Consider the following 57,671-nt stretch of genomic DNA (forward strand, 5'->3'; position numbering starts at 1 on the left):
CATTTAGTCCATTAGTGGCTTTAACTACTCTAACGGCTGCTATCGTTTCAAATTTCGTATCATTAAATATTTTTGGAGCACGCCCTTCTTTAAATTTAGGAAATGATCAATTATTTCCAATGACGCATTATGGGTATGTGATTGTATTAGGAATTGTTTTAGGATTATTTGGATGGATATATCATCATTATACTTTAAAATTACCAGCCATTTATGGAAATTTATTCCCGTTTATCCCTAATTACTATTATTGTATCGTTGCTTTTATTGCGATTATCCCATTAGGATTATGGAATCCACACGTATTAGGTGGTGGCGGGGAAATGATTTTAGAATTGCTTCAAGAAAATCATACGGTTCAATTTTTAGCATTCTTATTTATTCTTCGTCTATTTTATTCCATGCTTTCTTATGGAACAGGACTACCAGGGGGTATTTTCCTTCCGATTCTTTCACTTGGTGCGCTACTAGGTTTAGTTTATGCAGAAGTATTGATTCAGTTTTTTGGAGTAGATCCAAATTTGCGAGTGAGTTTTGTTTTCTTTGCAATGGCGGGATACTTTGCTGCAATTGGGAAAGCTCCTTTAACTGCTTTATTACTTGTAACAGAAATGGTTGGAGGATTAAACCAATTAATGCCACTGGGAATTTGTACGTTGACAGCTTATATTGTAGCTGACTATTTGAAGATGGGTCCAATCTATGAAATTTTAGCGGAACGTTTAGATTCAGAATATCCGCATGAAACAAAAGGTAAACGAACAACTTTTGAAGTACCGGTAATGGTAGAAAGTCCTTTAGTAGGAAAAATGATTCGAGATATTCCGTGGCCAAAAGATATCGTTATTGCGACTGTGAGAAGGGGAGCAAAAGAAGAAATTACTCGTGGTGACACAATTATGCGACCTGGAGATATCCTTATTGTTGTTTGTGATGAAGGATTACTTGGTGAAAGATTTGAAACAATGACACTATTATCCAAGGAATTACCGTTTTCTTAAACTTTATGGTATACTTCCTATGATAAATGGAAATGAAGGGGGATAGAAGGAAATGACTGAACATAACCTAAGTCCACAAAATGATGACTTAAAAGAATTCGGAGATTCATTTGCAAAATTTTCACGTAAAAATACTAGTTGGCTTTATTTATTATTCATCATCGTTGTATTATTTGGTGTCGTTTATTTATTTAATACGGTTTCTAAACGTACAAAAACACCAATTGAGTCTTATCGAGAAGAGTTTATTCAATTAAAAGGGCAAATTCAACAGCAAGAGTTGAAAATTGAGCAATTAGAGCAACAAATTAAACAATTATCAGAAAAACCATAACATTTTAAATAAAAAGAGTGAAAGTTTTTCTTATTTTTTTACTTTTTTCATTATTTTATTAAGGAATCATTTGAGAGCTTTTCTAAATTTGTTCGGAAATCGACTTGTAAAAGGCTTTCAATTGTGTTATACTGACTATAGTGTTTTTGTTAGGGAAAGAAATGGATATTTAAGAACTCCTTTTTGAACCACAAGCAGAAATATGAATAACCGTGCTTTTGGCACAAGGAGGAAAATGTTCATGGAACAAGGTAAAGTAAAATGGTTTAACGCGGAAAAAGGTTTTGGATTTATTGAACGCGAAGACGGAAGTGACGTATTCGTACACTTCTCAGCTATCCAATCAGAAGGATACAAATCATTAGACGAAGGCCAAGCTGTTGAATTCGAAGTTGAAGAAGGCGCACGTGGTCCTCAAGCTGCTAACGTAGTAAAACTATAATTTTATCAATTAAGAAAGAGGTTAGGAATTTCCTAGCCTCTATTTTTTTTGAAAAGTGATTTGGAAAATAATTTTGACAGTATTTCTAATTCGTTCTACAATGGGTCTATTCTATAAAGAGGTGATAACATGAAAGAAAGAACAGTAGTTCCAGTAGAACAAACATGGGATTTATCATTATTATTCAAAACAGAAGAGGCTTATAAAAAGTCTATTGAATTCTATAAACAATTGGTTGAAAAATTCTGTAAAACATTTGAAAATCAAATCAACACTGTAGAAGCGATTCATCAAAGTTTAGCAGATTATCGTGAAATTTTAGAATTACGTGGAAAAATTGTTCAATATGCAAGTTTAGCAGTAAATGCGAATACAAAGGACAGAGAAGCACAAAATCGTTTAGCACAAACGAGAAAATTAGTCGCAGAATGTGATGCAACATTAAGTTTCTTCTCTCCAGAATTAAGCCAATTAGAGGAAGAGTTGTTAGCAGAAGCTTCAAAAAATCCAGAAAATAACATTTATTTGGAAAGATTATTAGAAGATAAACAACATTTATTATCGAAAGAGGTAGAATCTGTATTAGCGGCACTAGGAAATACATTAGATTTTCCTTATCAAAACTACAATGATATTAAATTCAAAGATATTCAATTCCCTAATTTTATAGTAGATGGAAAAGAATTTGAAATGACATACAATAGTTTTGAAAAACGGTTAGAGTCAGATGAAGATACAAGTGTAAGAAGAAAAGCTTTCGAAGTGTTTTCAAATACATTACGTAAATATGAACATAGTACAGCTTCTGCTTATAATGCTCAAGTTCAAAAAGAAAAAACGATGGCTACTTTAAGAGGATTTGATTCAGTCATTGATTATTTACTAGATTGCCAAAAAGTTTCTAGAGAATTATATCATCGTCAAATTGATTTAATTATGGAACATTTAGCACCGATTATGAGAAGTTATGCTCAACTAATTGGAAAAATTTATCAGTTAGATGAAGTGCGTTATGAAGATTTAAAGTTAGAAGTAGATCCTCATTTTTCACCAAAAGTGAGCTATGAAGAAGCAAAAGCATATATTTTAGATGGGTTAAAACCACTAGGAGAATCTTATCTAGCCATTATGAAGAGAGCTTTTGACGAGAGATGGATTGATTATGCGGAAACGATTGGAAAACGTACAGGAGCATTTTGTGCGTCCCCTTATGGAGCGAACTCATTTATTTTAATGTTCTTTACGGAAAGTATGAATGATGTGATGACATTAGCACACGAATTAGGTCACGCTGGACATTTTCAATTAGCGCATCAACATCAAAATATTCAATTATCAAGACCATCAATGTACTTTGTTGAAGCGCCATCTACTGCTAATGAGTTACTAGTGGAAAATTATTTATTGCAACATGCAACAGATGATAGAATGAAACGTTGGATTATTTCGCAAATGATTGGTAAAACTTATTACCATAATTTTGTGACGCATTTATTAGAAGCGCACTATCAAAGAGAAGTGTATCGATTAGTTGATGAGGGTAAAAATTTAGATGCGGAAGCATTGAACCAAATTTATCGTCAAACATTGGAACAATTCTGGGGAGATTCTGTTGTGCTAACAGAGGGAGCAGAATTAACTTGGATGAGACAGCCGCATTATTATATGGGATTATATTCTTATACTTATTCTGCTGGATTAACAATTGGAACTGAAGTTGCTAAAATGATTCAAGAGAATCCTGATAGAGCTGCTAATTGGGTAGAAGTTCTTAAAATGGGTGGTTCTAAATCTGCAGAGGAGCTTGCTAAGGCTGCAGGGGTAGATGTTTCTACAGATGAGCCGTTGAGAAATACAATTGAGACAATTGGGGAATATGTAAAAGAATTGATTAGATTAACGAATAGACTTGACTGAGGTAGTATTAGGACGGCAGCAGCCCTGCGGTCTCATGCCTAAAAGTTGAGCCTAAGGTCTCAACTTTTCCTGCAATAGAATCTGTGAAGCAGATTCTATTGCTCGTACTACGGTGTCAAGTCTTTCGTTTTTACGTGGATGCATGAGAGAGCGTTAACGAATAGACTTGACTGAGGTAGTACTAGGACGCTAGCAGCCCTGCGGTCTCATGCCTAAAAGTCTTTCGTTACTTACGTGACTACATGATAGAGCGTTAAGATGAGTTTTTGATCTATTACTATATTGCATTCGTTCAAAAAAAGAGTTAGGGGAAGTCCTCTAACTCTTTTTTCATATCTATTTTTGTACCCAACAACGTCCGTCTTGAGCTAATAAGTCAAAACTTTCTTGTGGTCCAGATGAACCGGCAGGATAATTAGGGAATTGTACAGATGAATCATTATCCCATGCTTGGCGAATACGATCTACAAATTTCCATGATGCAGCAACTTCTTCCCAATGAGTGAAGTTCGTCATATCGCCTTCCATACAGTCTAAAATTAAACGTTCATAAGCTTCCGGACTGCTTAAACCAAAATTCTTATCAAAGATTTTTTCTAAATGACTTGTTCGTAATCCGTATGAATTTCCTACCGCTTTTGAATTGATAACAAAGCAGAAGCCTTCTTTAGGAGTAATATGAATAGAAATTCGATTTGAAGGGCATTTTCCTTTTGTTTCGTTTTCGAATAGTGGAGAATCTGCTTCTTTAAACACAACGTCAATCACAGTTGTTTTAGAATCTAAGCTCTTACCTGTACGAACATAAAATGGAACATCTTTCCAACGGTCATTATCGATAAAGACTTTACCAGCTACATAAGTTTCCATATTAGAATCATTCGAAACATTTTGATCTTGACGGTAACCAGGTGAGGAACCATCTAATGAAGATCCATATTGACCACGAACAAAATTTTTAGCAACTTCTTCAGCTGAGTAGTGACGTAATTGTTCTAATACATTAATTTTATTTTGACGAACTGCTTCAAATGATTGAGGTGGTTCCATAGCGACTAATGCTAAAATTTGTAAAATATGGTTTTGAACCATATCTCTTAAAGCACCACTTGTTTCATAGTATCCACCACGTTCTTCAACACCCACTTGTTCAGCCAGTGTAATTTGAACATTATCAATATGATTACGATTCCACATTGTTTCGAAAACACGGTTTGCAAAACGAACAGCAGTAATGTTTTGAATCATTTCTTTTCCTAAATAGTGGTCGATACGATAAATTTGATTTTCATCAAAAGAATGACGTAATTGTTCATTTAAAGTTTGAGCAGATTCATAATCTTTCCCGAATGGTTTTTCAATAATTAAACGATTATAGCCGTTCTCTGTTAATAAAGCTTCGTCTTTTAAATGTTGAGTAATGGTTCCGAAAAATGAAGGAGCCATTGCTAAGTAGAAAATTCTGTTTCCTTCGATGCCATATTGTTGGTCTAATTTTTCAGATAATTCTTTTAATACAACATAATGATGAGTATCCATTACATTATGTGCTTGATAGTAAAAGTGACTAGCGAACTCTTCTGCTTGAGTGACATCTTCTGTTAAACTTTGGATAGATTTTATAACAACTTCACGAAAATGTTCATCCGTCCATTCACGACGAGCTGTACCAATGACCGCAAAATGGTTGCGGATAAATCCTTTTTGAAATAAACGAAATAGTGCTGGGTATAATTTACGACTTGCTAAATCACCTGTAGCACCAAAAAAAGTAATCAATACTTTTTGTTCTTGCATATTGAATGCCCCCTAGTTCAGATTTCTTTTCCAGTGTAAAATATTAAGGGAAAAATGTCTAATAATTGAACTGAAAATGAAATTTATTTTTGTAAATGAAAGATCGGGTTGAAATAAAGGGCATTTCTTGCAAGTAGGAAGTAAAATGTGTTAGATTAAACACAATAGTTCAATTCGTAGGAGTGTATCAAATGACCATAAAAGAATTTTTGAGGATAGCAATTTTCAAACCGACACAATTATGGAAAATTATTGCTAAACCAATGAAGTCCTCAAAACGTGTATTTTTCTTATTAACTTTATTATTAATGTTGCCAGGAATGATTCAAATGACTGCATTATTTCATTCTTTAGGACAGGATTTAGTAGAAATTAGTCAACAATTACCAGAATTTGAAGTGAAAAATCAGCAATTAATCACTCAAGAAAAAAATAAAGGCTTTGTTTATAAAACAGATAGTGTAATATTTGTTTTTGATGAAAGCGGAAAGACAACCAGTGAAGATTTATTAAATGAAACATCTTCAAATACTCCTGTATTCGCCTTATTAAAAGATGGTTTTTATTTAGAAACAACTATTAATCATCAAAAAATTGAGTTAAGCCAGTTAGAAAACATGAATAAATCATTTTTTAAAGATATTGCTGGTACTTTCCAACAAACTATTTGGTTAAGTTTACTCATTGTTTTTGTGCTGTATTTTCTTTTTAATACGGTGTATTTGTTTATTATTTTATGGATTGTTTCTTTTATCGTAAAAGTGATAGCTGTTTTATTTATGAAAGTATATATTCGATTTCCTAAACCGATTGGTTGGCAAGTAGTTCTAGGAGCCGCTGTTTTACCTGTATTAATTTATACGATGATTGATTTACTAGGAATTCGATTTATTGGGCCAGGAGAGTTCCTCTTTTTGGCAACTTCCTTTAATTGGGCTTTAGGAATTCGAGAATTTTTAAAAAATAATCGACCATCATAAAAAAGAGGCTGGGCAAAAAGTCTCAAAAATAGAAGAAAGCACTATAAAATTCTGAAACAGGATTTTATAGTGCTTTTTAGTCTTATAAATTAAACATAGGAGTCTACCTCTGTTATAATAAGTTTGAATGAAATAAAATAAGAAAGGGTGACTCCTATGTACAAAAATTATACCACACCAACAGATACTTTAGAACTAAATTTTACATTAACCGTCCCTAAAAACCACATTGCTCAATTTATTAATCAGTTTGTAGATTCTATTCCAGATTCTATTATCTTTCCTAATACAACATCAAAAATGGGTAGACCTGCTCATCATCCTCGTATGTTATTAAAAATGATTCTCTTCGCTTATACTCGTTCTACGTATAGTGGTAGAAAAATTGTTCAATTAAATGAAGAAAATATTCCGATGCAGTGGCTTTCTCAACAAACTTATGTCTGTTACCATGTTATTAATAATTTTAGAAGTAATGAACAGTTTTCCTCTATCATTAAAAACATTTTCGTATACTTTACTTTATTACTCCAACACTATCATATTATTGATTCAGATAGTTTATTTATTGATGGTACAAAAGTTCAAGCAGATGCCAATCGTTATTCATTTGTATGGCGTAAAGCTATTGAAAGATATGATGAAGCTTTAAATGAAAAAATTAGTACATTATATGATCAATTAATTCAAAATCAAGTGAATATTGCTTTATCAGAAGAAGAAAAAATTACTGAATATGGTGTTCATGCCATGATTGAAGCTACTAATAACTCTCTAGAACAGTTAGAAGAACTCATTGAAGAAGAACCTAAACATATTGTTGGTGGTTCTAAAAACAAACAGAAAAAACGCTTGTTAAATTCTTTTAAACGTCAACTTGAAAAAGATTTTCTGCCTCGTAAAGAAAAATATACGATAGCTAAGGAAACATTTGATAACCGGAATAGTTATTCTAAAACAGATAACGATGCTACTTTTATGTGTATGAAAGAAGATGCCATGAAAAATCGAGAATTAAAACCTGGCTATAATCTTCAAATCGCAACGAATCATCAATATGTTTTAGGTTTTGATGTATTTCCTAATCCTACAGATATGCGTACTCTTAAACCATTTTTAAATTCATTTAAACTATTAGACAAATTTTCTATTATTATTGCGGATGCTGGATACGGTAGTGAAGAAAACTATCAATTGATTCTTGAAGAGTATGAAAAGACACCTTTGATTCCTTACACAATGTACGAAAAAGAACAAACGAAGAAATTTAAAAATGATCCATCTAATAGACAAAATTGGTATTACAATGAAGAGGAAGATTATTATATTGATCATTTAGGTGTAAAATTTAGTTTTAAATATTATTCAACAAGAAACGATAAGAATGGATTTACTCGTAGATTTAAAGTGTATGAGACAGATTCAATTCAAGAAACAGAAGCATTGGATGAATTAGCGAAAACTCCTACTGGACAACAACGTCAAATCCGTGTAAACCAAGTTTGGGAATCTTATAAAGAAACGATTAAAGAAGCGTTACATAGTGACCGTGGAAGTAGTATATATGCTCAACGAAAAATTGAAGTTGAGCCAGTTTTCGGTCAAATGAAGCGCAATTTTGGCATGCGCAGAACTCATGTTAGAGGTAAAAATGCAGTTCATAATGACATTGGTCTGCTCTTTTTAGGGATGAATTTGCAGAGATTAAGGAAATATATCTTAAATAATATGAATCAAGGGTGGTTTATCCCCCTTGATTTTACTGAATTTATTAAAAAGCACGTCCTAATTTTGATTTCAGTCAAAATCGGGACGTGCTTTCTTCTATTTTTGAGACTTTTTGCCCAGCCTCTTTTCTTTATTTACTATTTTTCTTTCTTGAAGATTGACGATTTTGTTTTTTTCGTTCAATTCTTTGTTTTTGTTTAATTTCATGAGTTAGTTTTTTCTTGTATCCAGGTTTAACATGTTTTTTCGCTTTTTTAATCATACCTTTTAAGCGAGGATCTAAGTCAGAACTTTGGGTATTTTTTCTTTTTTCACGGCGAGAACGGTCATAACTTTCCACTAATTCTCCATTTTTTAATTCCATTGTTTCAAAAGAGATTCCTTTTGCTTCAAGCGTTTGGATAGCTTGTTCTTGGTTAGGTGTGTAGAAAGTAATTGCTTGTCCAGCTAAACCATTTCGACCAGTACGTCCAACACGGTGAATGAAAAATTCTAATTCACTAGGGATTTCTAAGTTAATCACATGAGAAACACCTTCAATATCAATGCCTCGAGCAGCTAAATCTGTTGCCACAACATATTGATATTCCATTTGTTGAATTTGCTTCATCACACGACGACGTTCACGAGCAGGAATATCTCCATGAATAGTAGCCACTTTTAAACTTTTCTCACGTAAAAAGGCTGTAACTTCATCCGCTTTTTGCTTAGTATTTACGAAAATCAACATTAAGTATGGATGTCCTAGTGTAATCAGTTCAAATAATACTTCTAATGGATTTTGTGTTTTCGTCACTAGTAATTGATTTGTAATCGTTGGTGAAACTAATTGTTTATGTTCTACATGAATAATTTTTGGATTTCCAAGATATTTTTTAAGGAATGGTTTAATTTTATCTGGAATAGTTGCAGAAAATACGGACATTTGTAAATTTTTGGGCATTCTTGAAGCAATTTCATCGACTGTTTCTAAAAATCCTAAATCAAATGTCATATCTGCTTCATCAACGACCATCATCGTTGCCGTTTGAACAAGTAGAGCATTTTCTCGCATTAAATCGAAAATTCTTCCAGGTGTTCCAATGACAATATGAGGAGCTGTTTGTTGTAATTTTTGAACTTGACGAAGTTTGTCAGTTCCACCGACACATTTTTCTAATAAAATTGGAGTAGGAGCATCTTTAATTAATTGAGCAGTTACTCGAACTAGTTGTTCGGCTAATTCACGACTTGGAACAGTAATGACTAATTGTAACTCTTGTTTTTCCGGATTTATTTTATGAATAAGTGGTAGTAAGAAACTGTGACTTTTTCCACTTCCTGTTTGGGATTGCCCGATAACAGATTCTCCTTTTAATAATAAAGGAATAATTTTTTCTTGAATTTTAGTTGGAGTAGAGAATGATAATTTCTCTAAAGCCGTCTGTAAAAATGATTGTAATTGATAATCTGTAAATTTCATGTTTTCATCTCTTTTCTATAATCTAATTTGAAGCGTTGTTATTATACCATAGTTTTTAAGGATTTTAAAAAGAGAACGAATAATGAGAGGGAAAATATTGAAAAAGTAAGCAAAAAAATTGCGTTTACATATCAAATAATGTTATCCTTTAGATATTAAACAGTGATTAAAACTGTACTATTTAGGAGGAATTAATGATGACTTATGAATTACCAAAATTAGCGTATGAGTTTTCTGCGTTAGAACCTCATGTGGATGCTTTAACAATGGAAATCCATCATGACAGACATCATAACACTTATGTAACAAACTTAAACGCAGCAGTAGAAAAACACCCTGCTTTATTTGAAAAAAGTGTGGAAGAATTAGTAGCAGATTTAGCATCTGTACCAGAAGATATTCGTGGAGCTGTTCGTAACAATGGTGGTGGACATGCAAACCACAGCTTATTCTGGACAGTAATTTCACCGAATGGTGGAGGTCAACCTACTGGCGAATTAGCAGCAGCAATCGATAGCAAATTCGGTGGGTTTGATGCGTTTAAACAAGCATTCTCTCAAGCAGCAGCAACTCGTTTCGGTTCTGGTTGGGCTTGGTTAGTTGTTTCAAATGGTGAATTAGAAGTAGTTTCTACTCCAAACCAAGATAACCCATTAACAGATGGTAAAACTCCAATTTTAGGATTAGATGTTTGGGAACATGCTTATTACTTAAACTACCAAAATCGTCGTCCTGATTACATTGCAGCATTTTGGAATGTAGTTGATTGGAATGAAGTAGCTCGTCGTTATGAAGCAGCAAAATAATTTGTAAGAAATTTTGATTTGTTAACTCTTTGAGATTCCAGTGGGAATGCTTGAAGAGTTTTTTTAGTGTGGTATAACTTTGTTTAGAATCATATGAGATGCGTTTATTTATGATTTTTCTTGTACTCCGTGACAGATATTGGACTATCGTATATAATAGGGATACGTGTAAAATAAATTAGTACGAATTAAAAGACAAATAGAGATATTTAAGGAGGAAGTTATGCGAGTAGGGATTTTTACCGATACTTATTTCCCTCAAGTCAGTGGCGTTGCTACGTCTGTGCGAGTGTTAAAAGAAGAATTAGAACGTCTTGGACATACGGTTATTATTTTTACAACTACTGATCCAAATGCTACGATGCCAGAATGGAATATCGTTCGTTTAGGAAGTGTTCCATTATTTTCATTTAAAGAAAGAAGAATTGCCGTTCAAGGTTTTATTGAAGCTTATAAAGTTTCTCAAGAATATGAATTAGATATTATCCATACTCAAACAGAATTTAGTTTAGGATTGCTTGGAAAAATTTTAGGAGCAATGTTGGGGATTCCGACTATTCATACTTATCATACGATGTATGAAAAATATTTACACTATATTGCGAATGGGAAAATTTTAAGACCAAGTCATGTGGCATACATTTCTAAAAACTTTTGTAATCAAACTCGTGGAGTCATTGCACCAAGTCAAATGACCAAAGATAAGTTATTATCTTATGGAGTGACTCAAGAAGTTCGAGTCATTCCAACAGGTGTTGAAATTCCTGAAATGAATCTACAAGTTGCTGAAGAGTTACGTGAAACGTTAGGATATACAAAAGAAGATAAAGTACTATTATCGTTAAGCCGTTTATCGAAAGAAAAAAATATTGCAGCAATATTAAATGCAATGCCTATAATTTTAGAAAAAGATTCATCAGTGAAATGTTGTATTGTTGGTAGAGGGCCAGAAAAAGATCAACTTGAAAAACAAGTGGAAAGATTAGGGATTACATCTCATGTACAGTTCGCAGGTGAAGTGGAGCATCATCAAGTGTCTCAATATTATCAAATGGCGGATCTATACGTGAATGCTTCTGAGTCAGAAAGTCAAGGCTTGACTTATTTAGAAGCTTTAGTCAATAAAATTCCAGTTATTGCGAAGAAAAATGATTATTTACAACAATTTATTACTAAACCAGAATTAGGAATGTTGTTTGAAAAAGATGAAGATATTGCTTCTAGCGTGTTGACTTATTTGGAATGTTGCAATCAAGCTTCTCATCAAGTTGAAGACTTGCAAAATCAATTATTAGAAGAGATTTCTTCTGTAACTTTTGCTAAAAAAGTTGAAGAATTTTATCAAGATGCTATTGATCATTATCAACATGATAAAGAAAATACGAAAACTTGGTTAGAAAAAATGAATTTTTTCAAAATCTATGATGATGATAAGGATGATGAAGAATGAAGAAAATAGGTTTTATTGGAACGGGTGTAATGGGTTCTTCAATGGTGAAGCACTTGTTAAACGCTGGTTATTCGGTTACGGTATATAATCGAACAAAAGAAAAAGCGCAAGCAGTTGTAGATGCCGGAGCTACATGGGCGGATAGTCCAAAAAAAGTAGCAACTCAGTCTGATGTCGTGTTAACAATTGTAGGCTATCCAACAGATGTTGAAGAAGTTTACTTTGGTGAACAAGGGATTTTTCAGGGATTACAAGAGGGGATGGTACTGATTGATTTAACAACGAGTACTCCTTCTTTAGCGAAGAAAATTGCAGAAGAAGCTGAAAAACTTTCATGTGAAGCCTTAGATGCTCCAGTTTCTGGCGGCGATTTAGGAGCGAAAAATGGAACCTTATCTACAATGGTTGGAGGTAAGGAAGCTGTATTTGAAGAAGTACGTCCAATTTTAGAGACCTTTTCAAATACAGTCACGTTACAAGGAAAAAATGGAGCTGGTCAACATACTAAAATGGCGAATCAAATTATGATTGCTGGTACAATGACAGGATTAGTTGAAATGTTAGTGTATGCAAAAGCTGCAGAATTAGATTTAGACAAAGTACTTCAAACAGTCGGAGCAGGAAGTGCAGCGAACTGGTCATTGTCGAATTACGGACCAAGAATTTTGAAAAAAGATTATAGTCCAGGATTTTTTGCAAAGCATTTCTTAAAAGACTTACGAATTGCGATTGATGAATCAGAAAAAATGGGATTATTTTTACCAGCAACTTTACAAGCAAGAAAATTATATGAAACAGTTTGTGATGATGGTTACGGCGATTTAGGAACTCAAGCGCTAATCCACTTATATTGGACACTTCCAGAATAAAAATTATAAAAAAGTATGATTTTTAAAAGGATTTTCATATAATCTAAAAAAGTTTTATGGTAGAATAGAAATTAAGAAAGCTGAAAGGGGTAAAGCAACATGAAACCTTCACAACTAGTTGCAATTGTGCAACGTCTACAAACAATGGCGGATCAAAGCACGGATATTGAAATTCGTCGTTTTGAAAAAGATGGTGTTGAAAAATGTGTTGTGACATTTAATCAAGAAGCAGATAGCTTTGAGTTAGAAGAGTGTGAGACAAAACAAACATTCCAATTTGATGATATCGATTTAGTCGCAATTGAAATTTTTGAACTATTACAAGATTAATGACTTTGTGATAAACCACGGCGCCTATAACATGTGTGCTGTGGTTTTTCAATATTTATACATAAGAAAAATTTGGAATTGCGATGAAAGTAGAAAAAGATTTATTCCATGAACCATATCGTGAAACATTAATTCCGTTTTTAACACCGGTACGCAAGCTTGCAAAAAAAGAAGCGATTGGTACGTGCTTAAGTGGAGTGGGTTCAACCGTGATGGTGTTATCTTCAAAAGATAAAGCACCAAGTATTGCCCAATATTTACAAGAGCAATTACCAAGCGAATTAGAAAATTATACTATTCAAGTATTGACTATCGATCCATTAGGCGTTCGAGTTGAAAAAAGATAACAAAGATAGAGGAGAAATATGTCCATTAAACTAACACCAACGTGGTTGATGAAAGATTATTCATCCATTTCCATTGAGTTTTTAAAAAAACAATCAATCAAAACAATTTTTGCAGATATTGATAATACATTAGTGGAGTGGGACGAATTAGATACAAATGAAGCTTTACAAACATGGGTTCAAAAGTTGACAGAAAACCAGATTGAAATCATTTTAGTATCTAACAATCGAAAAAATCGTATTGAAAGAGTGGCTGAACAATTAGGTGTTCCGTACGTTTTTCCAGGACTAAAACCACTGCATAAAGGATTTAAAACAGCATTGAGTAAAACAACTGCAACAAAAGATGAAATAGTGATGATTGGAGACCAATTATTGACAGATATTTTAGGGGCAGGAACTTTTGGCATTAAAACGATACTAGTAAAGCCTTTAAAGTTATCAGATGCTAAAAAAACAAGAGTGAATCGCTTTTTTGAAAATCTAATCCTAACGATATTATATGGAAAAAATTACTCAGAGAAATGGGAGGAGAAAATCCATGACTGAAAACCACTATTTTTGTATGGGATGTGGCGCAACCATTCAAACAGAAAATCATGAAGAAATCGGCTATACTCCTACAAGTGTATTGACGAAAATGTTAGAACAAGAAGAACCCGTTTATTGTCAACGTTGTTTTAGACTTAGAAATTATAATGAATTACAACCTGCTTCTTTAAGTGATGATGATTTCTTAAAAATGTTATCTTCGATTGCAGAAGAAGATGCACTAGTTGTTTATGTTGTCGATTTATTTGACTTATATGGCAGTATGATTTCAGGGTTGAAACGTTTTATTGGAGATAATCCAGTGTTATTCGTTGCCAATAAAGTGGATTTATATCCAAAATCAGTGAATCGTAATCGTTTGAAAAATTGGATTGAACGTTTTGCAAAAGAATATGGCATTCGTCCAGTAGATACGATTTTAGTGAGTGCGAATAAACGCATTCAAATTGATGAATTATTAGTTAAAATGAATGAATATCGTCAAGGAAAAGATGCTTATGTAGTAGGAGTAACGAATGTAGGGAAATCTACTTTAATTAATAAGTTAATTCAAAGTATTGGTGGAACAAAAGACGTTATTACAACTTCTCAATTTCCAGGAACTACATTAGGGCAAATTGAGATTCCATTTGATGAAAAATCAAGCTTAATTGATACTCCAGGAATTATTCACCGTCATCAAATCGCTCACTATTTAGCAGAAAAAGAAGTGAAAAAGGTATTACCTCAAAAAGAATTACAACCAAAAACTTTCCAATTAAATGCTGAACAAACGATTTTTATTGGTGGACTTGTACGAGTGGATTATACAAAAGGGGAAAGAAATTCCTTAACATTTTATACGCCACAAACGATTGAATTACATCGTACAAAATTAGAAAAAGCGGATGAGTTTTATGCAAGACATAATGGGACGATTTTAACACCTCCTACAGGAAATCATGTGAAACAATATCCTACTTTACATAAGACAGTCTTTTCAGTAAAAGAAAAATCAGATATTGTGATTGCAGGTTTAGGATGGATAACGATTCAAAAACCAGGAACCATTGAAGTTTGGAGTCCAAAAGAAGTAGACGTTATTAAACGTCCATCGATTATATAAAAAGGAGGGATTGGATTGGAATTAAAAGGAAAAGAAAGACAGTTTTTCAAAAAAGAAGCTCATAGTATTAAGCCGATTTTTCAAATTGGAAAAGGCGGTTTAAGTGAAGAAATGATTCAACAAATCCAATTTGCGATTGAAAAACGTGAATTAATTAAAGTCAGTTTATTACAAAATACAATGGAAGAACCTCAGGAAGCTGCTGAAATATTAGCAGAACAAACAGGTAGCACGATTATTCAAGTCATTGGACATACGATTGTATTGTATAAACAAGCTAAAAATCCAAAAAATCGTGATATTTCGATTCGATTTGCAGAATTTGTAAAAAGAGGGCGATAATATGATGCAATCCATCAAGCTTTGTCCAAAAGTAAAACAAAATGATTTTAGTGGAAAACAAAAGCGTGTTGGAATTTTAGGAGGAAGTTTTAATCCTCCTCATATGGCACATTTAATTATGGCAGAGCAAGCAAGAGTTCAATTGAATTTGGACAAAATCTATTTTATGCCGAGCCATATTCCACCTCATGTAGATGAAAAGAAGACGATTGATGCCAATTATCGAGTAGAAATGACCCAATTAGCTATTCAAGATAATTATCATTTTGAACTTGAAACGATTGAATTAGAACGTCCTGAAAAAAGTTATAGCTTCGATACGATTCAACTCTTAAAAGAAAAGAATCCTGAGGTGGACTATTACTTTATTATTGGTGGCGATATGGTCGATTATTTACCGACTTGGCATCGAATTGATGAATTAGTTCATGAAGTTCAATTTGTTGGAGTTTGTCGTCCCGGTTACCCAAAGGAAACTCCATATCCAGTATTATGGATTGAAGCGCCTCAAATGGAAATTAGTTCAACACAAATTCGTAAAAATGTGTTATGGGGACAAAGTATTCGTTACTTGGTTCCAGAAAGTGTAGAAGAATATATTTTTGAGAAAGGATTGTATCAAGAATGACAGTAGTAGATTTTTCTCCTTATTCTTCTTTGAGTCGTGAAAAAATTTTACATCAAGTGCACTCTCAAATGAGTCAAAGAAGATTTGACCATTGTTTAAGAGTGGAAAAGAAAATCATGGAATTAGCGACATTATATGGAGTAGATGTTACAAAAGCTTCTTTAGCAGCGTTAATTCATGATTATGCAAAAGAAAGACCCTTAGAAGAATTACAAGAATTAGTGGTCAAAAAACAGTTGTCACATCAACTAAAAAATCAATCATCTGAAATTTTACATGGTCCTGTTGGAGCAGAAATTTTAAAAGATGAATTAGACATTCAAGATGAAGAAATTTTAGACGCTATTCGTGAACATACGATTGGTGGGACTAAAATGACTCGTTTGTCTAAATGTTTATTTGTAGCAGATGCCATTGAAGATGGAAGAAATTATCCAGGAGTAGAAGATGCAAGACAAATTGCTAGATATAATATTGATGAAGCAGTTCGATATTTAGTAAGACATACTTTGCAGTATTTAATTGAAAAAGAAGTATATATATATCCTGGAACATTAGAAGTGTATAATTATTTAGTAATAGAAAGAGGAAACTTATGACAGAAAATCGTAGTAAACAATTATTAGATGTAGTATTAAGAGCAGCAGATGATAAATTAGCGCAAGAAATCGTTGCATTAGAAGTGGGACACTTAACACCTGTGGCAGATTACTTTGTCATCACTCATGGGAAAAATGAAAAACAAGTACAAGCAATTGTAGATGCGATTGAAGAAGAAGTACATAAAGAAGGTTTTGAAGTAAAAAGCATCGAAGGGAAAGACAATGCACGTTGGATTTTAATGGACTTAAACGATGTCATTGTACATGTATTCTACTATGAAGACCGTGAATATTATAATTTAGAAAAATTATGGAATGACGCACCAATCGTCAATATTGCGAGTGAAAAAGAATGACCTATCAAACTTTCGCACATGTATATGATGAAGTAATGGATCATGAACAATACCAATTATGGGTGAAGCTTACAAAAGACGCTTTTAACAGGTATACGGATCGAAACATTCAAAAAGTCATGGAATTAGCTTGCGGAACGGGTGAAGTTTCTACGCTCCTAACAGAGACTGGTTACCAAGTAACCGGAGTTGATTTATCGAACGAAATGTTAGATATTGCAAAAGAAAAATATCAACAAGAATACCCTTCGATTAATTGGGTTCAAAAAGATATGCGTGATTTAGATGGATTAGAGACTTTTGACGCTATTACATTATATTCTGATTCACTTTGTTATTTAACGGAGTTTGAAGATACTATTAAAGTCTTTAAAACTGTTCACAATCATTTAGAAGAAGATGGTTTGTTTTTATTTGATGTGCATTCTCTCTATCAAATGCAAGAAGTATTTCCAGGATACCAATATCATTATACGAGTGAAGATTTAGCGTTTTTATGGCAAAGTTATGAATTAGACGAACCTGGAAGTGTGGAACATGTCATCGATATGTTTGTCCGTGACGAATCTCAAACGAGTAAAGCATTATTTGAGCATTTTCAAGAAGTGCATGTGGAGCAAACTTTCCCTATGGAATGGTATCAAGAAGCTCTTGAAATGGTAGGGTTTAAAAAAGTATGGGTAAAAGCTGAGTTTGGTGAGTCAGAAGTGGAAGAGACTTCGCCACGTTGGTTTTTTATTGCATTGAAATGAGGAATTAAATGAAAGCTTGTGGAATTATTGCAGAATATAATCCATTTCATAAAGGTCACCATTATCAAATCGAACAAATTAGAAAGCAAACAGATGTAGATGTCATTGTTATTACGATGAGCGGGAATTTTGTTCAAAGAGGCGAACCAGCGATTGAGAATAAATGGCATCGTGCAAAAATGGCTCTAGAAAATGGAGCAGATCTGGTATTAGAATTACCAACACTTTCAAGTACACAAGCCACAGATTGGTTTGCTGCTGGAGGCGTTGGTATTTTGCATGCTGCTAAATGCCAGGAAATTGCTTTTGGAGTAGAAGATACATCCGTTGATTATCAAGTAGCATTTGAAGAATGGGGTACCCTACAAACACGAATCAAAGAAGATGTGACAGATGACGAGATGAAATCTCTAACTTATGCCAATCGACTTTCGTTGATTTCAAAGGAAACGTTTGGAGAAAATAGCCCACTCTATCGATTAATGCAACAACCGAATCAACAATTAGGATTTGCCTATGTAAAAGAAATTTTGTCGCACAATCTACCGATGGAATTTATAACGATTGAACGAATAGGAAATGGACATTTAGATGAAAAAATCCAAGAAGGACAGTTCGCCAGTGGGACTGCATTACGGAAACAATTGTTAAAAGTGGATAGAAATCATCAATTGCTTTCTCAATTACCTTATTTAGAAGAAGTTTTTTCAGATGAATATCGAAATAACTGGGAGCAGTATTGGGCATTGTTAAAGTATCAACTAGAACGAAGTAGTGTGGAAGAATTAAGAATGATTTATCAAATGGATGAAGGAATGGAATATCGGTTCAAAAAATTCTTACTTCAAGCAAATTCGTTTGATGAATTCATTCAATTATTGAAAAATAAACGATGGACTTGGGCGAGATTACAACGCTTATGCATCTATGTGTTATTAGGAATTACAAAAGAACAAGTAAAACAACATTTTGAAACGATTCATTCACCAAAAGAAGTGACCGTTTTAGGATTTAATGAAACAGGAAGAGAATATTTAAAAACTTTACGAGAAGAAGAGACAAACTTTATAACAAATTATGCTAATCCTGTCTTAGAATTACAAAAGAAATTTGATAACATATATGATATAATGAACCCATCTGGGTATCATTCTGCTCGGCAATCGATGCCTGTGATGAAATAGTGTGAAAGAAAGGATAAAAGTGAATGAAGAAAAAAGTAGTAGCATTACTTGGTCTAGGCTTACTTCCAATTTCAAGTGTATATGCTGAAGAAGCAAAAAATGTTGAAACAAATACGTTAACAACAATTGAAGAAAAGCCAGCAAACTTAAAAGAAGTGGGAGAAAATAAATTAACAAAAGAAATCCCACAATATAAAGAAGTTAAAGAAGAAACTAAAGAACTTAAAGCTGAACCAAAAGAAACTAAAACAACTAAAGAAGCTAAAGAACAAGTTGAAAAAACAGCTCAAGTACAAAAAGAAAAATTAGTTGTTGGAAAAAATATCGAATTAAAAGAAGGAAAGTATTATAAAAATAGTACTCTGATTACAAAAGAATGGATTTTTAATGAAAAAGAAGGAGCTTGGTATTATCTTTCTGAAACTGGAGAAGTCGTTAAAAATGCATGGGTTGGAGATTACTACTTAGGTCAGGATGGAAAAATGCTTTCTAATCAATGGTTATATGATTCATTCTATAAAGGATGGTATTATTTAACGAGCAGTGGTGCATACGCTAATGCAACATGGGTTGGAGATTATTATTTAAAACAATACGGTAAAATGGCGGATGCTGAATGGATTTATGATCCAAATTATCAATCATGGTATTATTTAAATAATGGTGGAAGTTATGCTCGTTCTCAATGGGAAGGGGATTACTATTTATATGCTGATGGAAAAATGGCAACAAAAGCATGGGTAGATTCAGAAAAATATTATGTAGATGAAAATGGAAAATGGGTCGAGTATGTTAAACCATTAAATACTCCATGGTACTTCCAAAGAGACCCTCAATGGGGTTCTGAAATATTAAAAGGAATTACAATGGCTGCTTCAGGATGTGTACCAACTTCTCTTTCAATGATTTTCAATGGGTTTGGCGAGAATACAACACCGATTGAAGTAGCACGTTGGATTATTGAAAATACTGAGTCGATGAATACAAATGGCTATGTTGGAACTAGAGCAAAAGGTGCAGCAGCAGCACTGAAAGCATGGGGATTTGATTATAAAGTCATTAATACAAAAGAAGATGTTAAACAAGCTTTAGTTGAAGGGAAAACGATACTAGCTTGTGTTGGGCCAGGACATTTTGTTAAAGTAGCAGACGGATCTCATGCCATTGTATTAAGTGGATACCAAGATGGTAAAACATTTGTTAGAGACCCTGAAAATAATGGGAATAGTAGATGGTTTGATATCGATGATTTATGGAATCAAAGAAGTTTCGATGAAGGGGATATCGAATTAGGTGGTCCATTTACGGTTGTAGAAAAAGTTGTTACTAAAAAATGATTGCAATCTGAGTCAGAAATCTGTAGAATCAGCTTATAAAATAAAATGATGGAGAAATATACAATTGTCAAGTAGAAAACATTGACAAACAAGAGATTCCTTAGTATAATTCTCTATGTTGCTTTAGGGGTGAAAAATGTGAAAATATCATTAAAACAACTTGAAAATTCTCAAGGAATGCCTGTTTATTTTGAAGAGGAAATGCAAGTAGAAGATAACTTAAAAAGTCGTGACGATACGATAATAGCAGTTTCTCCTGCTGTAGCCAAAGGATTTCTTGTTTATCAAAATGAAACAGTCATTGCACAATTTACATGTGTTGTCGATATCACGCTTCCTTCATCCAGGTCTCTAGAGCCAGTGGTTGTGCCATTGTCAATAGAAATTGTTGAACGATATATTCCAAAAGGAACTTCATTTGAAGAACAGGAATTAACAGAAATTGTTATTCCGTTAGAAACTGATTGGATAGATTTACAACCTGCTGTGGAAGATCATATTTTACTTTCAATTCCTTTACAAGTCTTATCGCCAGAGGAATTGAGTGAAGACCGAATGCCAAGTGGTCAAGATTGGGAAGTGATTTCTCAAGACGAGTTGTCTTTAAGACGTACAGTTGCAAAAGAGCAACAAATTGATCCAAGGTTAGCGGCTCTACAGTCTTTCTTCGATTCCGATGAGACTGAAAAGTAAAAAGCATTTTATGTAAAGAAGATTGATTAGGAGGTGTACAAAATGGCAGTACCAAAACGTAAAACATCAAAAGCTAGAAAAGCTAAACGTCGTACTCACTTCAAATTAGAAGTACCAGGGTTAAACGCATGCCCTAACTGTGGTTCATTAAGAAAAAGCCACCATGTTTGCCCATCATGTGGACAATACGATGGAAAAGAAGTTGTTTCTCAAGAAGCATAATTTTAACAATCAAGCCTACACATTTGTGTAGGTTTTTTTATGGCTCATCGACAAATAAGAAAGAGATCGCCGTATCATACGGTGATCTCTTTTTCAATATACCTGGATATTGGATGCTTACGATTATTGGACGGTAATGATTTTCTAGTGTACAATGTGAGAAGAAAAGGAGAAGAAAATAATGTTAGTATTATCCCTATTATTAATCACCATTACGATTTCATCTTATTTTATTTTACAATTTTATTTTGGTACAAGAATTTATTTTTCAGAATCATTTTTCTTAACAATAAGAGAAGTCATGCTTCCTCTTTTATTTGTTAGTTATGAAATCTTTAGTCAGTTACTTTTAGGTAGATCCTTAATGCCTTGGATAATCGTATTCAGCAGTTTAGCAGGAATGTTGTTATTATTAGTGAAAAAAAGAAATCTAGACTTCTACATTCGACAATTTGTCTATCAATTTTGTTCGATTGAATTTCTAATTTTAGTGATGGGTCATTTTATTTTAGGATGTCAATTTATTTATTTTTTGATTTTTAAATAAAAATTTAAAGAGAAAAAGAGCACCCCGTATGATTATACGGAGGGCTCTTTTTGTTTTTTGGGTAAAAATAAGATTCAAAGTGGCAAAGCAGTTAACCCTAAATTTATAAAAATGGGTTAGAAATAAAATATTTTTTAACTTTTTTGATAAAAAAGTGGTGAAAAGTGGGGGAGTGTGGTAAAATATGGTTAATTATGAATGATAGGAGGAGTCTGCATGTTAATCGGTGAATACCAACACACAATAGATGCTAAGGGACGTATGATTGTTCCAGCGAAATTTCGTGAAGATTTAGGATTCACTTTTGTTGTAACGCGTGGACTAGATGGTTGCTTATACGGCTATCCTCTTGATCAATGGCAATTGCTTCGTCAAAAGTTGAGTGAATTACCTCAATCGAAAAAAGACGCTCGTGCATTTGCTCGTTTCTTCAATTCTGCTGCAAGTGAAGTAGAATTTGATAAACAAGGAAGAATTAATATCACAACAACTTTAAGAGAACATGCAGGTTTAGTGAAGAACTGTCGTGTCATTGGTGTGAATGACCGAATTGAAATTTGGGATGAAGAACGTTGGAAAGCATATATTGCTGAAACCGAAGAGAATTTTGAAGAATTAGCAGAACAAATGGCTGATTTTGGATTTTAGAAAGGATATTAATTAAAAATGTTTAAACATGTAACTGTATTGCTACATGAAACAGTGGATAATCTTGAAGTAAAACCAGATGGGATTTATGTAGATTGTACATTAGGTGGAGCAGGACATAGTGAATATTTATTAGGCCAATTGACAACAGGACATTTATATTGTTTTGATCAAGATATGAATGCGATTGATAATGCTAAAATCCGTTTGGAAAAATTTATAAATGAAGGTAAAGTAACGTTTATTCATGCGAATTTTAGAATGATTCAGAAAATATTGAATGAATTAGGAATTAAAAAAGTTGATGGAATTTTGTATGATTTAGGAGTATCTTCTCCACAATTAGATCAAATTGAGAGAGGTTTTAGTTATCATCAAAATGCTATTTTAGATATGAGAATGGATCAAACAGCACCATTAACTGCAAAAAAAATTATTAATGAATGGGGTTATGATGAATTAGTTCGAATTTTTTATCGTTATGGAGAAGAAAAATTTTCCAAACAAATTGCGAGAAATATTGAACGTATTCGTCAAGATCATGAAATTGAAACGACTGGAGAATTAGTGGATATTATTCGTGGTAGTATTCCTGCTGCTGCAAGAAGAAAAGGCGGGCATCCTGCCAAAAGAATTTTCCAAGCGGTGCGTATTGCCGTGAATGATGAATTAGCAGCAGTGGAGGATTCACTGGAACAGGCTTTTGATTTATTAGAAGTCGGTGGAAGAATCAGTGTGATTTCATTCCATTCTCTAGAAGATCGTATTGTAAAGACGATGTTTAAACAACAAAGCACTGTTGAACAAGGGCCTAAAAATTTACCAATTTTACCAGGTCAGTTAGAAAGTGCGAATTTTAAATTGATTACTAGAAAACCAATTTTGCCAACAGAAGAAGAAATGCAAGAAAACTCACGATCACAAAGTGCGAAATTACGTGTGATTGAGCGTGTAAAATAAGTAGTAAAGGAGGCGTTTTTTAATGGCATTAGCAAAACAAATCGTTGATGTAAATTCAACAACAATAGCCAGAGAAGCCTATCCGAATACTTATAAAGATGCAGTAGTCACAGCTATTCCGCAGGAAAGAGTAAAAGTTAATTATGTACGTAATATGATTGTTGGGTTAGTGATTATGTTTGCTTTAGCAACCATCGCAATTATCAGTTCAATGGTTGTAACGAATAAAAACCGTCAATTACAAGACATTCAAACAAATACAACATTGATGCAAAGAAAAAATGATACGTTATTACAATCGGCACAAGAATTATCACAATATGACCGTGTGAATCGTATTGCTAAAGAACAAGGATTAAAGATGGGCGAAAATAACGTAAGGAATGTTGAACAATGAAAAAAAAACATTTTAAGGAATATATGGGAAATAGAAAGATTGCGATACATTGCTTGATGGCAATCGCATTCTTCTTATTTCTCATTTTTTCTATCAATTTCTATAAAATCATGGTGCTTGGTCAAAGTCATGGCGTTGATTTAAGAAAAGAATTAGATAAAAAATTAACACATACAACATTATTAAAAGCAAAACGTGGAAATATTTATGATGCGAGTGGTAGTCCCATTGCGGTAGATGCGACGAATTTTTCTTTATTCGCTGTATTAACAGATCAATGGGATAAGGGGAAAAATGATTACGTTCAGGATATTTCTAAAACAGCTGCTGTTTTATCGAAGTATATCGATATGAAAGCTCCAGAAATTGAAAAAATCTTATCTCAGAAAAATGTCTCGCAAGTAGAATTTGGTAACGCGGGAAAAAATCTTTCTGTTGAAACGAAAGAAAAAATTGAAAAAGAAGCACTTCCAGGAATTAAATTTACGGAAAATCTTTCTCGTTATTATCCAAATGGGATTTTTGCTTCTCATTTGATTGGATATACGGATGTTGAAAAAGAAGAATTAGATGGGAAATCTGTTGAACAATTAGTTGGAAAGATGGGTCTTGAAGCATTATATAATGCAACTTTAACTGGGAAACCTGGAGAAGTAACTGCAAGATTAGACGGGAATGGATATGTTATTTCTGGAAGTGAAGAAGTAACGGAACAACCAAAAGATGGAAATGACTTATATTTAACCATCGACAAAAAAATGCAGACCTATTTAGAATCTTTAGTGTCTCAAGTGAATGATAAGTATTTACCAAGTCAATTAACAGCGATGTTAGTAAATCCAAAAACTGGGGATATTGTAGCTGCTACACAACGTCCTACATTTAATGGAACAACTAAAGAAGGAATTTCTACTATGTGGAATAATCTCTTAACGGATGAAGCCTATGAACCTGGTTCTACGATGAAAGTGTTAGCACTTGCAGCCGCTATTAATGAAGGTGTATTTGACCCGAATGAAAAATATGATTCTGGTAAAATTCAAATTTTTAAAGATTTAGTACGCGACTATAATAAAGTTGGATGGGGAAGAATTACATATTTAGAAGGATTAGCGCATTCAAGTAACGTTGCTTTTGTTCATGTGATTCAAAAAATTGGCGTTGAAAAATGGAAACAATATTTAGATTTATTCGGATTTGGTCAAAGTACAAAGTCAGGTTTTATAAATGAAGTATCAGGCTTAAATTCCTATAATTCTTATTTACAACAATTAACAACTGGTTTTGGACAAGGAATTTCTGTGACAGCTTTCCAAATGGTACAAGCCTTTACAGCCATTGCCAATCAAGGAGAAATGAAGAAATTAAGAATTGTGGATCATGAATTTAGACCGTCAACGAATACAACGATAAATTTTTCTGAAAATTCTTTAGGTCAAGTGATTAAACCAGAAACGGCTAAGAAAACATTGGAGTATTTATATCAAGCGACAATGATGAAGGATGGGACAGCGATTGGATTTAATATTGAAGGGGAAGAAGTAGCTGCCAAAACAGGAACTGCAGAATTAGTAAATCCAGAAACAGGAAGATATTATTCTTATGGAAGTAATTATATTTACTCAGTAGTAGGCTTTGCTCCTGCGAAGGATCCAAAATATATTTTATATATCACTTTAAAACAACCGCAAAATAATCCTTATGGAGCCGGAGGAAGTGCTTTAATTAAGGAAATTTTTAATCCGATGATGAAACGTGCGTTAGATTATAGCCGATTAACGCAATAAGAAGGAGGAATTCAATCATGTTAGCGACAGAATTAGCTCGATTGATTTATTTGAAAAAAATAGTTGGCGATTTATCTGGAGTAACAATTGATTATTTAGCGCAAGATTCAAGAAAAGTTCAACCGAATACATTGTTTTTCTGTATTGACGGAGTGACAGTCGATGGACATTGTTTTGCTGCTGCTGCAAAGGAAAAAGGAGCAGTTGCATTTGTAGCGAGTAAGTCAATTCAAGACCAAGTAGGGGATACGCCTGTCATTTATGTTAAAGATGTGACAAGAGTGATGGCATTATTGGCAAATCATTTTTACGGATATCCTACTCAGAATCTGCAAATGATTGGTGTTACAGGAACTAATGGGAAAACATCAGTTACTCATATGATTGATGCATTATTAGAACAACCGGATAAACCAACTGCATTAATTGGAACAATTTATCGTAAAATTGGTTCGAAAATCATTCCAACACATAATACAACTCCAGAAATTTTAACATTGCATGAAACCTTTCAAGCGTTAAAAGAAATTGGTGGAGAAACTTGTTTGATGGAAGTTTCTTCTCATGCTTTGCAATTAGGTCGTATTTGGGGATTGGATTATGACTGTGTAGTGTTTACGAATTTAACCCATGAACATTTAGATTTGCATAAAACAATGGAACAATATGCACACGCTAAAAGTTTATTGTTTTCGCAATTAGGAAACTATGTAGGAGAAAATTCTAAACCGAAAGTAGCCATTTTGAATGCGGATGATGCACAGTTTGAAATGTTTGAATATTCAACGCCTGTCCAAGTGATTAGCTATGGAATTACAGAGGAAGCTGACTTCAAAGCAGAAAATATTCGTATAGAAAATAGGCATACAATCTTTGAATTGGTCATTCAGAATGATGTTCGTTATTTAGTCGATATGCCATTATTAGGAACCTTTAATGTATACAATATGTTATCTGCGATTGCTGTAGCCTACGTTTATGGAATTCCAATGGAAGAAATTTTGAAAAAAGTGAAAGCTTTCCAAGGGGTAGCAGGTCGTATGCAATCCATTGATAAAGGGCAAGATTTTCAAGTGATTGTAGACTTTGCACACACACCAGATGGACTAGAAAATGTATTAGATTCACTAGCACAAATTCCACATGGAAAAATCATTACAGTTGTGGGACATAGCGGTGGAAATCGTGATTCTAGTATGAGACCGGAATTGGGAAGAATTGCTTTAACAAAGTCGGACCATGTTGTGTTTACGGCAGATAATCCACGAACAGAGCCATTAGATAATATTTATCAAGGATTAGTAAGTGCAGTAAATAAGAAATCTGTTTCTTATGAATGTATTGATAAACGTGAAGAGGCCATTGAAAAGGCACTTCAGTTAGCCAATAAAAACGATATTGTTTTACTTGCTGGAAAAGGTGTTGAAGCCTATCAAATTATTGGTGAAGTAGAATATCCTTATAATGAAATCGAAATCGTAGAATCATTATTAATGGATAAATAAAAAGGAGAAAATAATGATATTACAACTATTACTTATATTAGGAGCAACATTACTAGCTACTGTATTTGCTGAGCCTAAATTTATTCAATTTATGCGTAGGAATCAGTTTGGACAAATTACTTTAGAAGATGGGCCGTCATGGCATCAAGCTAAGAGTGGTACACCAACAATGGGAGGATTTGTCTTCTTAATGATGATTGGAATGGTTAGTATCATTCTTGGAGGATTATTCGGACATTTTAATTTCACATTATTAAGTGGTGTAATTGGATTTGTGTTTTTTGGTGGAATCGGATTTTTTGATGATTTTATCAAGGTGTTTAGAAAGCAAAATCAAGGGCTTAAAAGTCATCAAAAATTTGTTTTACAATTATTAGGATCAGCTGTTTTTGTAGCTTTATTCTTATTAAGTGGACGTGATCCATTAATTTATATTCCATTTATTGGTGAAGTACATAGTTTAGTATTATTTGCCATTTTCACAATGATTTGGATTACAGGATTTTCAAATGCGGTGAATTTAACGGATGGCTTAGATGGACTTGCAACATCTACTTCCATTGTCGCTTATGGTACGTATGCATTTTTAGCGATTCAATCTAATCAAGCAGAAATTGCATTATTCTGTTTCAGTGTAGTTGGAGGATTAGTTGGATTTTTAATTTTCAACTGGAAACCTGCTAAAATTTTTATGGGGGATGTTGGTTCTTTAGCATTAGGCGCTGGTTTAGCGATTATTTCTTTAATGCTTCATCATGAATGGAGCTTACTAGGAATTGGAATTGTATTTGTTTTAGAAACAGCGAGTGTGATTATTCAAGTAACCTCATTCAAATTAACCGGGAAACGAGTATTTAAGATGAGTCCTATTCATCATCACTTTGAAATGTGTGGATGGAAAGAAGTGAAGATTGTAGTAGTCTTCAGTTTAGTGGGATTAGTAGGTACGCTTATGACATTCCTATTTATTTAGAAAAGCTATTTAGCTTTTCATACATATTTTTCGGCAGTATTTACTGCCATATACATATTGAAATCATTCTAGGGGGCATATTAGGTGCTAAATAAAAAAGTTTTTGAACATAAAAGAGTATTAGTCATTGGATTAGCAAAAAGTGGCGTAGCAGTTGCCAAATTATTATTACATCAGGGAGCGATGGTGACGGTCAATGATCGTATTCCATTAGAAGAAAATCCAAATGCTAAAAGTTTAATTGAAGAAGGAATTCGTGTTTTAGCGGGTTCACATCCGGTTGATTTATTAGAAGAACATTTTGACTTTGTTGTGAAAAATCCGGGAATTCCATACCATAATTGTATGGTCGAAGCAGCCATCAAAAAAGGGATTCCAGTATATACAGAAGTTGAAATTGCGTATCAGTTATTAGAAGGATTGATCATTGGGATTACTGGTTCAAATGGGAAAACAACAACGACTACTTTAGCTAGCTTAATGTTGAAAGAATCTTTCCCTGAGCGTGAAGTTTATGCTGCAGGAAATATTGGAATTCCATTATCTCAATTAGCAGAACAATCGACAAAAGAAGATATCTATGTTTCTGAATTAAGTAGTTTCCAATTAATGGGAATCGAGCAATTCAAGCCGAAAATTGCGTGTATTGTGAATATCTTCAGTGCGCATTTAGATTATCATGGAACTCGTGAAGAATATATTAAAGCAAAACTTCAATTGACGAAAAATCAAACGAAAGACGACTATTTAGTCTATAATGCCGATTATCCAGAATTGATGACATTGATTGAAGGTCATACAAAAGCAACATTAGTTCCATTTAGTAGAAAAACAGTTTTAGAATTTGGTGCTTGTGTTGAAGGTGATGCCATTTGCTTCAATGGCCAAAAAGTAATGTCTGTTTCAACGATTCAAGTTCCTGGAGCGCAAAATGTTGAAAATGTATTAGCAGCAGTTGCAATTGCTAAATTAGCAGGAGCTACGAATGAAGGCATTCAAAAAGCGGTACAAAACTTCCATGGTGTAAAACACCGCACACAATTTGTTAAAGAAGTGAATAAGAGACGTTTCTATAATGATTCAAAAGCCACTAACATTGTTGCAACTCAAACAGCATTACGCAGTTTTACCAATCAATCGGTTATTTTAATCGCAGGTGGGTTAGACAGAGGAAATGGTTTTGATGAATTAGTTCCCGATTTGACAGCTGTATCTGGTATTGTTTTGTATGGAGAAACAAAAGAAAAATTACAAGAAGCAGCGAAAGTTGCAGGTGTTCCTGTTATTGAAGTTGTGAATACGTTAGAAGAAGCGACTAGAAAAGCTTATGACATTAGTAAAGAAGACGATATTATTTTATTATCACCAGCTTGTGCAAGTTGGGATCAATTCAAAAACTTTGAAATTCGTGGCGATGAATTTATTCAAGTTGTAGAGAATTTATAAGAAAGAGGAAATATTCATGAGAGTTGTCGTATCTGGCGGAGGGACAGGAGGTCATATTTATCCAGCCCTTGCATTTATGAGATATTTAGAAACACAAGAAGATGTTGAATATTTATACATCGGGACTAAACGTGGATTAGAGAGTAAAATTGTTCCACAAGCAGGCTATACATTTGAATCTGTTAAAATCGAAGGACTAAAACGTTCGCTTTCATTAGAAAACTTAAAAACAGCTTACTATATGGTAACAAGTGTGATAAAAGCAAGAAAGATTTTAAAAGAATTTAAGCCAGATGTTGTGATTGGGACTGGCGGTTATGTTTGTGCACCCGTATTATTTGCCGCCAGTTTATTAAAAATTCCAACTATTATTCATGAACAAAATAGTGTTGCAGGAATTACAAATAAATTTTTAGCAAAATGGGTCAATAAAATTGCGATTTGCTTTGAAGATGTGAAAAAAGATTTTACATCCTATAGTGATAAGGTCGTATTAACAGGAAATCCTAGAGGACAAGAAGTTGTCGAAATTAAGAAAAATCCAGAATACTTAGCTTCAATTGGAGTTCAGACAGATTTACCAATTGTTGTAATTTTTGGAGGAAGTCGTGGGTCTGAGCGAATGAATGAAGTATTTGTTGAGGCTTTAGAAGGATTTGCAGATAAAAATTATCATGTCATAATGGTTACAGGAGAAGTGCATTATGACAAAATCAACAATCAGATTACAAAATTGGAAAAATCATTGCCAAATGTTTCTGTTTTTCCGTATATTAAAGATATGCCACAATTATTCCAAAACGTGGATTTAGTGGTTTGTCGTAGTGGTGCAACCACTTTAACAGAATTAACAGCATTAGGATTAGCGAGTATTTTAATTCCAAGTCCATATGTAACGAATAATCATCAAGAAGCCAATGCTCGTTCATTAGTCGATCAAGGTGCAGCTTCAATGATTTTAGAAAAAGAATTAAATGCCCAAACAATGTTAGCTGAAATTGATGAAATTTTAGTAGATTCTCAAAAGAAAGAAGCCATGGCTGCTTCTGCTAAGAAAATGGGAATTACTGATGCCAGTGCAAGATTAACAAGTATGATTCATGAAATCATTTAACATGATAAAGGAGGAGTTTTATGAAATTTTTTAAAAAAGATTCAACTTCTTCACCTCCTCCGCCAGAGTTCAATGAGGAGGTACAAAATAAGGAATCATTACTGATATTGAGAAAAATCTTTTATTTTTCTAAGTTAGAGATGAGATTTTTATGGTGGATTTTTATTGCAAGTATGATTTGGGGATTGTATTTTATTTCTCCTCTTTCAAAACCAAAGGAGATTTATGTGTATGGAAATCGACAAGTGGCAGTTGAAACGATTCAAGAACAAGCAGGCATCAAAAAAGGAAAGAGTATTTGGGGAATTTTATCAGAACATGAGATTATCCAAAAAAGATTAACCGCTCGAAATCCTAAAATCAAAGATGTATCAGTAACATTATCAGGATTGAATACAATCCAGTTAACGATTTTAGAAAATCCTGCCATTGGTTATTATGTTGAAGATGGACAATACAAGGAGTTATTAGCAGATGCTCAGTCGATTTCAGTAGAAGAACTAACGAGTAAAGACAATTATCCAGAATTAGTGAACTTCACTGAAGAATCAAGAACTCAATTAGCGAATCAATTGGAGAAAACTTCCCCAAGTGTGATTAGTAGTATTCGTCAAATTCAATATGTAGATCCCAAACAAAAACCATTAAAACTTCATTTGAAAATGAATGATGGTATGAAAGTGATTGGGACGTTAAAAGATATAGGTGAGAAGTTAAATTATTATCCAAGCATTTTAAAACAATTACCTAAAAAATCAGGAACAATTGATATGGAAGTTGGAATTTTTTACACACCTGACGTGAATGCCCAATAAATTGAAAAAAATTATTAAGAAAATATACAAATGTTTTCTTAACAGTAAAGAAATATGTTAAAATAAATCAGTATAGTTATTTATGAAAGATAAAAAGAAAAAATAATAGGAGGTTTCAATAAACGTGAAAAATCAAGGAATTTATGTGAGTTTAGATATTGGAACCACTTCAATTAAAGTTGTTGTTGCTGAATATATTCGTGGACAATTAAACATTATTGGAGTCGGCAATGAAAAATCTCAAGGACTAAGCCGGGGAGTAATTGTAGATATCGATGAAACAGTTGAATCTATTAAAAAAGCCGTAAAACAAGCAGAACAAAAAGCAAGTATTCAAATTCAAGATGTTATTGTAGGAATCCCAAGTAATCAAATTTCAATTGAGCCATGTCATGGAATGATTGCTGTATCAAGTGAAAATCGTGAAATTACAGATATTGATGTTCATAATGTGATTTCAGCAGCAAAAGTTCGCTCAGTTGCACCTGAAAGAGAAATTATTTCTGTCATTCCAGAAGAATTTATCGTGGATGGATTCGATGGCATTAAAGATCCTCGTGGAATGATTGGGGTTCGTTTAGAATTATATGCAAGTATGATTACTGGACCAAAAACAATTGTTCATAATATTAAACGTTGTATTGATAAAGCGGGATTAAATATTGAAGAAATGGTGATTCAACCACTTGCCATTAGTCAAGTAGCAATGTCAGCTGGTGAACGCGAATTTGGTACCATCTTAATTGATATGGGTGGTGGACAAACAAGTGCGTCAGTGATGCATGATCATCAACTAAAATTCTCATACGTAGATCAAGAAGGCGGAGATTTCGTTACAAAAGATATTTCTGTCATCTTGAATGCAAGTTTTGAAAATGCAGAACGAATCAAACGTGAATATGGTTATGCCATTTCTACTGAAACTTCTGAAGATGAATTTTTCCCAGTTGAAACAATTGGTAAGAAAGATCCTGTGAAAGTAGATGAACATTATTTATCAGAAATTATTGAAGCAAGAGAAGTTCAAATTTTAGAAAATATTAAACGTGCTCTTGAACATGTGGATGCATTAAGCTTACCTGGAGGAATTGTTTTAACAGGTGGAGCATCTTCAATGGCAGGTGTACTTGAATTAGCTCAAGAAATTTTTGGAGTAAATGTGAAAACTTATATTCCTGAACAAATAGGAATGAGAAATCCAATTTATGCAACAAGTATGGGATTAATTCAATATGCTGCATCATTAGATGACGTGCATCGTATTGCCCAAAAAGGCAAAATAACAACTGAAAAGAGAGTAACACCTCTAACAAACTCTAGCCGTCCAGTTGTAGACCCAACTCCACAACCAGTTGAACAACCAAAAGTTGAAGTAGAAGTAGCAAAAGAAACTGAATCAGAAAGTTTTGGAGATAAAGTGAAAAACTTCTTCAAAATGTTCATTGACTAGTCAAAATCTAAGGAGGAAAAAGAATGGAATTCGAATTTGATACAAATTTACAAGGCGCTGTTATTAAAGTAATTGGTGTAGGGGGAGCAGGAAATAATGCTGTAAACCGTATGATTGCGGAAGGCGTACAAGGCGTTGAATTTATCGTTGCCAATACTGATACTCAAGCTTTAGCAAATTCTAAAGCAGAAACTAAAATTCAATTAGGACCTAAATTAACAAAAGGTTTAGGAGCAGGTTCATTACCTGATATCGGTTTGAAAGCTGCAGAAGAAAGTGAAGAACGAATTCGTGAAGCTTTATCAGGAGCAGACTTAATTTTCGTTACAGCTGGTATGGGTGGCGGAACTGGTACTGGTGCAGCACCAATTGTAGCTCGTATTGCAAAAGATTTAGGAGCATTAACTGTTGGGGTTGTAACTCGTCCATTTAGCTTTGAAGGACCAAAACGTGGTCGTTATGCAGCAGAAGGTGTTGCTCAAATGAAAGCAAATGTGGATACATTAGTAACAATTTCAAATAACCGTTTATTAGAAATCGTTGATAAAAAGACTCCAATGTTAGAAGCATTCCGTGAAGCAGACAATGTATTACGTCAAGGAGTACAAGGTATTTCTGATTTAATTATTGCACCTGGTTATGTAAACTTAGACTTTGCTGACGTGAAAACAGTGATGAAAGATCAAGGTTCTGCATTAATGGGTATCGGGGTTGCGAGTGGAGAAAACCGTACTGCGGAAGCAACGAAAAAAGCGATCTCTTCTCCATTATTAGAAGTTTCAATTGATGGAGCAGAACAAATCTTATTAAATATTACAGGTGGATCTGATTTAACATTATTCGAAGCGCAAGATGCTTCTGATATCGTAGCAGCAGCTGCAACAAATGATGTTAATATTATCTTTGGTACATCTATTAATGAAAATCTTGGAGATGAAGTAATTGTAACAGTGATTGCGACTGGTATTGATGAAGAGCACAAATCTTCAAAAAAAACAACAGGACGTACTAGCCGCACAACATTAACACCAACTACTCCAACATCAACAAAAGAAATTGGAAATAACCCTCAAACATTCCAAGAAAAACAAGTAACACCAAAGAAAAAAGCAGTAGTTGAAGAAAAACAACCTGAAAAAGATATTTTCGGAGATTGGGATATCCGTCGTGAAGCAAGTGTTCGTGAAACAACAACAGAAACAGATTCACCATTTGCTCAAAAGAGTTTCGTTGAAGCGCCAGTGGAAACAAAATATGAATCTGATGATACTTTAGACACACCACCATTCTTCAGAAGAAGAAACAGAAACTAATGACTATGATTCAAAGTAATGCAGAACAAATTGTCACTCGCATTCAACAATCATGCGATAAAGTTTCTAGAGATGTACAAGAAGTATGTCCCATTATAGTAACTAAAAATCGTACGAATGAAGAAATCCAAGAAGTTTATTCTCTTGGATTTCGGCATTTTGCGGAGAATCGTGTTGAGAAGTTATTAGAACGCCAAATTGCATTTCCACAAGAAGATATTGTTTGGCATTTGATTGGACCTTTACAAAAAAGAAAAGTGAAGCAAATTGTTAATCGAATTCAGTATTTTCATGCGATTGATCGTCTATCGATTATGGAAGAGATTGAAAAGCGATTAGATTCACCGTTGAAATGTTTTTTAGAAGTCAACGTTTCAGGCGAAGAATCGAAGCATGGTTTTACTACAGAAGAAGTTTTTGAAGCCTTTGAAGTGGCAAAAAAGTTTGCACAAATTGACATCATTGGATTAATGACAATGGCACCATTTGATGCCAGCGAAGAAGAAATTCGTCAGTATTTTCATGAGTTAAAAGAAATTTCTGAAAAAATTAATAGTGAGAAGCCATTACAATTAAGTATGGGTATGAGCCAAGATTATCCGATTGCGATTGAAGAAGGCGCCCATTTTATTAGGATAGGAACCGCTTGGTTTGAAAAGGAGGAGTAGTATGGGATTTTGGAATAACGTTAAAACATTTTTAGAGCCAGATGATGGGTATGAGCCAATTGATGAAGAAATGTATGAAGAAGAACAGTCAAATGTTCAGGAATACCGAAGAACTCCCTCTAATGTTGTTAGTTTTCAACAAGCGCAACAAAATAAAAAAGTTTCAAAAGTCTTTGTGATGGAACCAACGGTTTATACAGAAGCAGAACGTGTGGCAGATGCTTTGTTAAAAGGTGAAGCAGTGATTATTAATTTTAGAAAAATGGAAGTTTCGGATGCGAAAAGAGTGATTGACTTTGTCGTAGGTGTCACTTATGCCATTAATGGAGATGTTCAGCAAATTAGGGAAGATATTTATATTTGCTCACCACCAAATTTCCAAGTACAAGGGTCTTTTGTGGAGGATGAGTATTCTTCTTATTAATGGAAATAAATTTAAGTTAAGGAGAAAGATATGTTATTGTTTCAATTCATCCGTTTATTATTACGGGCAATTGATATTTATATGATGCTGATTAGTGCGTATGTTGTATGTACTTGGTTTCCACAAGCGCGCAATATGACGTTAGCTAGATGGTTACAAGCAGTGTGTGAACCATATTTATCTTATTTTGATCGAATTCGAATTGGGATGTTTGGTTTTTCAGCTGTATTTGGATTATTATTTTTACAATTTTTAAAATTTGGTATTATTCAAATCATTAAATTTTTACTTTATTAGGTGATAGTTATGGATACGTCTATATTTCAACATTTTAGAAAAGAAGAGCAAGATTTTATTCGTAAAGTAGAATCTTGGGTGGTTTCTAGTCAAGAACAATATGCCCCTATATTGACGCCATTTTTAGATCCGCGACAACAATTTATTGTTGAGGCAATCGTAGGTCAGTATGGTGAGATTAAATTTCAATTTGAAGGTGGCTATATTGCTGCTGAACGAAAAAGATGTATGATTTATCCAGATTTTTATACACCGACAACAGATGAATTTGATGTTAAATTGATAGAAATTCATTATCCAATGAAATTTTCTTCAATAAGTCATGGACAAATCCTCGGTTCTTTGGTAGGCTTAGGGATAGACCGTGACCAATTAGGAGATATTATTTCTGATGGGATTCATTGGCAATTATTGTTGACGAAACAAATGTTGCCTTATTTGGAACAAAATTTTCAAAAAGTTGGAAAAATTAGTATTCGAATAGAGAAAAGAGAATATACAGAATTCATTGTTCCGATTGATCATTGGACATATACAACCGCAATTGTGTCTTCCTTACGATTGGATACATTAATTGCATCCATTTTTCATATTTCTAGACAGCGCTCGAAGGAATTGGTAGAGAGTAATAAAGTAAAAGTTAACTGGGCAGAAGAAATTCGTCCTGATTTTATGATTGAATTACTTGATATTATTTCCATAAGAGGGTATGGTAGAATACAGATAAACAATATAGAGGGACGGACAAAAAAGGATAAAATAAAACTTGAAATAGGTCTGCTCGAGAAAAATAAATAAGAGGAGTTGGAATTATGTTAACACCAATCGAAATTCATAATAAGGAATTTCCTACAAAATTTAAAGGTTATGATCCTGAAGAAGTAAACGATTATTTAGATGAAGTCATTCGTACGGTTGAACAATTAATTCGCGAAAATAAAGATTTAGAAAAACGTGTAAAATTTAATGAAGAAAAAGTTTCTTACTTTAATTCTATTCAAGAAACATTAAATAAATCAATCATTGTAGCGCAAGAAGCTGCTGATCGTTTGAAGGAAAATGCTCGTAAAGATGCAGAAATCATTATTTTTGAAGCTGAAAAAGAAGCAGAGAGATTATTAAAAGAAGCAGCTGAAAAAGGAACAGAAATTAATCGTGAAACAGATGTATTGAAGAAAGAAACACGTATGTTCCGTCAAAGATTACAAATTATGGTGGAATCTCAATTAGAAATGATTAAAAATGAAGAGTGGGATTTATTATTAAATAGCCATTCTAAAATTGAAGTATCAGCACCATCGATTGATACAATTTTAGCAGGTCGTGCTAAGAAAAATGAACAATTAATTACTCCAGAAGTAACTCCTTCATGTACTCCAAATTTTGAAGAAACGAATCCAAACAAACAGGAAATCGTTCTTCCAACGGATGAAGTGATTACTGCAGGTAAATTTCAATAATCAAAAAGAGGCTGGGCAAAAAGTCTCAAAAATAGAAGAAAGCACTATAAAATTCTGAAACAGGATTTTATAGTGCTTTTTAGTCTTATAAATTAAACATAGGAGTCTACCTCTGTTATAATAAGTTTGAATGAAATAAAATAAGAAAGGGTGACTCCTATGTACAAAAATTATACCACACCAACAGATACTTTAGAACTAAATTTTACATTAACCGTCCCTAAAAACCACATTGCTCAATTTATTAATCAGTTTGTAGATTCTATTCCAGATTCTATTATCTTTCCTAATACAACATCAAAAATGGGTAGACCTGCTCATCATCCTCGTATGTTATTAAAAATGATTCTCTTCGCTTATACTCGTTCTACGTATAGTGGTAGAAAAATTGTTCAATTAAATGAAGAAAATATTCCGATGCAGTGGCTTTCTCAACAAACTTATGTCTGTTACCATGTTATTAATAATTTTAGAAGTAATGAACAGTTTTCCTCTATCATTAAAAACATTTTCGTATACTTTACTTTATTACTCCAACACTATCATATTATTGATTCAGATAGTTTATTTATTGATGGTACAAAAGTTCAAGCAGATGCCAATCGTTATTCATTTGTATGGCGTAAAGCTATTGAAAGATATGATGAAGCTTTAAATGAAAAAATTAGTACATTATATGATCAATTAATTCAAAATCAAGTGAATATTGCTTTATCAGAAGAAGAAAAAATTACTGAATATGGTGTTCATGCCATGATTGAAGCTACTAATAACTCTCTAGAACAGTTAGAAGAACTCATTGAAGAAGAACCTAAACATATTGTTGGTGGTTCTAAAAACAAACAGAAAAAACGCTTGTTAAATTCTTTTAAACGTCAACTTGAAAAAGATTTTCTGCCTCGTAAAGAAAAATATACGATAGCTAAGGAAACATTTGATAACCGGAATAGTTATTCTAAAACAGATAACGATGCTACTTTTATGTGTATGAAAGAAGATGCCATGAAAAATCGAGAATTAAAACCTGGCTATAATCTTCAAATCGCAACGAATCATCAATATGTTTTAGGTTTTGATGTATTTCCTAATCCTACAGATATGCGTACTCTTAAACCATTTTTAAATTCATTTAAACTATTAGACAAATTTTCTATTATTATTGCGGATGCTGGATACGGTAGTGAAGAAAACTATCAATTGATTCTTGAAGAGTATGAAAAGACACCTTTGATTCCTTACACAATGTACGAAAAAGAACAAACGAAGAAATTTAAAAATGATCCATCTAATAGACAAAATTGGTATTACAATGAAGAGGAAGATTATTATATTGATCATTTAGGTGTAAAATTTAGTTTTAAATATTATTCAACAAGAAACGATAAGAATGGATTTACTCGTAGATTTAAAGTGTATGAGACAGATTCAATTCAAGAAACAGAAGCATTGGATGAATTAGCGAAAACTCCTACTGGACAACAACGTCAAATCCGTGTAAACCAAGTTTGGGAATCTTATAAAGAAACGATTAAAGAAGCGTTACATAGTGACCGTGGAAGTAGTATATATGCTCAACGAAAAATTGAAGTTGAGCCAGTTTTCGGTCAAATGAAGCGCAATTTTGGCATGCGCAGAACTCATGTTAGAGGTAAAAATGCAGTTCATAATAACATTGGTCTGCTCTTTTTAGGGATGAATTTGCAGAGATTAAGGAAATATATCTTAAATAATATGAATCAAGGGTGGTTTATCCCCCTTGATTTTACTGAATTTATTAAAAAGCACGTCCTAATTTTGATTTCAGTCAAAATCGGGACGTGCTTTCTTCTATTTTTGAGACTTTTTGCCCAGCCTCTTTTTTTGTATGTTTTTTCCAAATGGAATGTAAACGAAATAGAGAGTCCACTGTAAAAATGGCTAATGCGATCATTCCAGCAACTGCAATGGTACTAGATAAATAATATTGCGCCTTGATAGAATCCCCTGTTAAAAAGGCATAAGCTGTACGATACATTCCTGCTCCAGGTACTAATGGGAAAAATCCTGGAATGAAAAATACTGTTACGGGCGCTTTAAAAAATCTAGCTGCTATGTGAGAAAGGAAGGCTATAGAGAGTCCACTATAATAGGTGGATAATTCCATACCGGCACTATCTAAAAAGATTAAATAAATCCACCAACCAATTCCACCAATAAGAGCAGTATATTTGATTAATCGTTTTGGTGCTTCAAATACAATACTACTAAAATAAACCGCAATAACTGAGCTAATGACTTGAAACATCATAATGGATTGACACCTCCTCCAATCAATAGACCAATGGCTACCGCAATGGAAATAGAAAGAGCAGTAACGGCAGCTTCAACAGCGCGTGCAGTTCCTGAGTTATAATCGCCACGTAGTGTATCTCGAATGGCATTCGTAATAGCTGTACCTGGCACTGCTGGCATAATTGATCCGATAATTGGAATCCCTATATGAATATTAGGAAATATCGTTTCTTGTAAATAACAAATAATAATGACCATTGGAATAATAGAAACTAAGTTGGTAATAAACATACCTAGTCCTAATTTTGCATCTAATTTATAAACTAATGGAAGTACGATAGCTGCAATTCCCGCAACAAACATTTCTAATAAAGTGGCTCCATAAAGGGCAGCGTAACACCCACACATAATGACTAGACCAACATTTTTCAACCATGATGGATAGTCTGATTCTTTTAAATTTTGAATTTTTTCATAAGCAGTATTAATATCAATTTCTCCACTAACTAATTGACGTGAAATGCTATTGACTTTATAAATTCGATTTAAGTTTGTATCTCGATTTGGAACACGACGGATTTCAGTAATACAATCAATACAGTCATCGTCTAATGTTGCAAAAATTCCTGTAGCATTCGCAAAGGCTTCGCAAGTTGCAAAATGAGAAGTGGATAAAATATAATTCATCGTTTCTTCTACACGATAACTTTCTGCATTGCATTCTAACATAATTTGACCTGCAAGCATGGCAGTATCCATCAATTTTTTAGCGTATTCTCGCATGATGAATCTCCTTTAAGACTTAATAAGTTTAGTATACCATAACTTTATGAGGTGTAAATAAGTCTTTCTTTTCAACTGTGTCAATCATTAGACTATAACAGATGTGAATTTTTGAAGAATATTCTCTTAATCTTCTACTTAGTACTGTTTTTTAAAAGGATTTTGTTGTATCATAGTGATAGAAAATAATTGGAGGGATAGTTGTGGAACTATTTGAAGAATTGTCAGGAAAAATTAAAGGGAAAGGCTTAAAAGTTGTTTTCCCTGAAGGAAGTGAACCTCGTATTTTGGGTGCTATTGTACGTTTGAAAGCAGATGAATTATGTGAACCGATTTTATTAGGGAATAAATCTGAAATTGAAGAAGTTGCTCAAAAACGTGGGTTTAGTTTGAACGGAATTACGATTATTAATCCAGAAACGTATGAAAACTTTGAAGCAGTAGTGGAAAGTTTTGTAGAACGTCGTAAAGGAAAAGCAACTCCAGAAGCTGCTCGTGAATTATTAAAAGATGTTACTTATTTTGGTACAATGATGGTATATATGGGCTTAGCAGATGGTTTAGTATCTGGTGCAGTTCACTCTACTGGAGACACTGTACGTCCAGCGTTACAAATTATTAAAACGAAGCCTGGTGTATCTCGTACTAGTGGTGCATTTATTATGATTAATAGTGATAAATCTAAGAAATATTTATTCTCAGACTGTGCTATTAATATTAATCCTAATGCTCAAGAATTAGCTGAAATCGCTGTTGAATCTGCTAAAACTGCAGAAGTATTTGGGATTGAACCTAATGTTGCTTTATTAAGTTTTTCAACGAAAGGTTCTGCAAAATCTGAGGAAGCTTTAAAAGTAGTAGAAGCTGCTCGTATTGCAAAAGAATTAGCACCAAACTATAACATTGATGGAGAGTTACAATTTGATGCTGCATTAGTACCAAGTGTTGGTAAGCAAAAAGCTCCAGATTCACCAGTTGCAGGGGAAGCTACTGTATTTGTATTCCCTGAAATTCAATCAGGAAATATTGGTTACAAAATTGCGCAACGTTTTGGTAACTTTGAAGCGATTGGACCAATCTTACAAGGATTAAACAAACCGATTTCTGATTTGTCTCGTGGATGTAACGAAGAAGACGTTTATAAATTAGCAATCATTACAGCAAACCAAGCTTTAATGGAAGCTTAATCTGAAAAATAACGAAAGCATGGAATTATCGTTCCATGCTTTTTTTGACGTAAACCAAAACCCTTGTTTATACTTTTCAAATGTAGCACGGACGCAAGTAGCTTCGCTTTGCGAATCTCATGGCTAAAATTTGAGCCTAGGGTCTCAAATTTTCCGGTAGCAGAATCTGGCACGCCAGTTTCTGTTACTGCTGCTACGGGAAAAGTCTGAACTAGAGTTTCTGTCATATTTATTTCGTTTATACATTCTGTTATTGAAAGAACGTCAAAATCATAAAAAAGCAAGAAGCAAAAATATTTTATGTAGTGAAAGTAATGGAAGCCAAGGCTGGCTTCCATTACCGGTAAAAATCGAGATCAAGGCTCGATTTTTAGCCAAGAGACCCGCAGGGGCTACTGGCGACCACACAAACAGAAAAATTTTTGCTTCTTGCTTTTAGTACGCGTAGGCTATCAATGCAAATTTTTATAAAAATATGGTACACTGAAAATAACATTGTGAAGAATTGAGGAGCCTATCGTGAAACAAAAATTATTACTAGTAGATGGCAGCAGCTTAGCCTTTCGTGCCTTCTATTCCATCTTAGATTTAAACCGATTCAAAAACCAAAACGGATTACATACAAACGCATTGTATTCATTCCACCGAATGTTCAAAACAATCTTAGAACAAGAAAAACCTACCCACGTATTAGTAGCTTGGGACGCAGGAAAAACAACCTTCCGTACAGAAATGTATGCAGAATACAAAGGCGGCAGAGCAAAAGCACCATCAGAATTCAAAGAACAAATGCCATACTTCAACGTCTTATTAGACGCATGGGGAATTCCACATTATCGCTTAAACCAATACGAAGCCGACGATATTATCGGAACATTAGCCCACCAAGCATCAAAAGAAGGCTTTGAAGTAGTCGTCTTATCCGGAGACAAAGACTTAATTCAATTAGCGACTCCAGAAATTACCGTTAAAATAACAACAAAAGGAGTAAGCGAATTAGTCGAATACACTCCAGCATTTATCAATGAAAAATTTGGACTAACACCAGAACAAATTATCGACATGAAAGGATTAATGGGCGACTCATCAGATAATTACCCTGGCGTAACAAAAGTGGGTGAAAAAACCGCTATTAAATTACTCCAAGAATATGGTAGTGTTGAAGGGATTTATGAACACATCGAAGAAATGAAAAAAAGTAAGCTAAAAGACAATTTAATTCAAGACAAAGAATTAGCCTTTTTAAGTAAAACATTAGCAAGAATCGATATTAACTCCCCATTAGAAATTACCGTAGCAGATACCCTTCGAAAAGAAGAAAATGTCGAAGAACTAATAGCCTTTTATAAAGAAATGAATTTCCAGTCATTCTACAAAGATTTACTCAATAAAAAAGGTGCACAAGTCGTTGAGGAAGAAACTATTGAAATTCAAAAAGTTCAATGGATTGAAACTATTACGAAAAAAGAATTGCAAGATGCAACTACAGTTCATTTTGAAACGTTTGATCATAACTATCATGTTGCGCCAGTCTTGGCAGTCGCATTCGGAAATGAAAAACAAGTGTATGTCACTTCTATTGAATCCGCTGTTCAGTCTGAAGCGTTCAAGCAATGGTTAGCGGATGAAACAATTGAGAAATGTATGTTTGATACGAAAGCAATGAAAGTATTCGCAAACCGTTTTGGTCTAACAGTAGCAGGGGCAACATACGATGTTTCTCTATTAGCATACTTAGTGGATGCCAATGAAATCGTCAATGAAATTTATGATGTAGCGAAACGATTCGGCATTTCATTATTGAAGACAGATGAAGAAGTATATGGAAAAGGCGTTAAAATAAAAGTTCCAGAAGAAAAAGAATTATTTTGGAATCATTTGGCCGCTAAAATTTATGTACTAGCAACTTCTCCAAAACGTTTATTAAAACAATTGGAGGAAAATGAACAAATTCATTTATATTGGGAAATGGAATTACCATTGAGTGATATTTTAGCTCGTATGGAAATTGAAGGAATTCGAGTCAATCAAAATCGATTAATTGAAATGGGCGAACAGTTTGAAGCACGTCTTACAGAAATCGAACAAACAATTTATGAATTTGCCGGAGAAGAATTTAATATTAATTCTCCAAAACAATTAGCCGTGATTTTGTTTGAAAAAATGAAATTACCCGTTATTAAGAAAACAAAAACAGGTTATTCAACAGCGGTTGATGTATTAGAAAAATTAGCGAATCAATCTCCAATAGTTGAGTCTCTATTAGAATATCGTCAATTAAAAAAATTAACAACTACTTATATCGATGGTTTACAAACATATATCAGAGAAGATGGAAAAATTCATACGCGTTTCGTACAAAACTTAACGCAAACAGGACGTTTAAGTTCTCAAGATCCTAACTTACAAAATATTCCAATTCGTACTGAAGAAGGGCGACAAGTTCGTTCAGCGTTTTTACCAAGTAAAGCAGATTGGAAGATTTTATCAAGCGACTATTCTCAAATTGAATTACGTGTATTAGCGCATATGGCAAATGATGTTCATATGATTGAAGCGTTTAAAAATAATATTGATATTCACACGAATACAGCGATGCGTGTATTTGGCATTCAAAATCCTGAAGAAGTGACAAGTAGTATGAGAAGACAGGCGAAGGCTGTTAACTTTGGAATTGTGTATGGAATTAGTGATTATGGACTCTCTCAAAATCTGAATATTCCACGTAAAAAAGCAAAAGAATTTATTGATCGCTATTTAGAAGAATTCAAAGGCGTCAAAGAATATATGGAAACTATTGTAGCGGAAGCACGTCAAAAAGATTATGTGGAGACATTATTCTATCGCCGTCGCTATTTACCAGAAATACATGCAAGTAATTTTAATATTCGTTCATTTGCAGAAAGAACGGCGATGAATTCACCGATTCAAGGAACTGCTGCGGATATTTTAAAAGTAGCCATGATTGAGTTAGATAGAGAGTTGCAAGAACGAAAATTCCAAGCAAAATTATTATTACAAGTACACGATGAATTGATTTTTGAAGTACCAGAAGAAGAAGTGGAAAGTTTACAAAGCTTAGTAGAAGAAGTCATGGAAAATGCGGTAAGTTTGTCCGTGCCATTAAAAGCGGATAGTAATATTGGGAATAACTGGTATGAAGCAAAATAGGTTGATGATTTAGTAGAAAGGGAAAAGAATGAAGTATAAAAGAATTGTTTTCAAAGTAGGAACAAGTTCATTAACGAATCCGGATGGAAGTTTGTCACGTGCAAAAGTGAAAGCTATTACGCAACAACTAGCTACTTTACATGAAGAAGGACATGAATTAATTTTAGTATCTTCTGGGGCGATTGCTGCAGGATTCTCGTCTTTAGGATTTAAAAAACGTCCTACAAAAATTGCAGATAAACAAGCTTCTGCTGCTGTTGGGCAAGGATTATTATTAGAAGAATATACGTCTAATTTATTAATGAAAGGCATTGTGTCAGCGCAAATTTTATTAACGCAAGATGATTTTGTTGATAAACGTCGTTATAATAATGCTCATCAAGCGCTATCTGTGTTACTAACTCGTCATGCGATTCCTATTATTAATGAAAATGATACAGTTTCAATTGAGGAATTAAAAGTTGGGGATAATGATACATTAAGTGCGCAAGTAGCCGCAATGGTGCAAGCAGATTTATTAGTTTTATTAACGGATGTTGATGGCGTATATAATGATAATCCTTCAAAAAATCCAGAGGCAAAACGATTCGATACGATTGATGAAATTACCAAAGAATTAGTCGAAATGGCTGGAGGAGCTGGTTCTAGCAATGGAACAGGCGGTATGTTTACGAAAATTAAAGCAGCAACGATTGCGACAATGGCAGGAGTTCCGGTCTATATTTGTTCCTCATTAAAAGAACAAGCACTTATTGAAGCGGCTCACCAAACCGTTGATGGAACGAATTTTACAGCGCAAGAAAAAGTGATGAAAACTCATAAACAATGGCTTGCTTTATATGCAAAAAGTAAAGGGAAATTAGTCGTTGATGTTGGAGCAAAACGAGCTTTACAAGAAGAAGGGAAGAGCTTGTTAATTTCAGGTGTGAAAGCTGTTGAGGGAGAGTTTTATGAATCAGAAATCGTGATAGTTGTTGATGAACAGTATCAAGTGATTGGAAAAGGACAAACTCGCGTAAGTAAATATGCGATTGCACAACAATTATCGAAAAATAATCGAAAAGGAATTGTGATTCATCGAGATGATTGGATGACTATTTCTGGAGAATTAGCACTATTAGAACAAGAATTTTAAGGAGGGATGTATATTGACTACACAACAATTATTAGAAACAGTGAATCGTTTTAAAAAAGAAATCAATATTGCTTCAACAGAGTCAAAAAATGAAGCATTAGAAGCAATGGCTCTAGCTTTATTAGAAGATACAGATGCTATTTTAGAAGCAAATGCATTAGACTTAGAAAAAGCGAAGGGACATATTTCTGACGTGATGCTGGATCGTTTGAGATTAGATGAATCTAGAATCCAAGCAATGGCTGAAGGAATTCGACAAGTAGCTCAATTACCAGATCCAGTTGGAGAAATCATTGAAGAAACAGTTGGGGCACAAAATATTCAAATTAAGAAAAAGAGAGTGCCATTCGGTGTTATTGGAATTATATATGAAAGCAGACCTAATGTTACATCAGATGCAGTAGCATTATCGATTAAGAGTGGAAATGCCGTTGTATTAAGAGGTGGGAAGGAAGCTTATCAAAGTGCTTTTGCGATTGTGACAGCCTTGAAAAAAGGATTAGCGAAAACGAGTATTTCTCCAGAATGTATTCAATTAGTTAGTGATACGAGTCGAGAAAGTGCAATGGCATTAATGAAAGCGAAAGGCTATATCGATGTGTTAATTCCTCGTGGTGGATCTGGATTAATTCGTGCAGTTATTGAAAATGCGATTGTCCCAGTGATTGAAACAGGAACAGGAATTGTGCACATTTATATTGATAAAGATGCAGATTTAGCTAAAGCGATAAAAATTGTCGAAAATGCAAAAATGAGTCGTCCATCCGTATGTAATGCTATGGAAGTTTGCGTGGTACATGAAGCCATTGCGCCTCAATTTTTACCGTTATTAAAAGCAACGTTAGTGGACAATCATACTCCGGCTGTTGAGTTACGAGTTGATGAAAAAGCAGCTCAATACATTTCAGGAGAGAAAGCTACAGAGGAAGATTTTGATACAGAGTTTTCTGATTACATTATGGCTGTGAAAGTTGTGACTTCGATTGAAGAAGCAGTCGATCATATTGAAACGCATAGTACTCACCATTCCGATGCGATTATTTCTGAATCGGATGATGCGATTGAATTTTTTACAACGATAGTCGATAGTGCTGCAGTTTATGTCAATGCTTCGACACGCTTTACCGACGGTGGTGAATTTGGTTTAGGATGTGAAATGGGAATTTCCACTCAAAAATTACATGCTAGAGGGCCAATGGGGTTAAAAGAAATGACAACTTATAAATATATTGTGTATGGAGAAGGTCAGGTGAGATAAGATGGCAATTATTGGAGTTGTTGGGTTAGGAAATATGGGAAGTATGATTGCAACAATTGTTGCTAAAGAAACAGCTAATACTTTGTTACTAGCAAATCGTACAGCTGAAAAAGCAAAGAAACTAGCAGTGTCATTAGAGGCAACAGCGGTCACAAATAGGGAAGTATTCGAAAAAACAGATATTATTTTCATAGGCGTTAAACCAAATCAAATTCAAGAGTTATTAGAAGAAAATAAATATATCTTACAAAAACGAGAGTCTATCCTATTAATTAGTATGGCTGCAGGTGTGACTTTAGAACAGTTACAATCCATGACAGATACTCGTCATCGTTGGATTCGTATGATGCCAAATACACCGTTAGAAGTAGCAGAAGGTGTAATTAGTTTTTCTCTAGGAAAAAAAGCAACACAACAAGATAAAGAAGTCTTTCTTCAATTATTGCAATCGGGTGGAACTGTAATTGAATTACCGGAATCTCAAATAGATGCTGCCACAGCATTAGCAGGTTGTGGGCCAGCCTTTGTTTATATTTTTATTGAATCATTAGCAGAAGCAGGAGTGAGTATGGGCTTATCGAGAGGAGTAGCCCTGCAATTAGCGACTCAAACGGTGAAAGGTTCTGCGTCAATGGTAGATGAAACGAAGGAGCATCCAGCTGTTTTAAAAGAAAAAGTATGTAGCCCTGGTGGTTCAACAATCGCTGGAGTGATTACATTGGAACAAACAGGATTTCGATCAAGTGTCATTGAAGCAACTAGACGTGCTAAACAAAGAACAGAAGAATTAGGTCAATGAAGAAGTTAACATGAACTCAATTTTTACTGATGTGAAAAAAATCATACAAATCTATGTGTTAAATAATCATATGAATTGAGTTTGTGAGATTTTTGTAGTATAATTTCTGAGTTGAAAAGAGGTTTGAGTGATGGAAATTCCCTTTTTAAGCGTATTCCATCACTTTCATTTTGTTACAAATTGGAGGAAAACATGAAATTAAGAAATGATATTCGTAATATTGCCATTATCGCTCACGTTGACCATGGTAAAACAACATTAGTAGACGAATTATTAAAACAATCCGAAACGCTGGACGCACGTACAGAATTATCAGAACGTGCAATGGACTCAAACGATATTGAACGTGAACGTGGTATTACGATTTTAGCAAAAAATACTGCTGTTCAATATAAAGGTACTCGCATTAACATCATGGATACACCAGGACACGCGGACTTTGGTGGAGAAGTAGAACGTATTATGAAAATGGTGGATGGAGTAATTTTAGTAGTTGATGCTTATGAAGGAACAATGCCTCAAACACGTTTCGTATTGAAAAAAGCATTAGAACAACATTTAACACCAATCGTAGTTGTAAATAAAATCGACCGTGACGCTGCTCGTCCAGAAGAAGTTGTCGATGAGGTATTAGAATTATTTATTGAATTAGGAGCAGATGATGATCAATTAGAATTTCCAGTAGTTTATGCTTCAGCCTTAAACGGAACTTCTAGTATGTCAGATAATCCTGCAGATCAAGAACAAACAATGGACTATTTATTCGATACAATTATCGAACATATTCCAGCACCAATTGATAATTCAGATGAGCCTTTACAATTCCAAGTATCATTATTAGACTATAATGAATATGTTGGACGTATCGGTATCGGCCGTGTATTCCGTGGAACTGTAAAAGTGGGGGATCAAGTATCTCTATTAAAATTAGATGGAACTAAGAAAAACTTCCGTGTTACAAAATTGTTTGGTTTCTTCGGATTAAACCGTTTAGAAATCAATGAAGCAAAAGCAGGAGACTTAATCGCTGTTTCAGGGATGGAAGATATCTTCGTTGGAGAAACTGTAACACCAGTAGATGCACAAGAATCATTACCAGTCTTACACATTGATGAACCAACATTACAAATGACATTCTTGACAAACAACTCACCATTTGCAGGACGTGAAGGTAAATTTGTAACAGCACGTAAAATCGAAGAACGTTTAATGCGTGAATTACAAACAGATGTATCTTTAAAAGTAGAACCAACGGATTCACCAGATGCATGGATTGTATCAGGACGTGGAGAATTACACTTATCAATTTTAATTGAAAATATGCGTCGTGAAGGATATGAATTACAAGTATCTCGTCCAGAAGTAATTATTAAAGAAATTGATGGCGTAAAATGTGAACCATTTGAACGTGTACAAATCGATACTCCAGAAGAATATATGGGTTCAATTATCGAATCTTTAAGTAATCGTAAAGGTGAAATGCAAGATATGCAACATAGTGAAAATGGACAAGTTCGTATCGTATTCTTAGTGCCAGCTCGTGGATTATTAGGATATACAACGGAGTTCTTATCAATGACTCGTGGATACGGAATTATGAACCACACATTCGATCAATATTTACCATATATTGCTGCAAATATTGGTGGACGTAGAAATGGTGCATTAGTTTCTACAGATACTGGTAAATCAACAACTTATGGAATTATGGGTGTTGAAGACCGTGGAGTAATCTTTACTGAACCAGGTACTGAAATTTATGAAGGAATGATTGTTGGAGAACACTCTCGTGAAAATGACTTAGCGGTTAATATTACGAAAGCAAAACAACAAACAAATGTTCGTTCAGCAACGAAAGACCAAACATCTGTCATTAAAACACCGAAGAAATTATCATTAGAAGAATCATTAGAATTCTTATCAGATGATGAATATTGCGAAATCACACCAGAAACAATTCGTTTAAGAAAACAAATTTTAAACAAAGGTGAGCGTGAAAAAGCAAATAAACGTAAAAAACAAGCGGAAGCTGAGAATCATTAATATTTACACTGTATAGAAATTGACTTTGCTAATAGTAGCTACGTCGCAAGTAGCCTTGCTTATGCGAGGCTCATTGCTAAAATTTGAGCCTAAGGTCTCAAATTTTCCGGTGATAAAATCCATCAATGGATTTTATTACTAAAGCTACTGTGCAAAGTCATTTTCTATTTTGAACGTGTTTTTATAAGTGTACGAATATAATTTGATTTTGTTTAGGCTCATCGACAAATTCTGTTGGTGGATTAAATTTAACACCAAATTAAGTCTTTCATTTTAAATGAACAAAGTGGAAGAAAATTAACGATTTAATTAATTTAACAATCAACCACAAACATAACTATGAACGAAATCTAGTTTTAACTTTATAATGAGCAGGGGCATGTTATCCGCGATTAGCGGTTTGGGGGCTGTGAAATTTGATATTATTTTTCGCTTCCCCCAATTCAACATGCCCATGGAGGCTCATTGTCAAGTTAAAACGACTCTATACATACTTTTTTAACTCATAATGACTTTCTATTGACCGGGGTAAAGAAACAACCTTTAATAATCTTGATTCTTAATTTCATATTCTCAAAATTTCGATATCCATATGCAACACGTTTAATTACTTTAATGAGATTATTCGTTCCTTCAATAGCTCCATTGGAATATCCTGTCGTAAAAGCTTGATAAATCCCATTCTTAAAACGTTTAAACACTTCAAACTTCTTCTTAAATTCATAAGGTAATTGTTTTGGAATTTCCTTTATACATGTCATAAATGCCTCGTAATCTTTCTTTTTATAGGCTTTTCTAAGTTCTTGAATGAAATCATATGCATCTGATAACACTTCGTCAAAACTCAATAATTTTTCTACCAATTGAGCTTGAGTAAGATAGGTTTTGAAGTGATAATTGTACCTTAATTTTTCTTCATCTAATTCATCACTAGGCTTTAAGAGTACTTTCCAGTAACGTTTCAATGTCTTCTGTTGTGTTGATTTCGCTGAGAATTGCTTCATAATCACAATGCGCAGTTGATTAAAATTACGATTCATATGTTGAACGATATGGAATCGATCTACTACGATAACAGCATTTGGAAATACTGTTTTAATAAGGTTTTGATAAGAAGCATTCATATCCATCACTAAATATCTTACTTTTAAACGTTGTTTACGAGAAAACTTCATAAAGAATGAAATCATTTCATGAAGTGTTCTACCAGGCAAAATATCAATTAATTGGCGATTTTCTCCATCTAAACAAATGAAATTCATTTTCCCTTGTTGCGTTTTAACGCCTCTAAATTCATCTAAACAAAGCACTTTAGGTAAATAATGATACTGCTGCATTGTTTTTATTTTAAACTTTTTCATCACTCTTTCAACAGTCTTATCAGAAATTGAAAGGAGTTTAGCGATTGCTTTTCTAGAGAAGTTTTCTTTTAAATACAACATAATTTGACACTCTAAATCATAAGAAATATTACTATTTTTTGGAACAAGAGGGCAATCTGCAACCCATGTTTTATGACAATCTTTACAGATGAATCGTTGTACTTTAAGGTCTAAAATAGTCTTATGTCCAAATAGGTGTGGAATTCTAATTTTATGTTCCATAGGAGAATGTTTCATCACATTTTCGCTAGAACAATATAGACAAGAAGTACAAGCACTTGTCCAAGTTCCATTAATTTTATGAACTGTTTCATTGTTTTCTGTCACGATTTCTAACCAATTTTCATCCGTAATAAAATTTTCTTCTGTTAATCTTAGTAATTTTCGTATACAATAGTCCATGAGAGAAATCCTCCTTTGATTTGTTTTAGTCGACTTAATCATAACTCGGATTTCTCTTTTTTGCATGTAAAAAATCCTGTCGGTGATTTCTCACCAACAGGATTTGTCGAACAACCTTTGTTTATAGTAGCTACGGCACAAGCAGATTCGTTGAAGCGAGTCTTATTGCTGAAGCTATTATTTTTAATGGTTGTTCGACACATCGAGTAATTTTTGTTGAATTGTAAAATGAAGTGCAACAAAAAGACATAACTATCTGATAGACTTAAGTCGACGAAAACAAAGCATAGGAGTGATAGTGATGTCTAAAGAAAATAGTACCACAAAATCATATTACAATTATCTTTCAGCCATCGAAAGAGGAAAAATCGAGGTACTTCATAAACAGGGAACATCCCAATCAGAAATTGCACGAGAACTTGGTAGAAATCGTTCTACGATTAGTCGTGAATTAAAACGTGGAACTGTTACACAAATGAAAATCAAAAACGCAAAGGTTATTTATTATAAGGAATATTTCGCTGAAACAGGTCACGAACATTATAAAAATAAACGAGAGAAATTGATGAACGTCCTAAAATTATTCAAGATCGAACAGAATTTGGTCATTGGGAAATTGATTGGATGATTGGGAAGAAGTTTATTAAAGAAAAAAGAAGAAGAGTAATATTTGAATGAGAATTCTCTAACGATTTACAAACTTCAAAAGTGGTTAGAAAGCAAAAAAGAGACGATGAAAATCGTCTCTTTTGCTATAGTGTATTTAATTTTTCAAGTATCATTTGCCCAATTCGTTCTATATCTCTTTGACTACCACGTAATTCAAATTCATCTAATACAGGGAAGTGGAATCGCTCAGAATATTGGCGAGCGGTTAAACAGAATTGTTTATTAAAGTTGCGGTTTCCACTACCGACAATGCCAAAACATTTTTTGTAATTATCATGATAGGCAAGGAAATCTCCAAGAGGATTTGTTAGAATTTCAGTATAGCCTGTGTCTACACCATTTCCTCCTTCTAAATAAGTTGGTAGGAAAGCAATAGTGGAGTGTTCTAATTCGAAAAATTCTGTATGATCTCGAATTAAATCTTTAACATTGATTAATTGGATTTGTAAAGAGGATTGTTGAAATTTGAAATAATCGACTAACTTTGTAACAAAACTATGAGTATTCCCTGTTAAGCTAATATATGCGATTGATAATGATTGAGTCATAAAACCCCTCCCTTTTGTATTATCATAGCATAAATAAATGAAAAAACAATGGAGTTTCTTGAATCTTAAAATGTGAATTTACGCAAGACCTTGCTTTTCAAAAACTGTAAAATCGGCTATAATACTAAAGAAACGATTAGAAAAAATATAGAAGTGGAGTTATATACATGTCAAATCAATTAGCTGCAGAAGTTTCTTCACGTAAGACTTTTGCCATTATTTCTCACCCGGATGCGGGGAAAACAACGATTACTGAACAATTATTATTATATGGTGGAGCGATTCGTCAAGCGGGTACTGTAAAAGGGAAAAAAACTGGTAAATTCGCAAAATCAGACTGGATGGAAATTGAAAAACAACGTGGGATTTCTGTAACGAGTTCTGTAATGCAAGTGGAATATGATGGGAATCATATTAATATCGTAGATACACCAGGGCACGAGGATTTCTCTGAAGATACGTATCGTACATTAATGGCAGTAGATAGTGCAGTCATGGTCATTGATAGTGCAAAAGGGATTGAGCCTCAAACAAAGAAATTATTCGAAGTTTGTAGTATGCGTGGCATTCCAATTTTTACGTTTATTAATAAATTAGACCGTGATGGTCGTGAACCATTAGAGTTGATTGCCGAATTAGAAGAAGTATTAGGCATTGATGCTTATCCAATGAACTGGCCAATGGGAATGGGAAAAACATTTTTAGGCTTATATGATATTTATAATAAGCGTGTAGAATTAATGCATCCGGAAGAAAATGGGGATAATGACTTCTTACCATTGAATGAAGATGGAGAAGTTGAAGGGAATTATGCATTCAAACAATCAACTTTATATGAACAAGTCATTGAAGATGCTCAATTATTATTAGAAGCAGGAAATGATTTTAGTGAAGAAGCGATTGCAAACGGAAAATTAACACCAGTATTCTTCGGTTCTGCCTTAACAGGTTTTGGTGTACAAACATTTTTAGATGCCTTTGTGGATTTTGCGCCAAGTCCTTCAGCTAAGAAAACAGAATCTGGTGAAAAAGTTGAACCATTAGAAGAACAATTTAGTGGGTTTATTTTCAAAATTCAAGCAAATATGAATCCTGCTCACCGAGACCGTATTGCATTTGTACGAATTTGTTCTGGAGAATTTACACCGGGAATGGATATTACCGTTAATCGTTCTCAAAAGAAAATGAAATTATCTCATACAACACAATTCATGGCGGATGCTCGTGAAACGGTAAAAGCGGCAGTTGCTGGGGATATTATCGGGTTATACGATACAGGGAATTTCCAAATTGGAGATACGATTTATAGTGGAAAACAAGCGATTCAATTTGAACCACTTCCACAATTTACACCGGAATTATTCAATAAAGTGGCTGCTAAAAATGTGATGAAGCAAAAATCATTCCATAAAGGAATTGAACAATTAGTGCAAGAAGGAGCCATCCAATTATATAAAACTTATCATACTGGTGAATATATTCTTGGAGCGGTTGGTCAATTACAATTTGAAGTATTCCAATATCGTTTAATGAATGAATATAATGCGGAAGTAGTGATGACACCAATTGGAAGCAAAATTGCTCGTTGGATTGATGAAGCAGACTTAGATCCTAATATGTCTTCAAGCCGTAACTTATTATGTCGAGACAGATTCGACCAACCAGTATTCTTATTTGAAAATCAATTTGCGTTAAATTGGTTTAAAGATAAACATCCATCGATTGAATTAAAATCATTATTCTAATGAAACTTACCGTAGAGGAAGAAATAGTATGTTTCTTTCTCTACGGTTTTATTTCGTGTTTTCATAAGTTTAGGGAAATCTAACTGATTTTCAAGTGAAAATATGATACACTAATGCAGTAGGAGTTGGAGATTATGAAAAAGAAAGCAAATATTAAAACAAATGCCATTCGTATGGTAGAACGTCAAAAAGTTCAGTATCAAATTTTCGAATATGAATGGGACGAAGAACATTTAGATGCCGTTCATGTGAGTGAACAGATGGGCATTTCAGTGGATCAAGTTTATAAAACAATTGTATTACATGGGGACAAAACGGGTTATTTAGTAGCTTGTGTTGCAGCTAATCATGAATTGAATTTGAAGGCTTTAGCAAAAGCTTCTAACAATAAAAAAGTAGAACTAATCCCAGTATCTCAATTAGAAAGTTTGACTGGATATATTCGAGGGGGATGTTCACCTGTCGGAATGAAGAAAAGTTTTCCAATTTATATTGACTTACGTGCTAAAGAACAAGATACGATTCGAGTTTCAGCAGGTAAGAGAGGCATACAAATGGAGTTAAGACCAGAAGATTTACAACAGCTAACTAGAGCTGAGTGGTTTGATAATCTAGAAAATTAACCGAAGAAAGGATTTTATATGAGTGAAGTAAAAGAAGAAATCACAATGACTGAACTAAATGAAGTGTTAGAAGAAATTGTCGCACCTCAAGAACAAGAAATAGAACGTGTCGTATTTTGGGTAGACGAAACTCATGTCAAAATTAAAGAAGTCCATTATGAAATTGTTGAAGATTACCGTGAAGGATTTGAATTAGATACCTTTAATGCTCGTTATCAAGATATTTTTGATAAGTATGAATACATTGTTGGTGATTGGGGACATGAAAAATTACGACTAAAAGGATTTTATGAATCCAAAAATCGATTAGCCACTCCGGATAAGGATATTGCTTGTTTACAAGAGTATTTATACGAATTTTGCAATTTTGGATGTCGTTATTTTGTACTTCAGAGAGACCCAAATGTAAAATCAGTTGCGGTAGAAGAAGGAATACCAAAACGGCCAAAAAATAAACAACAAAAACGAAATACGAAGCGTTTTAACAATGAACGAGTAGGAGAAAAAACGTTTAAGGGTAATACACAAAAAAATAATCGGTTTAATTCTAAAAAACGTAATTTTGAGATGAAAGAAGCATCAAAACAAGATTTTGGTTTGAAAGAAATGACACACAAAGAAAGTTTACATCTGGAAAGTCAACCTTCTCTACAATCAATGAAAAATAAACGTCAAAATCGTAATTTTTCAATGAAGGAAGTTGATCAATCGAAGTATTCTAAAAATGCACCGACGAAGCAAAAAAATAATCATCCTAATAAGAGATTTGATATTCGAGAAAAGCCACAAAAAAGAGGGAATTAGCATGTATAAAGCATATTTTATTGATTTAGATGGAACAATGTACAAAGGAAAAGAACGCATTCCAACAGCAGAAGAGTTTATTCGTCGTTTACAAGCAGCCAATATTCCATTTTTATTTGTAACGAATAATGCTACAAAAACACCACAGCAAGTCGCTGATAACTTGAGAGAAAATTATGGAGTAGAAGTGACAAAAAATGAAGTGTATACAAGTGGAGTCGCTGCCATGGACTTTTTAGAAAGTCAAAACTTTGGCAGAAAATTAATGATTATCGGAGAAGAAGCGTTAAAGACTCAAGCAGTAGAAAGAGGATATGAACTAGTAGGGGAAAATCCAGATGTTGTTTTACAGTCACTAAATCGTGAAACAACTTATGCTGAATTAGAAGCAGCCACTTTAGCCATTCGTGCAGGAGCAAAATTTGTTGTAACAAATATTGATTCTAATCTCCCAAGTGAAAAAGGATTTATTCCTGGATCAGGTTCTATTACAGCATTTTTAAAAATGTCTACACAACAAGAGCCAATTGTGATGGGAAAACCAAGTAGTATTATTATGGAATCAGCTTTGAATTATTTAAATCAACAATATCCAGAGCAACAGTTTACAAAAGAAGATATTGCAATGGTGGGTGATAATTACCAAACAGATATTCAAGCTGGAATTCAATATGGAATGGATACTTTAATGGTTCTAACAGGATTCTCTACACGAGGAGATTTAGAAGGAGTTGCACAACCTACGCATTTAGTGAATGATTTAAGTGAGTGGAAGGTATAAGCATGTCTACAACCATTAAAAGATGGAGTTTTTCGATTGTATTAGCATTGTTTTTATTAAGTACGGCGATTTCCTTTGTCATCTTTTTTGAACCACTATTTCGAGGTGTCATTTTATTATTTGGCTTAGAACAGCATAGTGGAATTTCTACAGCAACATTAATGGAGAATTATCATGTATTGATATCGTATTTAACAAGACCATGGATTAAGGAATTAGTGATGCCAGATTTTCCAAGTTCTCCTCAAGGACTATTTCACTTTGAAGAAGTGAAACGATTATTTATGATTAATTTTGTCATTGCAGTGATTTCTACAATTGTTTCATTTGTTGGGATAAATAGGTTTAAAAAAGAAAGAAAATTATTCCTGTTACTCACGCCATTAAAAGGAATATTATATGCTACATTATTATTTGTTGTATGCTTAGTAAGCTTTTTCGATGTAATTTTTGTAAAATTCCACGAATTATTTTTCCATAATTCAGCATGGATTTTTGATCCACGATTAGATCCAATTATCGAAGTATTGCCAGAAGAATTTTTTATGATTTGTTTTTTAATCGTGTTTCTATGGCTTGTCTTTGGAATTATGGGAATTCTAAGATGGATTCGAAAACAAGAACAGATGTAAATAAGACTACAACATTTCGTGATTATCTATCGTTTAGAGGTGACTTTAAGCGATAGGTATTTTTTTATACTTCTTTTACACTTTTCTCATACTAAAAAAAATTAAAACATGGTATGATAACGAGGAAGAGAATAGAAAACCGAGGAGAAAGTATGAAAATATCAGTAGTGATTCCTTTTTATAATGAGGAAAGAATGATTGAAAAAATGTACAGTGAATTAGTTCATGTACTAAATCAACAAACAACAGAAGAATTTGAGATTATTTTAATTGATGATGGAAGTAAAGATAAAACTTTTGAAAAAATAGTAGAAATTGCCAAGAATGATGAGAGAGTTCGCTATTTGAGTTTTAGCCGTAATTTTGGGAAAGAAGCTGGCACAATTGCAGGATTACAA

At 33.6% G+C, this 57,671-nt stretch carries 60 protein-coding genes (2 of these 60 cut by a window edge); 54 read left to right on the plus strand and 6 right to left on the minus strand.

The features are described from left to right. From LK443_RS06040 to pepF, 4 genes are all read left to right on the plus strand, one after another. Window positions 1–1,001, plus strand: partial view of a ClC family H(+)/Cl(-) exchange transporter gene (locus LK443_RS06040; RefSeq protein WP_227931048.1) — the 3' portion only. 547 nt of this gene lie to the left of the window's left edge; only the last 1,001 of its 1,548 coding nucleotides appear in the window; its start codon lies off the left edge, out of view; its stop codon occupies window positions 999–1,001. A 52-nt stretch (window positions 1,002–1,053) separates the two neighbouring features. After that, a complete protein-coding gene (locus tag LK443_RS06045) occupies window positions 1,054–1,335 on the plus strand; it encodes a hypothetical protein (protein WP_227931049.1) in 282 nt (93 codons plus the stop codon). 241 nt (window positions 1,336–1,576) lie between these two features. Further along, window positions 1,577–1,777, plus strand: a complete 201-nt coding sequence (locus LK443_RS06050; RefSeq protein ID WP_006703068.1) for a cold-shock protein — start codon at window positions 1,577–1,579, stop codon at window positions 1,775–1,777. A 129-nt stretch (window positions 1,778–1,906) separates the two neighbouring features. Beyond that, window positions 1,907–3,694, plus strand: coding sequence for an oligoendopeptidase F (gene pepF / locus LK443_RS06055; RefSeq protein WP_227931050.1), 1,788 nt, complete (start codon window positions 1,907–1,909; stop codon window positions 3,692–3,694). 336 nt (window positions 3,695–4,030) lie between these two features. Here pepF and zwf read toward each other — a convergent pair whose 3' ends face one another. Beyond that, window positions 4,031–5,491: a glucose-6-phosphate dehydrogenase gene (gene zwf / locus LK443_RS06060; protein ID WP_227931051.1), complete on the minus strand. Its 1,461-nt coding sequence runs from the start codon at window positions 5,489–5,491 to the stop codon at window positions 4,031–4,033. 191 nt (window positions 5,492–5,682) lie between these two features. Between zwf and LK443_RS06065 the strand changes: the two genes are divergently transcribed. Continuing rightward, window positions 5,683–6,471, plus strand: coding sequence for a DUF1189 family protein (locus LK443_RS06065; protein WP_227931052.1), 789 nt, complete (start codon window positions 5,683–5,685; stop codon window positions 6,469–6,471). Window positions 6,472–6,627: 156 nt separating this feature from the next. Continuing rightward, a complete protein-coding gene (locus tag LK443_RS06070; RefSeq protein ID WP_227931053.1) occupies window positions 6,628–8,400 on the plus strand; it encodes an IS1182 family transposase in 1,773 nt (590 codons plus the stop codon). Here the strand turns inward: LK443_RS06070 and LK443_RS06075 are convergent. Further along, a complete protein-coding gene (locus LK443_RS06075; protein ID WP_227931054.1) occupies window positions 8,330–9,661 on the minus strand; it encodes a DEAD/DEAH box helicase in 1,332 nt (443 codons plus the stop codon). The genes LK443_RS06070 and LK443_RS06075 overlap by 71 nt on opposite strands. A gap of 197 nt (window positions 9,662–9,858) precedes the next feature. Between LK443_RS06075 and LK443_RS06080 the strand changes: the two genes are divergently transcribed. From LK443_RS06080 to LK443_RS06245, 34 genes are all read left to right on the plus strand, one after another. Beyond that, complete coding sequence (locus LK443_RS06080; protein WP_227932458.1) at window positions 9,859–10,467, plus strand: superoxide dismutase; 609 nt, start codon at window positions 9,859–9,861, stop codon at window positions 10,465–10,467. A 223-nt stretch (window positions 10,468–10,690) separates the two neighbouring features. Next, on the plus strand, window positions 10,691–11,917 hold the full coding sequence (locus tag LK443_RS06085) for a glycosyltransferase family 4 protein (RefSeq protein ID WP_227931055.1): 1,227 nt from the start codon (window positions 10,691–10,693) through the stop codon (window positions 11,915–11,917). Beyond that, window positions 11,914–12,786: an NAD(P)-dependent oxidoreductase gene (locus tag LK443_RS06090; protein ID WP_227931056.1), complete on the plus strand. Its 873-nt coding sequence runs from the start codon at window positions 11,914–11,916 to the stop codon at window positions 12,784–12,786. The genes LK443_RS06085 and LK443_RS06090 overlap by 4 nt, the downstream gene beginning before the upstream one ends. A gap of 99 nt (window positions 12,787–12,885) precedes the next feature. Next, window positions 12,886–13,116 carry a YkuJ family protein gene (locus LK443_RS06095; protein ID WP_227931057.1) on the plus strand — a complete coding sequence of 77 codons (231 nt, stop codon included), beginning with the start codon at window positions 12,886–12,888 and terminating at the stop codon, window positions 13,114–13,116. A gap of 83 nt (window positions 13,117–13,199) precedes the next feature. Beyond that, entirely contained in the window at window positions 13,200–13,463 is a 264-nt protein-coding gene (locus tag LK443_RS06100; protein ID WP_227931058.1) for a hypothetical protein, read from the plus strand. An 18-nt stretch (window positions 13,464–13,481) separates the two neighbouring features. Continuing rightward, window positions 13,482–14,012 (plus strand): YqeG family HAD IIIA-type phosphatase, encoded by a 531-nt coding sequence (locus LK443_RS06105; RefSeq protein WP_227931059.1) that lies wholly within the window; start codon window positions 13,482–13,484, stop codon window positions 14,010–14,012. Then, window positions 14,005–15,120, plus strand: coding sequence for a ribosome biogenesis GTPase YqeH (gene yqeH / locus LK443_RS06110; protein ID WP_227931060.1), 1,116 nt, complete (start codon window positions 14,005–14,007; stop codon window positions 15,118–15,120). The genes LK443_RS06105 and yqeH overlap by 8 nt, the downstream gene beginning before the upstream one ends. 15 nt (window positions 15,121–15,135) lie before the next feature. Next, entirely contained in the window at window positions 15,136–15,462 is a 327-nt protein-coding gene (gene yhbY / locus LK443_RS06115; RefSeq protein ID WP_227931061.1) for a ribosome assembly RNA-binding protein YhbY, read from the plus strand. Window position 15,463: 1 nt separating this feature from the next. Continuing rightward, window positions 15,464–16,090, plus strand: a complete 627-nt coding sequence (locus LK443_RS06120; RefSeq protein WP_227931062.1) for a nicotinate-nucleotide adenylyltransferase — start codon at window positions 15,464–15,466, stop codon at window positions 16,088–16,090. Continuing rightward, the gene (yqeK, locus tag LK443_RS06125; protein WP_227931063.1) at window positions 16,087–16,689 is read left to right on the plus strand and encodes a bis(5'-nucleosyl)-tetraphosphatase (symmetrical) YqeK; all 603 of its coding nucleotides are present in this window, start codon (window positions 16,087–16,089) and stop codon (window positions 16,687–16,689) included. The genes LK443_RS06120 and yqeK overlap by 4 nt, the downstream gene beginning before the upstream one ends. Next, on the plus strand, window positions 16,686–17,048 hold the full coding sequence (gene rsfS, locus LK443_RS06130) for a ribosome silencing factor (RefSeq protein ID WP_227931064.1): 363 nt from the start codon (window positions 16,686–16,688) through the stop codon (window positions 17,046–17,048). Before yqeK ends, rsfS begins: the two co-directional genes overlap by 4 nt. Further along, on the plus strand, window positions 17,045–17,800 hold the full coding sequence (locus tag LK443_RS06135) for a class I SAM-dependent DNA methyltransferase (RefSeq protein WP_227931065.1): 756 nt from the start codon (window positions 17,045–17,047) through the stop codon (window positions 17,798–17,800). Before rsfS ends, LK443_RS06135 begins: the two co-directional genes overlap by 4 nt. 8 nt (window positions 17,801–17,808) lie before the next feature. Then, complete coding sequence (locus tag LK443_RS06140; RefSeq protein ID WP_227931066.1) at window positions 17,809–18,984, plus strand: nucleotidyltransferase; 1,176 nt, start codon at window positions 17,809–17,811, stop codon at window positions 18,982–18,984. 23 nt (window positions 18,985–19,007) lie between these two features. Further along, a complete protein-coding gene (locus LK443_RS06145; protein WP_227931067.1) occupies window positions 19,008–20,321 on the plus strand; it encodes a C39 family peptidase in 1,314 nt (437 codons plus the stop codon). 138 nt (window positions 20,322–20,459) lie between these two features. Then, window positions 20,460–21,014, plus strand: coding sequence for a YceD family protein (locus LK443_RS06150; RefSeq protein WP_227931068.1), 555 nt, complete (start codon window positions 20,460–20,462; stop codon window positions 21,012–21,014). Window positions 21,015–21,056: 42 nt separating this feature from the next. Continuing rightward, entirely contained in the window at window positions 21,057–21,236 is a 180-nt protein-coding gene (gene rpmF / locus LK443_RS06155) for a 50S ribosomal protein L32 (protein WP_006703042.1), read from the plus strand. 181 nt (window positions 21,237–21,417) lie between these two features. Next, window positions 21,418–21,783 (plus strand): DUF3397 family protein, encoded by a 366-nt coding sequence (locus tag LK443_RS06160; RefSeq protein ID WP_227931069.1) that lies wholly within the window; start codon window positions 21,418–21,420, stop codon window positions 21,781–21,783. A gap of 216 nt (window positions 21,784–21,999) precedes the next feature. Then, complete coding sequence (gene mraZ, locus LK443_RS06165) at window positions 22,000–22,431, plus strand: division/cell wall cluster transcriptional repressor MraZ (RefSeq protein WP_227931070.1); 432 nt, start codon at window positions 22,000–22,002, stop codon at window positions 22,429–22,431. 18 nt (window positions 22,432–22,449) lie between these two features. Beyond that, window positions 22,450–23,391, plus strand: coding sequence for a 16S rRNA (cytosine(1402)-N(4))-methyltransferase RsmH (gene rsmH, locus LK443_RS06170; RefSeq protein WP_227931071.1), 942 nt, complete (start codon window positions 22,450–22,452; stop codon window positions 23,389–23,391). A 22-nt stretch (window positions 23,392–23,413) separates the two neighbouring features. Then, window positions 23,414–23,788, plus strand: a complete 375-nt coding sequence (locus LK443_RS06175) for a cell division protein FtsL (protein ID WP_227931072.1) — start codon at window positions 23,414–23,416, stop codon at window positions 23,786–23,788. Next, entirely contained in the window at window positions 23,785–25,575 is a 1,791-nt protein-coding gene (locus LK443_RS06180) for a peptidoglycan D,D-transpeptidase FtsI family protein (protein ID WP_227931073.1), read from the plus strand. Before LK443_RS06175 ends, LK443_RS06180 begins: the two co-directional genes overlap by 4 nt. 17 nt (window positions 25,576–25,592) lie before the next feature. Next, entirely contained in the window at window positions 25,593–27,080 is a 1,488-nt protein-coding gene (locus LK443_RS06185) for a UDP-N-acetylmuramoyl-L-alanyl-D-glutamate--2,6-diaminopimelate ligase (protein WP_227931074.1), read from the plus strand. Window positions 27,081–27,093: 13 nt separating this feature from the next. Next, the gene (mraY, locus tag LK443_RS06190) at window positions 27,094–28,053 is read left to right on the plus strand and encodes a phospho-N-acetylmuramoyl-pentapeptide-transferase (RefSeq protein WP_227931075.1); all 960 of its coding nucleotides are present in this window, start codon (window positions 27,094–27,096) and stop codon (window positions 28,051–28,053) included. An 84-nt stretch (window positions 28,054–28,137) separates the two neighbouring features. Beyond that, entirely contained in the window at window positions 28,138–29,499 is a 1,362-nt protein-coding gene (gene murD / locus LK443_RS06195) for a UDP-N-acetylmuramoyl-L-alanine--D-glutamate ligase (protein ID WP_227931076.1), read from the plus strand. A 16-nt stretch (window positions 29,500–29,515) separates the two neighbouring features. Continuing rightward, a complete protein-coding gene (murG, locus tag LK443_RS06200; RefSeq protein WP_227931077.1) occupies window positions 29,516–30,613 on the plus strand; it encodes an undecaprenyldiphospho-muramoylpentapeptide beta-N-acetylglucosaminyltransferase in 1,098 nt (365 codons plus the stop codon). A 20-nt stretch (window positions 30,614–30,633) separates the two neighbouring features. Then, window positions 30,634–31,428 carry a cell division protein FtsQ/DivIB gene (locus LK443_RS06205; RefSeq protein ID WP_227931078.1) on the plus strand — a complete coding sequence of 265 codons (795 nt, stop codon included), beginning with the start codon at window positions 30,634–30,636 and terminating at the stop codon, window positions 31,426–31,428. Between the two features lie 124 nt (window positions 31,429–31,552). Next, window positions 31,553–32,878 (plus strand): cell division protein FtsA, encoded by a 1,326-nt coding sequence (gene ftsA, locus LK443_RS06210; protein WP_227931079.1) that lies wholly within the window; start codon window positions 31,553–31,555, stop codon window positions 32,876–32,878. A gap of 23 nt (window positions 32,879–32,901) precedes the next feature. Further along, a complete protein-coding gene (gene ftsZ / locus LK443_RS06215; RefSeq protein ID WP_227931080.1) occupies window positions 32,902–34,191 on the plus strand; it encodes a cell division protein FtsZ in 1,290 nt (429 codons plus the stop codon). 5 nt (window positions 34,192–34,196) lie between these two features. Then, the gene (locus tag LK443_RS06220; RefSeq protein WP_416217903.1) at window positions 34,197–34,859 is read left to right on the plus strand and encodes a YggS family pyridoxal phosphate-dependent enzyme; all 663 of its coding nucleotides are present in this window, start codon (window positions 34,197–34,199) and stop codon (window positions 34,857–34,859) included. A 1-nt stretch (window position 34,860) separates the two neighbouring features. Then, the gene (locus LK443_RS06225) at window positions 34,861–35,283 is read left to right on the plus strand and encodes a cell division protein SepF (RefSeq protein WP_227931082.1); all 423 of its coding nucleotides are present in this window, start codon (window positions 34,861–34,863) and stop codon (window positions 35,281–35,283) included. Between the two features lie 30 nt (window positions 35,284–35,313). Continuing rightward, the gene (locus LK443_RS06230; protein ID WP_227931083.1) at window positions 35,314–35,580 is read left to right on the plus strand and encodes a YggT family protein; all 267 of its coding nucleotides are present in this window, start codon (window positions 35,314–35,316) and stop codon (window positions 35,578–35,580) included. 9 nt (window positions 35,581–35,589) lie between these two features. After that, on the plus strand, window positions 35,590–36,378 hold the full coding sequence (locus tag LK443_RS06235; RefSeq protein ID WP_227931084.1) for an RNA-binding protein: 789 nt from the start codon (window positions 35,590–35,592) through the stop codon (window positions 36,376–36,378). A 14-nt stretch (window positions 36,379–36,392) separates the two neighbouring features. Then, a complete protein-coding gene (locus LK443_RS06240) occupies window positions 36,393–37,040 on the plus strand; it encodes a DivIVA domain-containing protein (protein ID WP_227931085.1) in 648 nt (215 codons plus the stop codon). Window positions 37,041–37,199: 159 nt separating this feature from the next. Then, window positions 37,200–38,951, plus strand: a complete 1,752-nt coding sequence (locus LK443_RS06245; RefSeq protein WP_227931086.1) for an IS1182 family transposase — start codon at window positions 37,200–37,202, stop codon at window positions 38,949–38,951. Here the strand turns inward: LK443_RS06245 and LK443_RS06250 are convergent. Together LK443_RS06250 and LK443_RS06255 are read right to left on the minus strand one after the other, a co-directional pair. After that, a complete protein-coding gene (locus LK443_RS06250) occupies window positions 38,845–39,327 on the minus strand; it encodes a threonine/serine exporter family protein (RefSeq protein ID WP_227931087.1) in 483 nt (160 codons plus the stop codon). The two genes, LK443_RS06245 and LK443_RS06250, sit on opposite strands and share 107 nt — an antisense overlap. Beyond that, entirely contained in the window at window positions 39,324–40,094 is a 771-nt protein-coding gene (locus tag LK443_RS06255) for a threonine/serine ThrE exporter family protein (protein ID WP_227931088.1), read from the minus strand. The genes LK443_RS06250 and LK443_RS06255 overlap by 4 nt, the downstream gene beginning before the upstream one ends. A gap of 203 nt (window positions 40,095–40,297) precedes the next feature. Between LK443_RS06255 and pta the strand changes: the two genes are divergently transcribed. From pta to typA, 7 genes are all read left to right on the plus strand, one after another. Further along, window positions 40,298–41,281, plus strand: a complete 984-nt coding sequence (pta, locus tag LK443_RS06260; RefSeq protein ID WP_227931089.1) for a phosphate acetyltransferase — start codon at window positions 40,298–40,300, stop codon at window positions 41,279–41,281. Between the two features lie 253 nt (window positions 41,282–41,534). Next, on the plus strand, window positions 41,535–41,720 hold the full coding sequence (locus LK443_RS06265) for a hypothetical protein (RefSeq protein ID WP_227931090.1): 186 nt from the start codon (window positions 41,535–41,537) through the stop codon (window positions 41,718–41,720). A gap of 77 nt (window positions 41,721–41,797) precedes the next feature. Next, a complete protein-coding gene (gene polA / locus LK443_RS06270) occupies window positions 41,798–44,452 on the plus strand; it encodes a DNA polymerase I (RefSeq protein ID WP_227932459.1) in 2,655 nt (884 codons plus the stop codon). Between the two features lie 28 nt (window positions 44,453–44,480). Beyond that, on the plus strand, window positions 44,481–45,587 hold the full coding sequence (gene proB, locus LK443_RS06275) for a glutamate 5-kinase (protein WP_227931091.1): 1,107 nt from the start codon (window positions 44,481–44,483) through the stop codon (window positions 45,585–45,587). A 10-nt stretch (window positions 45,588–45,597) separates the two neighbouring features. Continuing rightward, complete coding sequence (locus LK443_RS06280) at window positions 45,598–46,845, plus strand: glutamate-5-semialdehyde dehydrogenase (protein WP_227932460.1); 1,248 nt, start codon at window positions 45,598–45,600, stop codon at window positions 46,843–46,845. 1 nt (window position 46,846) lies between these two features. Then, window positions 46,847–47,644, plus strand: a complete 798-nt coding sequence (proC, locus tag LK443_RS06285; protein ID WP_227931092.1) for a pyrroline-5-carboxylate reductase — start codon at window positions 46,847–46,849, stop codon at window positions 47,642–47,644. A 192-nt stretch (window positions 47,645–47,836) separates the two neighbouring features. Further along, on the plus strand, window positions 47,837–49,687 hold the full coding sequence (typA, locus tag LK443_RS06290) for a translational GTPase TypA (protein WP_227931093.1): 1,851 nt from the start codon (window positions 47,837–47,839) through the stop codon (window positions 49,685–49,687). Window positions 49,688–50,190: 503 nt separating this feature from the next. Here typA and LK443_RS06295 read toward each other — a convergent pair. After that, a complete protein-coding gene (locus LK443_RS06295; RefSeq protein ID WP_227931002.1) occupies window positions 50,191–51,537 on the minus strand; it encodes an ISL3 family transposase in 1,347 nt (448 codons plus the stop codon). A 235-nt stretch (window positions 51,538–51,772) separates the two neighbouring features. Here LK443_RS06295 and LK443_RS06300 point away from each other — a divergent pair, with 235 nt between their 5' ends. Continuing rightward, complete coding sequence (locus LK443_RS06300; protein ID WP_227931094.1) at window positions 51,773–52,099, plus strand: helix-turn-helix domain-containing protein; 327 nt, start codon at window positions 51,773–51,775, stop codon at window positions 52,097–52,099. 124 nt (window positions 52,100–52,223) lie between these two features. On the opposite strand, the gene nrdI is transcribed toward LK443_RS06300, so the two are convergent. Continuing rightward, the gene (gene nrdI, locus LK443_RS06305; RefSeq protein WP_227931095.1) at window positions 52,224–52,688 is read right to left on the minus strand and encodes a class Ib ribonucleoside-diphosphate reductase assembly flavoprotein NrdI; all 465 of its coding nucleotides are present in this window, start codon (window positions 52,686–52,688) and stop codon (window positions 52,224–52,226) included. 167 nt (window positions 52,689–52,855) lie between these two features. Here nrdI and LK443_RS06310 point away from each other — a divergent pair, with 167 nt between their 5' ends. From LK443_RS06310 to pgfS, 6 genes are all read left to right on the plus strand, one after another. Further along, the gene (locus tag LK443_RS06310; protein WP_227931096.1) at window positions 52,856–54,433 is read left to right on the plus strand and encodes a peptide chain release factor 3; all 1,578 of its coding nucleotides are present in this window, start codon (window positions 52,856–52,858) and stop codon (window positions 54,431–54,433) included. A 134-nt stretch (window positions 54,434–54,567) separates the two neighbouring features. Continuing rightward, the gene (ybaK, locus tag LK443_RS06315; protein ID WP_227931097.1) at window positions 54,568–55,056 is read left to right on the plus strand and encodes a Cys-tRNA(Pro) deacylase; all 489 of its coding nucleotides are present in this window, start codon (window positions 54,568–54,570) and stop codon (window positions 55,054–55,056) included. A gap of 18 nt (window positions 55,057–55,074) precedes the next feature. Then, a complete protein-coding gene (locus LK443_RS06320; protein ID WP_227931098.1) occupies window positions 55,075–55,860 on the plus strand; it encodes a YutD family protein in 786 nt (261 codons plus the stop codon). A 1-nt stretch (window position 55,861) separates the two neighbouring features. Then, a complete protein-coding gene (locus LK443_RS06325) occupies window positions 55,862–56,641 on the plus strand; it encodes a TIGR01457 family HAD-type hydrolase (RefSeq protein WP_227931099.1) in 780 nt (259 codons plus the stop codon). A 2-nt stretch (window positions 56,642–56,643) separates the two neighbouring features. Beyond that, on the plus strand, window positions 56,644–57,273 hold the full coding sequence (locus LK443_RS06330; RefSeq protein WP_227931100.1) for a TIGR01906 family membrane protein: 630 nt from the start codon (window positions 56,644–56,646) through the stop codon (window positions 57,271–57,273). 152 nt (window positions 57,274–57,425) lie between these two features. Further along, window positions 57,426–57,671, plus strand: partial view of a glycosyltransferase PgfS gene (gene pgfS / locus LK443_RS06335; protein WP_227931101.1) — the beginning only. It continues 696 nt past the right edge of the window; the window shows 246 of its 942 coding nt (coding positions 1–246); the start codon lies at window positions 57,426–57,428; the stop codon falls past the right edge of the window.

The sequence above is a fragment of the Granulicatella elegans genome, from assembly GCF_020735385.1.
Classification (GTDB): Bacteria; Bacillota; Bacilli; order Lactobacillales; family Aerococcaceae; genus Granulicatella; species Granulicatella elegans_B.

Excerpts from the sequence above, each read along its gene's own strand:
- LK443_RS06100 (WP_227931058.1), top strand. The coding sequence starts at position 13,200 with ATGAAAGTAGAAAAAGATTTATTCCATGAACCATATCGTGAAACATTA.
- proB (WP_227931091.1), top strand. The coding sequence starts at position 44,481 with ATGAAGTATAAAAGAATTGTTTTCAAAGTAGGAACAAGTTCATTAACG.
- LK443_RS06205 (WP_227931078.1), top strand. The coding sequence starts at position 30,634 with ATGAAATTTTTTAAAAAAGATTCAACTTCTTCACCTCCTCCGCCAGAG.
- typA (WP_227931093.1), top strand. The coding sequence starts at position 47,837 with ATGAAATTAAGAAATGATATTCGTAATATTGCCATTATCGCTCACGTT.
- LK443_RS06080 (WP_227932458.1), top strand. The coding sequence starts at position 9,859 with ATGACTTATGAATTACCAAAATTAGCGTATGAGTTTTCTGCGTTAGAA.
- zwf (WP_227931051.1), bottom strand. The coding sequence starts at position 5,491 with ATGCAAGAACAAAAAGTATTGATTACTTTTTTTGGTGCTACAGGTGAT.
- mraY (WP_227931075.1), top strand. The coding sequence starts at position 27,094 with ATGATATTACAACTATTACTTATATTAGGAGCAACATTACTAGCTACT.
- LK443_RS06235 (WP_227931084.1), top strand. The coding sequence starts at position 35,590 with ATGGATACGTCTATATTTCAACATTTTAGAAAAGAAGAGCAAGATTTT.
- murG (WP_227931077.1), top strand. The coding sequence starts at position 29,516 with ATGAGAGTTGTCGTATCTGGCGGAGGGACAGGAGGTCATATTTATCCA.
- LK443_RS06330 (WP_227931100.1), top strand. The coding sequence starts at position 56,644 with ATGTCTACAACCATTAAAAGATGGAGTTTTTCGATTGTATTAGCATTG.
- LK443_RS06095 (WP_227931057.1), top strand. The coding sequence starts at position 12,886 with ATGAAACCTTCACAACTAGTTGCAATTGTGCAACGTCTACAAACAATG.
- LK443_RS06140 (WP_227931066.1), top strand. The coding sequence starts at position 17,809 with ATGAAAGCTTGTGGAATTATTGCAGAATATAATCCATTTCATAAAGGT.
- LK443_RS06220 (WP_416217903.1), top strand. The coding sequence starts at position 34,197 with ATGATTCAAAGTAATGCAGAACAAATTGTCACTCGCATTCAACAATCA.
- yqeK (WP_227931063.1), top strand. The coding sequence starts at position 16,087 with ATGACAGTAGTAGATTTTTCTCCTTATTCTTCTTTGAGTCGTGAAAAA.
- ybaK (WP_227931097.1), top strand. The coding sequence starts at position 54,568 with ATGAAAAAGAAAGCAAATATTAAAACAAATGCCATTCGTATGGTAGAA.
- LK443_RS06325 (WP_227931099.1), top strand. The coding sequence starts at position 55,862 with ATGTATAAAGCATATTTTATTGATTTAGATGGAACAATGTACAAAGGA.
- LK443_RS06135 (WP_227931065.1), top strand. The coding sequence starts at position 17,045 with ATGACCTATCAAACTTTCGCACATGTATATGATGAAGTAATGGATCAT.
- LK443_RS06085 (WP_227931055.1), top strand. The coding sequence starts at position 10,691 with ATGCGAGTAGGGATTTTTACCGATACTTATTTCCCTCAAGTCAGTGGC.
- LK443_RS06070 (WP_227931053.1), top strand. The coding sequence starts at position 6,628 with ATGTACAAAAATTATACCACACCAACAGATACTTTAGAACTAAATTTT.
- pepF (WP_227931050.1), top strand. The coding sequence starts at position 1,907 with ATGAAAGAAAGAACAGTAGTTCCAGTAGAACAAACATGGGATTTATCA.
- LK443_RS06255 (WP_227931088.1), bottom strand. The coding sequence starts at position 40,094 with ATGCGAGAATACGCTAAAAAATTGATGGATACTGCCATGCTTGCAGGT.
- ftsZ (WP_227931080.1), top strand. The coding sequence starts at position 32,902 with ATGGAATTCGAATTTGATACAAATTTACAAGGCGCTGTTATTAAAGTA.
- LK443_RS06225 (WP_227931082.1), top strand. The coding sequence starts at position 34,861 with ATGGGATTTTGGAATAACGTTAAAACATTTTTAGAGCCAGATGATGGG.
- LK443_RS06230 (WP_227931083.1), top strand. The coding sequence starts at position 35,314 with ATGTTATTGTTTCAATTCATCCGTTTATTATTACGGGCAATTGATATT.
- LK443_RS06240 (WP_227931085.1), top strand. The coding sequence starts at position 36,393 with ATGTTAACACCAATCGAAATTCATAATAAGGAATTTCCTACAAAATTT.
- LK443_RS06310 (WP_227931096.1), top strand. The coding sequence starts at position 52,856 with ATGTCAAATCAATTAGCTGCAGAAGTTTCTTCACGTAAGACTTTTGCC.
- mraZ (WP_227931070.1), top strand. The coding sequence starts at position 22,000 with ATGTTAATCGGTGAATACCAACACACAATAGATGCTAAGGGACGTATG.
- LK443_RS06090 (WP_227931056.1), top strand. The coding sequence starts at position 11,914 with ATGAAGAAAATAGGTTTTATTGGAACGGGTGTAATGGGTTCTTCAATG.
- LK443_RS06185 (WP_227931074.1), top strand. The coding sequence starts at position 25,593 with ATGTTAGCGACAGAATTAGCTCGATTGATTTATTTGAAAAAAATAGTT.
- LK443_RS06045 (WP_227931049.1), top strand. The coding sequence starts at position 1,054 with ATGACTGAACATAACCTAAGTCCACAAAATGATGACTTAAAAGAATTC.
- LK443_RS06175 (WP_227931072.1), top strand. The coding sequence starts at position 23,414 with ATGGCATTAGCAAAACAAATCGTTGATGTAAATTCAACAACAATAGCC.
- proC (WP_227931092.1), top strand. The coding sequence starts at position 46,847 with ATGGCAATTATTGGAGTTGTTGGGTTAGGAAATATGGGAAGTATGATT.
- LK443_RS06160 (WP_227931069.1), top strand. The coding sequence starts at position 21,418 with ATGTTAGTATTATCCCTATTATTAATCACCATTACGATTTCATCTTAT.
- rsmH (WP_227931071.1), top strand. The coding sequence starts at position 22,450 with ATGTTTAAACATGTAACTGTATTGCTACATGAAACAGTGGATAATCTT.
- yqeH (WP_227931060.1), top strand. The coding sequence starts at position 14,005 with ATGACTGAAAACCACTATTTTTGTATGGGATGTGGCGCAACCATTCAA.
- LK443_RS06320 (WP_227931098.1), top strand. The coding sequence starts at position 55,075 with ATGAGTGAAGTAAAAGAAGAAATCACAATGACTGAACTAAATGAAGTG.
- LK443_RS06295 (WP_227931002.1), bottom strand. The coding sequence starts at position 51,537 with ATGCAAAAAAGAGAAATCCGAGTTATGATTAAGTCGACTAAAACAAAT.
- LK443_RS06075 (WP_227931054.1), bottom strand. The coding sequence starts at position 9,661 with ATGAAATTTACAGATTATCAATTACAATCATTTTTACAGACGGCTTTA.
- rpmF (WP_006703042.1), top strand. The coding sequence starts at position 21,057 with ATGGCAGTACCAAAACGTAAAACATCAAAAGCTAGAAAAGCTAAACGT.
- LK443_RS06105 (WP_227931059.1), top strand. The coding sequence starts at position 13,482 with ATGTCCATTAAACTAACACCAACGTGGTTGATGAAAGATTATTCATCC.
- LK443_RS06250 (WP_227931087.1), bottom strand. The coding sequence starts at position 39,327 with ATGATGTTTCAAGTCATTAGCTCAGTTATTGCGGTTTATTTTAGTAGT.
- nrdI (WP_227931095.1), bottom strand. The coding sequence starts at position 52,688 with ATGACTCAATCATTATCAATCGCATATATTAGCTTAACAGGGAATACT.
- LK443_RS06065 (WP_227931052.1), top strand. The coding sequence starts at position 5,683 with ATGACCATAAAAGAATTTTTGAGGATAGCAATTTTCAAACCGACACAA.
- LK443_RS06120 (WP_227931062.1), top strand. The coding sequence starts at position 15,464 with ATGATGCAATCCATCAAGCTTTGTCCAAAAGTAAAACAAAATGATTTT.
- LK443_RS06145 (WP_227931067.1), top strand. The coding sequence starts at position 19,008 with ATGAAGAAAAAAGTAGTAGCATTACTTGGTCTAGGCTTACTTCCAATT.
- rsfS (WP_227931064.1), top strand. The coding sequence starts at position 16,686 with ATGACAGAAAATCGTAGTAAACAATTATTAGATGTAGTATTAAGAGCA.
- LK443_RS06245 (WP_227931086.1), top strand. The coding sequence starts at position 37,200 with ATGTACAAAAATTATACCACACCAACAGATACTTTAGAACTAAATTTT.
- LK443_RS06300 (WP_227931094.1), top strand. The coding sequence starts at position 51,773 with ATGTCTAAAGAAAATAGTACCACAAAATCATATTACAATTATCTTTCA.
- LK443_RS06180 (WP_227931073.1), top strand. The coding sequence starts at position 23,785 with ATGAAAAAAAAACATTTTAAGGAATATATGGGAAATAGAAAGATTGCG.
- LK443_RS06050 (WP_006703068.1), top strand. The coding sequence starts at position 1,577 with ATGGAACAAGGTAAAGTAAAATGGTTTAACGCGGAAAAAGGTTTTGGA.